General features: G+C 45.9%; 39 protein-coding genes and 4 pseudogenes. 24 read left to right on the top strand and 19 right to left on the bottom strand.

All coding sequences use genetic code 11. From position 1 onward, the window contains the following. Positions 1 to 540: 540 nt before the first annotated feature. On the bottom strand, positions 541 to 693 hold the full coding sequence (locus KT99_RS23590; RefSeq protein ID WP_420038550.1) for an Mpo1-like protein: 153 nt from the start codon (positions 691 to 693) through the stop codon (positions 541 to 543). Positions 694 to 744: 51 nt separating this feature from the next. Further along, positions 745 to 1,389: a GNAT family N-acetyltransferase gene (locus tag KT99_RS12160; protein ID WP_005500458.1), complete on the bottom strand. Its 645-nt coding sequence runs from the start codon at positions 1,387 to 1,389 to the stop codon at positions 745 to 747. A gap of 173 nt (positions 1,390 to 1,562) precedes the next feature. Here KT99_RS12160 and KT99_RS12155 point away from each other — a divergent pair, with 173 nt between their 5' ends. After that, positions 1,563 to 1,790 (top strand): DUF2789 domain-containing protein, encoded by a 228-nt coding sequence (locus KT99_RS12155; RefSeq protein ID WP_040571931.1) that lies wholly within the window; start codon positions 1,563 to 1,565, stop codon positions 1,788 to 1,790. A 13-nt stretch (positions 1,791 to 1,803) separates the two neighbouring features. Here the strand turns inward: KT99_RS12155 and KT99_RS12150 are convergent, their stop codons facing one another. Further along, positions 1,804 to 2,175 carry a DUF3192 domain-containing protein gene (locus tag KT99_RS12150; protein ID WP_005500454.1) on the bottom strand — a complete coding sequence of 124 codons (372 nt, stop codon included), beginning with the start codon at positions 2,173 to 2,175 and terminating at the stop codon, positions 1,804 to 1,806. Between the two features lie 148 nt (positions 2,176 to 2,323). Between KT99_RS12150 and KT99_RS12145 the strand changes: the two genes are divergently transcribed. Both KT99_RS12145 and KT99_RS12140 read left to right on the top strand, forming a co-directional pair. Beyond that, positions 2,324 to 2,653 carry a hypothetical protein gene (locus KT99_RS12145; RefSeq protein WP_005500453.1) on the top strand — a complete coding sequence of 110 codons (330 nt, stop codon included), beginning with the start codon at positions 2,324 to 2,326 and terminating at the stop codon, positions 2,651 to 2,653. Next, complete coding sequence (locus tag KT99_RS12140; RefSeq protein ID WP_005500451.1) at positions 2,653 to 3,426, top strand: Zn-ribbon-containing protein; 774 nt, start codon at positions 2,653 to 2,655, stop codon at positions 3,424 to 3,426. Before KT99_RS12145 ends, KT99_RS12140 begins: the two co-directional genes overlap by 1 nt. Positions 3,427 to 3,622: 196 nt before the next feature. Here KT99_RS12140 and syd read toward each other — a convergent pair whose 3' ends face one another. After that, on the bottom strand, positions 3,623 to 4,288 hold the full coding sequence (gene syd, locus KT99_RS12135) for a SecY-interacting protein (RefSeq protein ID WP_005500449.1): 666 nt from the start codon (positions 4,286 to 4,288) through the stop codon (positions 3,623 to 3,625). A 60-nt stretch (positions 4,289 to 4,348) separates the two neighbouring features. Between syd and queF the strand changes: the two genes are divergently transcribed. Then, complete coding sequence (gene queF / locus KT99_RS12130; RefSeq protein ID WP_040571930.1) at positions 4,349 to 5,206, top strand: NADPH-dependent 7-cyano-7-deazaguanine reductase QueF; 858 nt, start codon at positions 4,349 to 4,351, stop codon at positions 5,204 to 5,206. 435 nt (positions 5,207 to 5,641) lie between these two features. Here the strand turns inward: queF and KT99_RS20870 are convergent. Continuing rightward, positions 5,642 to 6,411 (bottom strand): annotated as a pseudogene (locus KT99_RS20870) (ISAs1 family transposase). A 378-nt stretch (positions 6,412 to 6,789) separates the two neighbouring features. Between KT99_RS20870 and KT99_RS12115 the strand changes: the two are divergent. Further along, positions 6,790 to 7,212 (top strand): hypothetical protein, encoded by a 423-nt coding sequence (locus tag KT99_RS12115; RefSeq protein WP_005500444.1) that lies wholly within the window; start codon positions 6,790 to 6,792, stop codon positions 7,210 to 7,212. On the opposite strand, the gene KT99_RS23295 is transcribed toward KT99_RS12115, so the two are convergent. Together KT99_RS23295 and KT99_RS12105 are read right to left on the bottom strand one after the other, a co-directional pair. Next, positions 7,209 to 8,087 (bottom strand): 4'-phosphopantetheinyl transferase family protein, encoded by an 879-nt coding sequence (locus tag KT99_RS23295; protein WP_005500442.1) that lies wholly within the window; start codon positions 8,085 to 8,087, stop codon positions 7,209 to 7,211. The genes KT99_RS12115 and KT99_RS23295 overlap by 4 nt on opposite strands. A 124-nt stretch (positions 8,088 to 8,211) precedes the next feature. Further along, positions 8,212 to 8,391, bottom strand: coding sequence for a CCGSCS motif protein (locus KT99_RS12105; protein WP_005500434.1), 180 nt, complete (start codon positions 8,389 to 8,391; stop codon positions 8,212 to 8,214). A gap of 390 nt (positions 8,392 to 8,781) precedes the next feature. On the opposite strand from KT99_RS12105, the gene KT99_RS12100 reads away from it, so the two are divergent. From KT99_RS12100 to pfaD, 9 genes and pseudogenes are all read left to right on the top strand, one after another. Next, positions 8,782 to 9,351: a sigma-70 family RNA polymerase sigma factor gene (locus KT99_RS12100; RefSeq protein ID WP_005500432.1), complete on the top strand. Its 570-nt coding sequence runs from the start codon at positions 8,782 to 8,784 to the stop codon at positions 9,349 to 9,351. A gap of 134 nt (positions 9,352 to 9,485) precedes the next feature. Beyond that, on the top strand, positions 9,486 to 10,493 hold the full coding sequence (locus KT99_RS12095) for a permease (protein WP_005500430.1): 1,008 nt from the start codon (positions 9,486 to 9,488) through the stop codon (positions 10,491 to 10,493). A 4-nt stretch (positions 10,494 to 10,497) separates the two neighbouring features. Then, a complete protein-coding gene (locus KT99_RS12090; protein WP_005500428.1) occupies positions 10,498 to 10,740 on the top strand; it encodes a thioredoxin family protein in 243 nt (80 codons plus the stop codon). Positions 10,741 to 10,873: 133 nt separating this feature from the next. Then, a pseudogene (locus KT99_RS12085) lies at positions 10,874 to 11,307 on the top strand (cupin domain-containing protein). Positions 11,308 to 11,800: 493 nt separating this feature from the next. Continuing rightward, positions 11,801 to 12,661, top strand: a complete 861-nt coding sequence (locus KT99_RS12080) for a transcriptional regulator (protein WP_040571929.1) — start codon at positions 11,801 to 11,803, stop codon at positions 12,659 to 12,661. Next, positions 12,661 to 20,454, top strand: coding sequence for a type I polyketide synthase (locus KT99_RS12075; RefSeq protein ID WP_005500422.1), 7,794 nt, complete (start codon positions 12,661 to 12,663; stop codon positions 20,452 to 20,454). Before KT99_RS12080 ends, KT99_RS12075 begins: the two co-directional genes overlap by 1 nt. Continuing rightward, complete coding sequence (locus KT99_RS12070; protein WP_005500420.1) at positions 20,454 to 22,709, top strand: PfaB family protein; 2,256 nt, start codon at positions 20,454 to 20,456, stop codon at positions 22,707 to 22,709. Before KT99_RS12075 ends, KT99_RS12070 begins: the two co-directional genes overlap by 1 nt. Further along, positions 22,709 to 28,576 (top strand): hotdog fold thioesterase, encoded by a 5,868-nt coding sequence (locus tag KT99_RS12065; protein ID WP_005500418.1) that lies wholly within the window; start codon positions 22,709 to 22,711, stop codon positions 28,574 to 28,576. The genes KT99_RS12070 and KT99_RS12065 overlap by 1 nt, the downstream gene beginning before the upstream one ends. A gap of 153 nt (positions 28,577 to 28,729) precedes the next feature. Further along, positions 28,730 to 30,370 carry an eicosapentaenoate synthase subunit PfaD gene (gene pfaD / locus KT99_RS12060; protein ID WP_005500416.1) on the top strand — a complete coding sequence of 547 codons (1,641 nt, stop codon included), beginning with the start codon at positions 28,730 to 28,732 and terminating at the stop codon, positions 30,368 to 30,370. 662 nt (positions 30,371 to 31,032) lie between these two features. Here the strand turns inward: pfaD and KT99_RS12055 are convergent. Then, positions 31,033 to 31,353, bottom strand: coding sequence for a hypothetical protein (locus KT99_RS12055; protein ID WP_005500413.1), 321 nt, complete (start codon positions 31,351 to 31,353; stop codon positions 31,033 to 31,035). Between the two features lie 534 nt (positions 31,354 to 31,887). Here KT99_RS12055 and KT99_RS12045 point away from each other — a divergent pair. Continuing rightward, positions 31,888 to 32,646, top strand: a complete 759-nt coding sequence (locus KT99_RS12045; protein WP_005500409.1) for a hypothetical protein — start codon at positions 31,888 to 31,890, stop codon at positions 32,644 to 32,646. A gap of 963 nt (positions 32,647 to 33,609) precedes the next feature. After that, positions 33,610 to 34,962 carry an 8-oxoguanine deaminase gene (locus KT99_RS12040; protein ID WP_005500407.1) on the top strand — a complete coding sequence of 451 codons (1,353 nt, stop codon included), beginning with the start codon at positions 33,610 to 33,612 and terminating at the stop codon, positions 34,960 to 34,962. A 370-nt stretch (positions 34,963 to 35,332) separates the two neighbouring features. On the opposite strand, the pseudogene KT99_RS23585 reads toward KT99_RS12040, so the two are convergent. Beyond that, positions 35,333 to 37,637, bottom strand: a pseudogene (locus KT99_RS23585) (penicillin acylase family protein). A 207-nt stretch (positions 37,638 to 37,844) separates the two neighbouring features. Between KT99_RS23585 and KT99_RS12025 the strand changes: the two are divergent. Beyond that, positions 37,845 to 38,096 carry a hypothetical protein gene (locus KT99_RS12025; RefSeq protein WP_005500399.1) on the top strand — a complete coding sequence of 84 codons (252 nt, stop codon included), beginning with the start codon at positions 37,845 to 37,847 and terminating at the stop codon, positions 38,094 to 38,096. A gap of 49 nt (positions 38,097 to 38,145) precedes the next feature. Here KT99_RS12025 and KT99_RS23410 read toward each other — a convergent pair whose 3' ends face one another. Then, positions 38,146 to 38,559: a LysR substrate-binding domain-containing protein gene (locus tag KT99_RS23410; protein ID WP_005500397.1), complete on the bottom strand. Its 414-nt coding sequence runs from the start codon at positions 38,557 to 38,559 to the stop codon at positions 38,146 to 38,148. After that, positions 38,522 to 39,043: a LysR family transcriptional regulator gene (locus KT99_RS23405; RefSeq protein WP_005500395.1), complete on the bottom strand. Its 522-nt coding sequence runs from the start codon at positions 39,041 to 39,043 to the stop codon at positions 38,522 to 38,524. The genes KT99_RS23410 and KT99_RS23405 overlap by 38 nt, the downstream gene beginning before the upstream one ends. A 146-nt stretch (positions 39,044 to 39,189) precedes the next feature. Here KT99_RS23405 and KT99_RS12015 point away from each other — a divergent pair, with 146 nt between their 5' ends. Further along, positions 39,190 to 39,636, top strand: a complete 447-nt coding sequence (locus KT99_RS12015; protein ID WP_005500394.1) for a carboxymuconolactone decarboxylase family protein — start codon at positions 39,190 to 39,192, stop codon at positions 39,634 to 39,636. A 90-nt stretch (positions 39,637 to 39,726) separates the two neighbouring features. On the opposite strand, the pseudogene KT99_RS12010 reads toward KT99_RS12015, so the two are convergent. The 3 genes and pseudogenes from KT99_RS12010 to KT99_RS12000 form a co-directional block, all read right to left on the bottom strand. After that, positions 39,727 to 40,401: pseudogene (locus KT99_RS12010) on the bottom strand (M20 metallopeptidase family protein); the annotation flags it as partial. 256 nt (positions 40,402 to 40,657) lie between these two features. Further along, complete coding sequence (locus tag KT99_RS12005; RefSeq protein WP_005500388.1) at positions 40,658 to 43,120, bottom strand: TonB-dependent receptor; 2,463 nt, start codon at positions 43,118 to 43,120, stop codon at positions 40,658 to 40,660. Between the two features lie 200 nt (positions 43,121 to 43,320). Next, positions 43,321 to 44,280, bottom strand: a complete 960-nt coding sequence (locus tag KT99_RS12000; RefSeq protein ID WP_005500386.1) for a choice-of-anchor H family protein — start codon at positions 44,278 to 44,280, stop codon at positions 43,321 to 43,323. Positions 44,281 to 44,584: 304 nt separating this feature from the next. Here KT99_RS12000 and KT99_RS21675 point away from each other — a divergent pair, with 304 nt between their 5' ends. The 5 genes from KT99_RS21675 to KT99_RS11975 all read left to right on the top strand — a co-directional run bounded on the left by KT99_RS21675 (position 44,585) and on the right by KT99_RS11975 (position 48,951). Then, positions 44,585 to 44,950 (top strand): PepSY domain-containing protein, encoded by a 366-nt coding sequence (locus tag KT99_RS21675; protein ID WP_050774357.1) that lies wholly within the window; start codon positions 44,585 to 44,587, stop codon positions 44,948 to 44,950. 46 nt (positions 44,951 to 44,996) lie between these two features. After that, a complete protein-coding gene (locus KT99_RS11990) occupies positions 44,997 to 45,710 on the top strand; it encodes a response regulator transcription factor (protein ID WP_005500380.1) in 714 nt (237 codons plus the stop codon). Next, entirely contained in the window at positions 45,700 to 47,082 is a 1,383-nt protein-coding gene (locus KT99_RS11985) for an ATP-binding protein (protein ID WP_005500378.1), read from the top strand. Before KT99_RS11990 ends, KT99_RS11985 begins: the two co-directional genes overlap by 11 nt. Positions 47,083 to 47,474: 392 nt before the next feature. Next, the gene (locus tag KT99_RS11980) at positions 47,475 to 48,008 is read left to right on the top strand and encodes a GNAT family N-acetyltransferase (RefSeq protein WP_005500376.1); all 534 of its coding nucleotides are present in this window, start codon (positions 47,475 to 47,477) and stop codon (positions 48,006 to 48,008) included. 463 nt (positions 48,009 to 48,471) lie between these two features. Beyond that, the gene (locus tag KT99_RS11975) at positions 48,472 to 48,951 is read left to right on the top strand and encodes a LabA-like NYN domain-containing protein (RefSeq protein WP_005500373.1); all 480 of its coding nucleotides are present in this window, start codon (positions 48,472 to 48,474) and stop codon (positions 48,949 to 48,951) included. Between the two features lie 367 nt (positions 48,952 to 49,318). Here the strand turns inward: KT99_RS11975 and KT99_RS11970 are convergent, their stop codons facing one another. Continuing rightward, positions 49,319 to 51,109, bottom strand: coding sequence for a M1 family metallopeptidase (locus tag KT99_RS11970; protein ID WP_005500371.1), 1,791 nt, complete (start codon positions 51,107 to 51,109; stop codon positions 49,319 to 49,321). A 219-nt stretch (positions 51,110 to 51,328) separates the two neighbouring features. On the opposite strand from KT99_RS11970, the gene KT99_RS11965 reads away from it, so the two are divergent. Further along, positions 51,329 to 52,219 (top strand): collagenase, encoded by an 891-nt coding sequence (locus tag KT99_RS11965; protein WP_005500369.1) that lies wholly within the window; start codon positions 51,329 to 51,331, stop codon positions 52,217 to 52,219. Between the two features lie 390 nt (positions 52,220 to 52,609). On the opposite strand, the gene KT99_RS11960 is transcribed toward KT99_RS11965, so the two are convergent. The 4 genes from KT99_RS11960 to KT99_RS11945 form a co-directional block, all read right to left on the bottom strand. Then, positions 52,610 to 53,581, bottom strand: a complete 972-nt coding sequence (locus tag KT99_RS11960) for a PstS family phosphate ABC transporter substrate-binding protein (protein ID WP_040571928.1) — start codon at positions 53,579 to 53,581, stop codon at positions 52,610 to 52,612. Between the two features lie 549 nt (positions 53,582 to 54,130). Next, the gene (gene phoR, locus KT99_RS11955) at positions 54,131 to 55,438 is read right to left on the bottom strand and encodes a phosphate regulon sensor histidine kinase PhoR (RefSeq protein ID WP_005500366.1); all 1,308 of its coding nucleotides are present in this window, start codon (positions 55,436 to 55,438) and stop codon (positions 54,131 to 54,133) included. An 82-nt stretch (positions 55,439 to 55,520) separates the two neighbouring features. Further along, positions 55,521 to 56,210, bottom strand: a complete 690-nt coding sequence (phoB, locus tag KT99_RS11950) for a phosphate regulon transcriptional regulator PhoB (protein ID WP_005500365.1) — start codon at positions 56,208 to 56,210, stop codon at positions 55,521 to 55,523. Positions 56,211 to 56,403: 193 nt separating this feature from the next. Then, positions 56,404 to 57,360, bottom strand: coding sequence for a porin (locus KT99_RS11945; RefSeq protein WP_040571927.1), 957 nt, complete (start codon positions 57,358 to 57,360; stop codon positions 56,404 to 56,406). Between the last annotated feature and the right edge of the window lie 311 nt (positions 57,361 to 57,671).

Genomic DNA, 57,671 nt, shown 5'->3' with positions numbered 1-57,671 from the left:
GTATATCCGTACTTATATCCGTATACTGCTCCATTTACTCGATAATCCATTAACCGAGCTGACTCAATCCTTGAGCGTGTCCCTAAAGCCTTCCCTGTCGACTCCTTTCAATACATTCCGTGTATACAATCTTCCAGATTGCAAACTTTCCATCCTGGATAATCTGGCTTCCTTGCTAGCGAGTGCCGCTCAATCCTAGAGCGACTCATCCATGATTGAATCCTTTCAGTGACGTTCCCTTTGCCACTGCTGATCACTGTATCCATTCACTTCATACATTTCCTTGTACGAGTTAAATTCTAGATGATCTGGATAAGAATAATGTTCAAATACCAAACACCATGATTAGCGCCAACTAGAAAACACAACCAAAATAACACCAAGGCGTTGTTTTACAACATAATAAATCAACTCGTGTAGCATGATGATGATAAAAAAAACCCTCTTGTCTTACATTCATGTGAGAGATATCTCACAGAGACTCAGGACGAAGTTTACTTCACATATTTCGAATATTCGTGAATAGAACCCCAAAATTGGCTAATGGATAGGATAACTTATCTCTGTGATGGTGGCATTTACCGAGCTATTCTGGCTTGCTGCTAGTTTATCTTTTAAATAATTTCGACAGACTGGATCTTTATGCTGCGCAAGATAGAAAGGATAAAATTCTTTAAACGATTGATATCGTATAGTCTCCCCCCCTATTCATAATTTCCCCACAAACATTTTTCAATATTAGAATTACTCATTATCTTGTCCTCGATAAAACAATAACTCACCCTCAACTTTACCGATAAAGAGAGTCTCTATGGCGGTAAAACCATGTTGGCTGAATAACTGAGCATGTTGATGTTCACTGGCAAAAACACCAACACCATCCATTTCAGGTTGTTCATCACACCAGCTCAAAACGGCTTGCACCAACTTGCTACCTAAGCCTTTTTTCTGTTCAATAGGCGACACGGCAATAAATTGTAAAATGCCACAATTCGAACTAGGCAGGTGCTCTAACAAGCAGGATTCTTTCTTGATCAAGGCTTGTGTCGATTGCCAACCGGTACTGATAAGCATCTTTAACCGCCAATGCCAATATCGAGACTCCCCCAGAGGCAGTTGCTGAGACACAATACATGCAACCCCAAGCATTCGCTCTCCCTCAAATAAGCCAATTAACGTCTGTTCTTGTTGCCATAATTCATTTAACTCCTCCCTGATCGCTCCTCTGAGCTTTTGCTCATACATGGAAAGATCACCTGAGTGAAATGATTCAATAAAAAAAGGGTCATCGTGGTAGGCGTTATAAAGTATCGAAGCTGCCACGCGAAGATCTTCAGCCGTCAGGTATACCGCTCGATAGGTTTCTAATGTTTGATTATCTGTTGCCATCGGTTTAAGTTATCCCTTGATCTAAATCAATTAACAACCAATGTAGCAAGCAAGTTAAAGCGTGTAAATATTAATCATAAAACGCTATTTATCAGTCAATTTAATGAAGTTTGATCCATACTAATATTTAAGCCACCAGTGTTATGTTAGATAAGCAAAAGGAAACCAATAATATGGACACCACACCTCAAGATCTTAGTCATCTTTTTGATCAATTAGGATTAGATAATAGCGAACAGAGTATTGACAAATTTATCGCAAACCATACGATACCCGCGAACGTGCTGCTCTGTCAGGCTGATTTTTGGAATGATTCTCAGAAGAGCTTTTTAAAGGAAGCAATTGAAGAAGACGCCCAATGGTCTGAGTTAATCGATCATTTAGACGCCCAACTTAGGTAATTTAGTTTGCTAACTAGATATTTTTGTAAGCCATATTTCCCCAGCCTACTAGGGAATTATTGCTGATAACCACAGGAGTACATTCATCTTTTGTGGTTTTACCATCGCCCCTGGTATGTTGCGTGCGATAAAAAAGCACATGAACCTCTTTGTCTTTCTCAATATAGGCTTCATTAAAATCTGCTGTTCCCATCAAGACGCTAACTTGATCTCGAGTCATACCCAGACTCAATCTAGCCAGATTTCCGCGATTGATATCTTGAGTCTCTTCCCAGCCCTCTTGGCCATTCCATCCCAATTCCCCATCACCAATATTGAGTACGCAGCCAGATAAGCTTAAACTTGTAATACCAATTAATGCCAAACCAATTAAATTTGTTTTCACTATGACTTCCTGTTTCTTTATTATAGATAACTTCAGATAAGGCAAAAAACAAGCCAATATCACATCTGGTTGTTTAATAAGAATTTAATACGGAAAACTCAGATAACATTGGTCACATTTACTAAACAAGTGGGAAAGATAACCAACTATGAGCCCAATAGAACAGATATTGGCAGCGGCTAAATCGCTATCGATTGCAGGAAAAAAACCTAGCCTTGCACTGATCAAAACAAAAATTGGCAACAGTATTCCTATGCCCATACTGATCCAGGGCCTGCAGCAATTTAGGGCGATGGATACTAGCTCAGTAGAGAAGATCCCCAGTCTGGACAAATTGCCCCCAGCGACCGTCCCTGATGAAGCTGAGTCCGAAATTGATCAGCTAAAAGCGGAGCTGACTCAATTAAAGCTAGCTTACCAAAAGCTTAATTCTCGATTAGAACGGCTCGAAAAGCATGAAATAAAGGCAAAAAAATAATGCATGTTGTTGAATTAAGATTTGAATGTTATGACAACACTACCATAACAGCAGCCGAAAAATCGATTAATGGTTTACTCGAAGCCTATAGAGCCAATGGGCAAATTTTAGGCCGTGAATTCGCCGTGGCATTCAATGATGGGGAGTTTAGAGTCAGGCTAGTAATGCCAGAAAAAAGTAGTTTAGCGAAACGTTTTAACAGCCCATGGGTTGAGAAAGCACTCGTCGAACTGACAGAGTCAAAAATACTCGCTCCGAGAGAAAAATACCTAGGTCAAGACATCAATTCAGAAGTCAGCAGCTCTGAAACACCAAGTTGGCAGCTGGTTTATACCAGTTATGTGCACATGTGCTCACCGGTACGAAACGGTGATACCTTGCAGCCCATCCCACTCTATCAACTGCCGGCAACATTCAATGGCGATCATAAACGCATCATTCGCTGGCAAACTGAGTGGCAAGCCTGTGACGAACTGCAGATGGCTGCAGCAACAAAAGCTGAGTTTGCAGCATTAGAGGAATTAACGTCTACGTCGAGTGATCTATTTCGCCGAGGCTGGGATCTGAGAGGTCGCATCGAATACTTAACCAAAATCCCAACCTATTATTACCTCTATCGTGTCGGCGGAGATAATCTAGCAAGCGAGAAAGTTCGCCCCTGCCCCCGTTGCGGCAATAAACATTGGCGACTCGATGAACCTTTATTAGACATGTTCCACTTTCGTTGTGACAGCTGCCGAATCGTGTCAAACATCTCTTGGGATCACCTTTAGCTATACCAATTCCATTAAATTTATGATCAATTCAGAGCTCTCTCAGGGCTGTTAACTCAAGGCGCATTGTTGAAAAAATAGTTATTCCCTTTTAAGACAGGTAGAAGTCCTGAGAGGCTCACGTAGTGGGCAGATCTTTAAGGAAAAAGGAAAAACACTTTATGCTGCGCAAGTGGCTTTCGTACATAATCGCTTGTTACTTGCCGCGCAAGTTGCGCCACATTAACTTAAATCGATTCCATATTCCTGGGTGATCCAACTCAGGCATAGACTCCTCGATATGAAGCTCTGGAGGCGCGACCCTTGGGGTTAGCAGGGCAATAAACTCATTTAGGCTGTTAGTTAATTTTTCAGATGGCGCTTCTCCAGGGATCTCGACCCAGACGCTGCCATCGCTGTTATCGACAGTTAGCATCTTGTCTCCATCACCTAGCACACCGATAAACCAGGTAGGCGCTTGTTTTAATTTTTTCTTCATCATCAAATGACCAATCATATTTTGCTGTAGATATTCAAAGTCTGTCTGATTCCATACCTGTAGCAGCTCCCCTTGTCCCCACTCACAGTTAAACAGCAGAGGGGCTGAGAAATATTCGCCAAAAAATGCATCTATGTCGGAGCCTAACTCTATGCCTAACGCAGTCTCGACATTAGCAAAAGATCCTGGCTCTTCTCTTTTTACCGGCTTCCAACATACGCTGACCTCTTCATTCGACTCATGGTAATTACTGGCATCAAACTCCCCTTCAATACAGAGAGAGCCTTCACCTCTAGGGTAGTAACGTGGAGATTCACCTAGCTTTTCGAGATAGGTCAGTTGATATAATTTCAAGAAATCATCTAAAGCAGGTAAAGAAGACACTTAGCAGAAGTCCAAATTTTGAGTATAATATGCGCCTATTTTGACATGGAATATCTATTGATGACACAAGTTCATGATCCCTATACGGATGCCGAGGCACTCAGTGGCTTAACTCTTGGTAAAGCAACGGGCTATCAGGCCGAGTATGACGCATCTTTGCTGCAAGGGGTTCCACGTAAACTTAATCGTGATGCAATCGAGCTCAATGAAAGTTTGCCTTTTCATGGCACTGATATCTGGACCGGTTATGAACTATCCTGGCTCAATGCTAAGGGTAAGCCAGTCGTTGCCATAGCCGAGTTTCAACTCAGCTTCGATAGCGATAACTTGATCGAATCTAAGTCATTCAAGCTCTATCTCAATAGTTTCAATCAAACCAAATTCGACGATATAGAACAAGTACAGGCCACCTTAACCCAAGACTTGTCAAAATGTGCCGTAGGCGATGTCAGCGTTAAGGTATTTGAACCTAAACAGTTCGCTAGCCAACGCATCGTTGAACTTCCAGGCACCTGTATCGACGATCTTGATATAGAAGTTGATGACTACAATTTTAACCCTCAATACCTTGAGAACAGTACCGATGAGAAAGCGGTCGTTGCCGAAACGCTTAACTCTAACCTGCTTAAATCTAACTGCTTGATCACCTCTCAGCCCGATTGGGGCAGCGTGATGATCCGTTATCAGGGGCCAAAAATCGATAGAGAAAAACTACTCAGGTATATCATCTCATTCCGCCAACATAATGAGTTTCATGAGCAGTGTATCGAACGTATCTTTGTCGACCTAAAACGCTTCTGTCATTGTGCCAAACTCACGGTATATGCCCGCTACACACGACGTGGAGGCTTAGATATTAACCCTTACCGAAGTGATTTTGAGACGCCACCAGAAAATCATCGTTTAGCCAGACAATAAGGTAAGAGTGTTAAGATTCTAAAAATAGGTATAGGTAAAATAGGGAGAGAATGTCCAAATCTGACTTTGAAATTGTGCCTTTAAAGCCAGCGAATGGAACACATTAATACTCAAGTGAGTAAAGCTGTTTTCAATACTCGCAGCTAGATTAAAATAGACTAAAACAGGTCTCTACAACATCCAAGTTTCTCAACTTGGGTGTTTTTTAGTTACTGGCATTACAACTTTACATAAGCATACGCTCAACCATTGAACCTATGCCTTTCCTCATTGATACCAGCTTCATTAAACCGCTACAAACCATTAAAAATTCTCATTTTAGACTAACATCATCAACAAAGATTAAATTAGCAAAGGCTAAAAATACTACTTTATAGGTAATGACAATCTGGATAAGTCAACGATCTTCGTCACATTTATTGTCAGCATACACGGCTAGCGCATTTTAATCCCTGACTCTAACAGGGTTGAGCGATACTCGTCGTCCAACCCTGCCATCTTCTTTTTAGCCACTATACTCGCGCGTTTTGTCTGCTCTTGCTTGAACAAGGTCATTGCTATTTTTCTCATCACATTAAAAGCAAGCGGACCTCGGCCTTTACGGATCCGTGATTCATCTTCTCTGAATGTCATCTCTAACACCCAATGCATACTTTCTACTTGCCAGTGATTTCGCACAGAAGATAACGCCTGCTCTGCATTTAAATCTAATGAGCTAATGTACCAACGTGTTTCAGTGGTCTCTTTACCTGTCGTTTTTTCATGTACGTCTGATGTTACTTTGATAATGCTTTTTAAGCCAACCCACTGATATTTATTATTTAACCAACTTTTATTAACCAGCACTTGCTGACAACGTCTTGTTTCAATTCACCCTGTAGACCAGAATGATGACCTTTAAGCGCTAGAATATAGTCAGCCTTTTGCTTAACGATTAGCTTTGCTATCTCTATTTCATCCGCTTTTAATCGGCAGATAACACGGGCAATAGTGTCATGCCGAGGAATACCTGCTTTAAAAGGACGATACTGACGAAGCCAATCAAGCTTTAGATGTCCAAAGTTTTCAATGTCTTCCCATCCTTCAGAGCCTGACATAACCGTACTTATAGCGAGTAAAATAATCTCTAATAAGTTATGTTTTTTACAACGCTCAATACGGGGATCCGCAATCGAATCAAAATGTTTTAAAAAAGTAGCAGTCATTAACATCACCAAAAAAGAGTATTTGGTGATCTGATCGCTACTTGAGCATAAAGTTCAATTTATAATGATCTTGCCGTGGAGATTTAGCCCATTCTTCTGCATTGAAAATTGACATTGTTAAAGACTTTAAGTTATTGAACTTTATGATCAGATCCTGGTGATTCAATAAAGTTCAATTTTCTCAATGTTTGTGTAGAAGAGTCAGATGCATACCTGATTGACAACATAGACGTTGCCGCCTTCTCAAGTGACACTTACGGTATTCGTGCAACAGGAAAGCTCAAACTAGATGCCATCAAACTCAGCTATGAAGCGGAATATGCTCAGCAGTCAGAGGGCGGGGACAACCCGACAAGTTACACCGCTAATTATTATAAATTGGGTGCAGGTGTAGGTGTAGGTTTCGCAGGCTTAGGTGCCAAAATAGGTTACGAAGTCTTAGGCTCAGATGACGGCCAGGCTGGTTTTATCACGCCACTGGCTACACTGCACGCCTTCAACGGCTGGACAGATAAATTTCTCTTTGGCGGCATGGGAAACTGGGAGAACGGTCTCGTAGATGCCCATGTGGTACTAACAGCAAAAGTTGCAGGGCTTAAACTACTCGCCAAATATCATAAGTTTGATTCTGATTACGGTGATATCGATATGGGTAAGGAATGGGGCATAGCGGCAACCTACCCATTTGCGAAGCACTATGATATCGGCGTGAAATACGCAAGTTTCAGTGGCGCCGATGCGGGTTACGGCTTCTCGAATGATACCGACAAGCTATGGTTAACATTGCAGGCTAAATACTAATTAGATTCAAATTCATTTAATAGATCCTTGATATCCATTTTATGAGCATGGATATCAAGTTTTGAATCGAGATCTAGACTCACAGCAAATCGATACTCCTCATTTAGCTTACCGAATAACACCGACCAAGTATCAGCCAATTTTACCGACTCTCCCCGATGAAGATTTAACTGAATGCCTGCAAAGAGAGGTAACACTTCAATACAGACACCTTTGGCGAATAAATCTAACTTTGCCTTTTTAACACCAGAGAAATCGAAACTGAATGACTTAAGAGATAAAGCCAGGCCAAGGCCTTTAGCCTTGATATAGGACTCCTTCAGCGCCCATAAATCGAAGAAGCGTTCTCTTTGCTTATCATTGGGCAGCGCAAGCAAGGCCTTAGACTCTTCATGAGTAAAATAATGATTCAAGATAGGATATATATTCGTCGTTTGCCTAGATCGCTCTATATCGACCCCTAGTTCATTAATATTGTGATGTGCAGTTTTTCCCATCACAGCGACCACCAGCCAGTTACCACTGTGACTAATATTAAACAGCAGTCCACTTTGCGCTTGTTGCCCACTGACCAGTTTAGGTTTCCCTTGCTTGCCATATTCGAAACGCCAATCCGCCGGTGAAACCGATTCTCCATTTGCACCAGTTTCCTTAGCAACCAAGGATAAGATCCCTCTGAGGAACCCTCTAACCATCAAACCTTTATCTCTGGCCGAAAGCTGAATATAACGCGACACCTTAGTCAGTTCATCTTCGGGTAGCCAACGCCTAATCGAGTCAGCCTGTGCAGATGTTAAAAGTTCATCTTCGAGTGGACAGAAAAAAAGACTAAGTTTCCCTAGGCTTAACGCCTTGGGTGAAATGACTGGGCTCAAACTAGCTCCGAAACAGAGGGATAAACTGCAGCAATATTATCAAAGGGTAAGCGGTAGAGATACTAAAAAGCCTCGAGAAATCGAGGCTTTTTATGTTAATTTTAATCTCTTATACCAATCGGTATTATGAACATGAACCACAGCACACACCGGGTTCACCGTGTTTAGGCTTCTTGTCCGCCTCAATATCTGGATTCGCTTGCTCTGAGTCTTGCTGCAAACTTTGAATAGACTCAAGCTCCGTTTGGGTACTTTTTCCTGCCACATTTTTCTTTTTGAAAAAACTAACGCCTGCTATAGCCATGGTGATCCCCTTTAAACAACACTTAAACATTCATATTTTATGCATGTTTTTAACTTCGACTATTGTAATCAAATATATAGTGCTGTTTGTGAGCAAGATCTCAAATAAGGAATCACATTAGGAACACGCTAATCAAATCTGTTCCCTTCAGGCTAGTGGCGACAGATGCCTGCGACTATATCGATATAGAAACGGTGTTTGCTCTCTGATCCCTTGCATTTAACACAAATTTAAATATCCATTCTCCTTCTCACTTTCTACTGACAAGTTTTGCTCCTAACGACAAATATGTTATTTTTTTATCGATAAAGTGAGTGAAACCTGTGCTTGTTTTTAAATAAATACGCGCTAAAAATTAATTCTTCTGCGGTAAGAGTGTAAAGATTAAAAATGCGTGAAAACAACACCATGCCCTGCTTGATGGAGGCTTGGCTTCAACACCAAAGCCCCTTGTCACTCTGGTTAAAAAGCCAAACCCGTGACGACTCATTGGCCCAAGACATATTACATGATGTCTTTATTCGTGCTATGGATCAAAAACAAGCCTTCTGCGACATTCGAAATACCAAGGCATGGTTGTTCAGAGTCGCTAGAAATTTGGTGATTGATCACGCCAGAAAACAGCAAGCTCCGCCTATGATTAATGAACTGGGACTAAAAGAGCCTGAGTACTATCTCATCGATAAGAATGTCTTGGATAAAGATGTCATCGACAAATTAGCCCAGTGTTTACCTCGAGTATTAAATGAACTCGCTCCCCAAGACAGTAAATTGCTCAAAGACTGTGATATTAATGGTATGAGCCAACAGGAATTCGCCACTCGCCACGGACTGACTCTGTCTGCAACAAAATCACGTCTGCTTCGAGCCCGTTTAAAACTGAAACAGCAACTGAGTAACTCCTGCCAGGTCAAACTGGATGAAAATCGACACGTTTGTTGCTACACACCACGAAAATAAAATTATTTTATTTTTTTATGCATCCTTTGCTACTTAGTTTCGTCTTATAGATAAATCAGATTCCGGCTATTTGAATTTCAATCACAACATTAGCCTGAACATAAATGTGACTCAAAGATGTAATGGGGTAACCGATGTTCCAAATTTTTACTGAATTTTCCGACTATCTGGTATTCAACCTGCTCGGCTTACAGCCCGAGACGAAGCTAGGCGATGCGGCACATTTCTTTGTAGAAGATACCAGTAAGATATTTATGCTATTGATAGCGATGATCTATGTCATTGGGATCATTAGGGCCTCGTTAGATGTCGAGCGGGTTCGCAATTATCTGGCGGGTAAAAATCGCTTTGTCGGCTATCTGCTTGGCTCGACGTTTGGCTCGATCACCCCCTTCTGCTCCTGTTCGAGTATTCCTGTATTTTTAGGCTTCACCTCTGCGGGGATCCCGCTTGGGATCACTATGGCCTTTCTTATCACTTCTCCCTTAATCAATGAAGTCGCGGTATTACTGTTAATGAGCCTGCTTGGGTGGAAATTCACCTTGCTTTACATTGTTGTAGGCATGTCTGTCGGCATGTTAGGTGGACTGTTTCTCGATGCGATAAAAGCAGAGCGCTGGTTACAGTCTTTTGCCGCCGAGGCGCTGAAGCGTGGTCAGAATCAACAAGCTAAAGGTATTGAGGCTCATCAGACCCCGACTCAAAAACTGACGATGAAACAGCGACATGAGTTTGCGAAACAAGAAACGATTCAAATTTTCAGGCGGGTGTGGAAGTGGGTCTTTATCGGCGTGGGACTGGGCGCAGCACTTCATGGCTTTGTTCCCGCTGGCTGGATAGAGTCTCATTTAGGTCAAGGACAATGGTGGTCAGTTCCGGCAGCCGTACTGATCGGGATCCCGTTATACTCTAACGCCACAGGTGTTATTCCGATAATGGAAAGCCTTATCATCAATGGTTTACCCATTGGTACCACGCTGGCATTTTGTATGAGCACTGTAGCCGCTAGCTTGCCCGAATTCATCTTACTAAAACAGGTCATGCAATGGCGTCTGTTAGCCGCTCTATTTGTTATTTTATTGACTGCCTTCACCCTTGTTGGTTGGGTATTCAATGCTTTCTCTCCATACTTATTAGGATAATATTTTGAAAAATATAAAAGTTTTAGGATCAGGTTGTACCAACTGTAAAACTACCGCCCAGTTAATTAAAGACATAGCCGAGGCAAACGGCGTAGAAATAAATCTTGAAAAAGTCGAGGACCTATCACAAATAATGGCATATGGGGTAATGTCGACACCGGCGGTGATCATAGATGAGGACTTGATACACAAGGGCAGTGTACCGACCCGTGAACTCGTCGAGTCCTGGTTACTCGCACCTAATTAGACCTACATGAAGTTATTATGCTCAAATCGAATACGTCTTACAGATCTCACTTTTCGCTGCCGATGCAGAGTCTGATAGAGCACTGGCATACACTCAGTAAAATCATTTATATTGAGAGCCACCAGGTGAGTTCATCCGGACCTTAGCATTAGAGTAACATGTCGAAGGGGGTTACTATCACTCCTCCTTCACCTCCCAAAGCCACTTCGACGAAAAAAGAGCATTATGGAGCAGCATCTACTTTCTGCTTCGAACCGGAGAAGTTTCACACTTTCATCGCCTAACTGCTGACGAAATGTGGTACTTCCATGCCGGGGAATCATTAACTATCTATATGCTCTCTGAAGAAGGAAAGCTAACGACGACCCAGCTGGGGCTAAATCTTGCTGCTGGTGAACAACCACAATTTTTGGTTCTGCAATGAATCAATCCGGCTTCTCTCTGGTAGGTTGCATGGTCTCTCCCGGATTCACCTTCGATGACTTTGAGCTCTTTAGCCAAGAAAGTTTATTGGCCGAATATCCACAACATGAAGAGGTTATTCGTCGCTTAAGCCGTGTTGAGTAATCATCGACTGAGGCAAGGTGCGCCTCGACGCACACCTCAACAAGAGTCGATTTTCCTGCCCCTGTGTGTCCAAGCACCGCAAGATTGCGGATCTGCTCGGTGATAAACTCAGCCATAACACCCCCTCCAGAGTTTCTTTCAAGAAAAGGTTAACCCAAAGTGAAATACATAAATGCTAAAAGGCAATAGTGCTTAACTGTTAATTGTCAGTATAGACCGTTAATACTGGTTATTTGACCTAAGTCACGTTTTGCTTTTTGCCACAGAATTTATAAGGAAATACGAACAAAGGGTACACGTGCACGCTGAAACTCGTCTAAAGAGGCATTATTAAGTCCCAGGTGATTGTATTGCTCACTAAGGTCATGTAATCTGCTGGCCATCAGCTATAAATTGCTTTAAAAAACGCGACAACTTGGGAACTCCTGCAGGTAACCTTAGTCATAAAGTCGCATTAGTCCCAATAGATTATTAACGGAAACCCGCTAATTTAATGGTAGAGCAAACCCAAAGAAATCTTCTTCAGGAAGAAAATAATCCGCATAGGCGTACGCGAAGTGCAACAGAAGCACGACACCGTAATGCCACAACGACGCCAGAGATGAGACGATTCATACAAGGATCTGACTTTTCTGTGACTCAACTTGCCAAAGTGCTGAACATCAGCGAAGCCACCGTACGTAAGTGGCGCAAGCGCGACTCTGTCGAAAACACCCCAAATACACCTCATCATCTCAACACCACACTCACTCCTTTGCAGGAATATGTCGTGGTCGGTCTCAGGTACCAGCTTAAGACACCTCTGGACAAGCTCCTGAAGATTACTCGGAAGTTTATCAATCCCAATGTGTCACGTTCTGGATTAGCCCGTTGCCTGAAACGATATGGAGTGTCAAAGGTAGGCAGTATCGAAAGCCCCTTGGTACCCGAGCGTTATTTCAATCAGCTACCTATCATTCAGGGAAGCAATATTGAAACCTACACCTTACATCCGGATACTTTGGCCAAGACCATAGCCGATGACGATCAAACCAGCGTGGTTCAAGTAGTATCACTGACCATACCGCCACAACTAACCAATGAGGAGCCCAGTTCGATACTGCTCGGCATAGACCCTAGCAGCGACTGGATGTACTTAGATATTTACCAAGATGGCAATACCCACGCCACCAACCGATACATAGCTTATGTGTTAAAGCATGGGCCGTTTCATCTGCGTAAGTTGCTCGTTCGCAACTACCACACCTTTTTACAGCGTTTTCCCGGTGCCAGACTCAGTCATGGGCCTGTCACACAAAACGTTGAAACTAACAACAAGACGCCTGAAAATCAGGCTCCCAGTGGAGACTCATAATGAGCCAGACCTCTAAATCTTCAAAGAAGCCTTTAGCGAATGATAAAAAATCAGCACCTGAGTCGGTACAAGACTCGAAAGCCGATAAGCGTCTAAACAAACGCCTTAAAGATATGCCCATCGCCATCGTCGGCATGGCCAGTATCTTTGCTAACTCTCGTTACCTGAATAAATTCTGGGACCTGATCAGTGAAAAAATTGATGCCATCACCGAATTGCCATCGACTCATTGGCAGGCAGAAGATTATTACGATACCAATAAGAGCACACCAGATAAGAGTTATTGTAAGCGTGGTGGCTTCCTGCCAGATGTCGACTTCAACCCAATGGAATTTGGCCTGCCGCCAAATATCCTCGAGTTAACCGATACATCACAGCTGCTCTCTTTGATCGTGGCTAAAGAAGTGTTAGCCGATGCCAATCTTGCTGAAGATTATGACAGAGATAAGATTGGTATCACACTGGGTGTCGGTGGCGGACAGAAGATCAGCCACAGCTTAACGGCCCGTCTTCAGTATCCTGTACTCAAGAAAGTATTCAAAAATAGTGGTATCAGCGACACAGATAGTGAGATGCTGATCAAGAAATTCCAAGACCAGTATATTCACTGGGAAGAGAACTCTTTCCCAGGCTCACTGGGTAACGTTATCTCCGGTCGTATCGCCAACCGTTTCGACTTAGGTGGCATGAACTGTGTGGTCGACGCCGCTTGTGCCGGCTCATTAGCCGCCATGCGTATGGCCATCAGTGAACTGATCGATGGTCGCTCAGACATGATGATCACAGGTGGTGTGTGTACCGATAACTCACCCTCTATGTACATGAGTTTCTCTAAGACACCGGCATTTACCACCAACGAAACCATTCAACCTTTCGATATCGACTCCAAAGGCATGATGATAGGTGAAGGCATCGGCATGATAGCGCTTAAGCGCCTCGAAGATGCCGAGCGTGACGGTGACCGAATCTACTCTGTGATTAAAGGTTTAGGCTCATCATCGGACGGTAAATTTAAGTCTATCTATGCACCTCGCCCAGAAGGTCAGGCAAAAGCCCTCCACCGCGCCTATGACGACGCAGGTTTTGCACCTCACACTCTAGGCCTTATCGAAGCTCATGGTACTGGCACTGCCGCCGGTGATGCCGCAGAGTTTTCCGCTCTTTGCTCGGTATTTAGCCAAGGTGACGACACTAAGCAACATATCGCCCTAGGCTCGGTGAAATCTCAAATAGGTCATACTAAGTCGACCGCAGGTACTGCCGGCCTAATCAAGGCTTCTCTTGCCCTTCATCATAAGGTACTGCCAGCCACAATCAACATCAGTGAGCCTAGTCCTAAGCTTGAAATTGAGAACTCACCATTTTATCTCAATACCGAGACTCGCCCTTGGCTTCCACGCGCCGATGGCACGCCGCGCCGCGCGGGTGTTAGCTCATTTGGCTTCGGTGGCACTAACTTCCACTTCGTATTGGAAGAGTACACTAAAGAGCACAGCCGAGATGACGGCGATAAAGCTAAATACCGTCAACGTCAGGTGGCTCAAAGCTTCCTTATTAGTGCAGCGACAAAAGATGCGCTCATTAGTGAGCTAAATAATTTGGCTGTGACGGCGGCAAGCGATGGCTTCATCCTAGCCACAGCAGCTGCGAACTATGCACTGCGTGAGCTTGATGCTAAAGCACCTCGTATTGGTTTAGTGGCTAACACCAGCGATGAACTGGCAACACAGATCAAGCAAGCTGTCGCTAAACTAACTGATAACACTAATGATAGCGCTTGGCAACTACCTGGTGGCACCAGCTACCGAGCATCGAGTGTTGAAGGTAAAGTCGCCGCGCTATTCGCCGGCCAAGGCTCACAATACCTCAATATGGGTCGCGACCTTGCCTGTTACTACCCAGAGATGCGTCAGCAATTTGTGACCGCCGATAAAGTTTTTGCCGCCAATGATAAGACCCCGCTTTCACAGACACTTTATCCAAGGCCTGTGTTTAATAAAGACGACCTGAAAGCCCAAGAAGCGATACTGACCAACACCGCCAATGCACAAAGTGCCATCGGTGCTATCTCTATGGGTCAGTATGAGCTGTTTACCGCCGCTGGATTCGATGCCGACATGGTAGCAGGACACAGCTTCGGTGAGCTAAGTGCCCTGTGTGCAGCCGGTGTTATTTCCAATGAAGATTACTACCAGCTCGCATTTGCCCGTGGTGATGCCATGGCAACTAAAGCCCCGGCCAAAGACGGCGTAGAAGCTGACACTGGTGCTATGTTCGCTATCATCACCAAGAGTGCAGCAGATCTTGAAGCCGTTGAAGCGACTATCGCTAAGTTCGATGGGGTTAAAGTGGCTAACTACAATGCACCGACTCAGTCAGTCATTGCAGGTCCCACTGTTTCTACCGGTGAAGCGGCCAAAGCACTTAGTGAGCTTGGATATAAGGCGATAAACCTGCCTGTATCTGGCGCATTCCACACTGAACTCGTTGGTCACGCTCAGGCACCATTTGCTAAAGCGATTGATGCTGCCAAGTTCAACAAGCCAAAGCGCGCGCTTTATTCAAACGCTACCGGTGAACTTTATGACAATACCGCCGCAAAAATTAAGGCCTCGTTTAAGAAGCATATGCTGCAATCGGTACGCTTTACTGCGGAACTTGAAGCCATGTATAACGCCGGCGCTCGAGTGTTTGTTGAGTTCGGTCCAAAGAACATTCTGCAGAAGCTGGTACTAGGTACCCTTGCCGATAAAGCTCTCGCGAATAAGAGTGAGCTTTGTACTATCTCTATCAACCCAAGCCCTAAGGGTGATAGCGATCTTCAGCTTAAGCAAGCCGCGGTGCAGATGGCCGTTGCAGGCATCAAGCTCGACAATATCGACCCATACCAGGCCGACATTGCTGCGCCTGCTAAAGCATCACCGATGAACATCACCTTAAATGCTGTCAACCATATCAGCAAGGCAACACGCGCCAAGATGGCTAAGTCCTTAGAGACCGGCACCATGACCAGCACGACGATCATCGAAGAAAAGATCGTCGAGAAAATTGTTGAAGTTGAAAAGATCGTTGAAGTTGAAAAAATTGTTGAAGTTGCATCTCTGCAGCCAAGCAACGCACAAGCAACTTATATCTCAGCCAATGCCGAACCAGTTCAAGAGAATCTAGTAGTGTCTAAAAATTCCAAGCCATCAGTAGTCGTTAATAGCGGCGATGCGTTAACTCACTTCTTTGCAGCGCAGCAGCAAGCTGCCGAGCTTCATCAACAATTTCTGCAGATCCCCCAGCAATACGGTGAGACCTTCACCACCTTGATGACAGAGCAGACTAAACTCGCTGGCGCAGGTATTGCGCTTCCAGAGAGCCTACAACGCTCTATGGAACAGTTCCACCAGCTTCAAGCGCAGACATTACTCAGCCACACGCAATTCCTTGAGATGCAAGCAGGTAGCAACACTGCGGTACTAAATATGCTTAATGGCACGCCAGCAACGCTCTCTACACAAGCAACAGCCCAACCAGTTAAAACTCTTGCTCCTGTTCAAGCTGTAATTACGCCTATAGTAGCGCCAGTTCAGGTTGCAGCACCCGTAGTAGCGCCTATTGCTAAAGCCGAAGTAAAACCTGCAGCAGTACAAGCACCTAAACCTGTACAGACTGTTAGCCATCAGGCTGCTCCAGTACAGTCAGTAATAACACCAGTGGTTCCGACTAATGCAGGCTCTAGCGCCGCGGCGGCTCTTGGAATTAGTGCTGCTAAGGTGCAAGCAACCATGCTTGAAGTGGTTGCCGACAAGACTGGCTACCCAACTGAGATGTTAGAGCTTGAGATGGATATGGAAGCCGATCTAGGTATCGACTCTATCAAGCGTGTCGAAATCTTGGGTACCGTTCAAGACGAGCTACCGGGTCTACCTGAGCTAAACCCTGAAGATCTAGCCGAGTGTCGTACATTGGGTGAAATCGTAGCCTACATGAACAGCAAGCTTCCAGCTGCAGGGACTAATACAAGTGCCGCCGTGGCGGCTGCTAATGTGAGTGCAGCTGCAGCCCTTTCACAAGCCGCTGAGGGCTCGCTCTCTGCTGAGACAGCCTTGAGCGCGCAAGAAGTTCAAGCCACTATGATGTCAGTGGTTGCCGACAAGACTGGCTACCCAACTGAGATGTTAGAGCTTGAGATGGATATGGAAGCCGATCTGGGTATCGACTCAATCAAGCGCGTCGAGATCTTAGGTACCGTTCAAGACGAGCTACCGGGTCTTCCTGAGCTAAATCCTGAAGACCTTGCCGAGTGTCGCACATTGGGCGAAATCGTAGCCTACATGAACTCTAAGTTGCCAGCTGCAGGGACTAATACAAGTGCCGCCGCTGCCGCTCCTAATGTGAGTGCCGCTGAGGGCTCGACTAATACAAGTGCAGCTGAGGGCTCGCTCTCTGCTGAGACAGCCTTGAGCGCGCAAGAAGTTCAAACCACTATGATGTCAGTAGTTGCCGACAAGACTGGCTACCCAACTGAGATGCTTGAACTGAGCATGGATATGGAAGCCGATCTGGGTATCGACTCAATCAAGCGCGTCGAGATCTTAGGTACAGTTCAAGACGAGCTACCGGGTCTTCCTGAGCTAAACCCTGAAGATCTAGCCGAGTGTCGCACATTGGGTGAAATCGTAGCCTACATGAACTCTAAGTTGCCAGCTGCAGGGACTAATACAAGTGCCGCCGCTGCCGCTCCTAATGTGAGTGCCGCTGAGGGCTCGACTAATACAAGTGCAGCTGCAGCTCTTTCACAAGACGCTGAGGGCTCACTCTCTGCTGAGACAGCCTTGAGCGCGCAAGAAGTTCAAGCCACTATGATGTCAGTGGTTGCTGACAAGACTGGCTACCCAACTGAGATGCTTGAATTGAGCATGGATATGGAAGCCGATCTGGGTATCGACTCAATCAAGCGCGTCGAGATTTTAGGTACCGTTCAAGACGAGCTGCCTGGCCTGCCTGAGCTAAATCCTGAAGATCTAGCCGAGTGTCGTACACTGGGCGAAATCGTAAGCTACATGAACTCTAAGCTAGCTAATACAAGTGCCGCCGCAGGCGCTGCTGTAACTTCAACGATTGCAGCTGCAACCGATGCGGTAAAATCAGCCGCGGATACAATCACATCGAGTATTGAGCTTCCACCTCACAGCGAGGTGACGCTAAAAAAGCTTAATGCGGCGGACACGATTAACAACTGTTTCGCCGCAGACGCAACTCTTGTGATCACCGATGATGGTCATAACGCCGGCGTGTTAGCAGAAAAACTGACAAAGCAAGGTCTTAAAGTAGCCGTTATACGTCTACCTGAGGGCAATGCTCAATCACCACTTAACAGCGATATCGCCAGCTTCCAGGCAAAGAGCACTGATGAAGCGGGTATTAGCGCCGTTATTGCTCAAATAGAGCAGCAACTAGGTCAAATTGCTGGTTTCATTCACCTGCAACCTGAAGCTGATTCAACTCTCTTGAACAAAGAGGCCAGTAGCGATGCAGTCAACCTAAGTGATAACAGCTTCACTCATGTTAGCCAAGCCTTCCTTTGGGCTAAGCTACTTCAGCCAAAGCTTACTGCATCAAGTGATAAGCGCCGCAGCTTTATCACCGTCAGCCGTATCGATGGTGGCTTCGGTTACTTAAACGCAGAAACTATGCAAGATGCCGAGTTAAACCAGGCGGCTCTGGCAGGTTTAACCAAGACACTCAGCCATGAATGGCCAACGGTCTTCTGTCGTGCACTTGATATCGCGGCAAACTTAGATGCACCCCATCTTGCAGATGCGATTACCAGCGAGCTATTCGACAGCATGACTCACTTGGCAGAAGTTGGCTTGTCCCTTGATAAAAAGGGCAATCTGGCTCGCGCTACCTTAGTTGCCGGTGAAGCATTCGATAAAACAGAAAAATGTGAACTAAACCATGCAGATACCATACTGGTGACTGGGGGAGCTAAAGGGGTGACCTTCGAATGCGCGTTGGCATTAGCCAAGCGTACAAAGTCGCACTTTATCCTAGCGGGACGTAGCGAGCTACTTGCTATCCCAACATGGGCTGAAAACAAGCAGATCAGCGAACTTAAACCTGCAGCCATTGCTCACATCATCTCTACGGGTAATAAGCCGACACCTAAACAGGTCGAATCCTTAGTGTGGACAGTTAAAAGCTCACTCGAGATAAACACAGCTCTTGAGGCTTTTGCCCAAGTAGGTGCAAGTGCCGAGTATGTCAGCATGGATGTCACAGATTCAACTGCTATCTCCAAGGCGCTAACGGGAAAAAGTAACGATATTACCGGTCTTATCCACGGTGCTGGTGTACTTGCCGACAAGCATATTCAAGACAAGACCATCGAAGAGCTAGGCCGTGTCTATGGCACTAAGGTTAATGGCCTCAAGGCTGTATTAGCGGTACTGGATTCGAGCAAGATAAAACTGCTGGCCATGTTCTCGTCTGCAGCAGGCTTCTACGGCAACACAGGTCAAAGTGACTACGCCATGTCTAACGATATCCTTAACAAGGCGGCGCTGCAGTTCTCTGCGCGCAACCCACAAGCTAAAGTGATGAGCTTTAACTGGGGTCCTTGGGATGGCGGCATGGTGAATCCGGCACTGAAGAAGATGTTTACCGACCGCGGTGTGTACGTTATCCCACTCAAGGCTGGCGCCGAGTTATTTGCCACCCAACTGTTGAGCAAAACGGGTGTGCAATTACTTGTTGGTACTTCGATGCAGGGCGGCGACGGCTCTCGATCAAAAAACGCTGATGGCTCTGATACAAAGGAAGCTGCTGTAAAAAAGCTTAATGCGGGGGAGGTGCAACTTGCACAGCATCCGCTAGCGCCTGTTGCTTTAACACCTGTCTCTTTAACAAGAGAACTAAACCCTAATGCTATGGTCTTTATTCAAGACCACCGCATTAGCGGTAATCCTGTGCTCCCCACTGTCTGTGCAATACAGTGGATGCGTGAAGCGGCAAGCGAGATGCTTGGAAGCCAAGTAAAAGTGCTCGACTATAAGCTGCTTAAAGGGATCATCTTCGAAAACGATGATGTTCAACAGATGACGCTTGAGCTGACTCCTATCGAAGCGCCTTCAGCCGCACTTGGAAACAGTGAGCCCTCAGCTGCACTCAACAAAGAGCCTTCAGCGGCTCGTAGCATGAGTGCGATGATCACCTGTCAGGGGCGTCCGCAATACAAGGCGACCTTAGTTTCATCTCAAGGTGAAAATCCAGCACCTAAGATGTTCGATTTAGGCTCTGATAAGCCAGTAACTACTGCGAGTGATCTTTATAGTAACGGTACTCTATTCCACGGACCCCGTTTACAGGGCATTGAAAAGATATTGCAGTTTAATGATTCGGGTCTGTTAGCCAGTTGCCGCTTGCCACACGTCAGTGATGAAGATTGCGGTCATTTTGTCGCCACGACTCACATTGGCGGCAGCCAACCCTTCGGTGAAGACTTGCTTCTACAAGCCATGCTGGTGTGGGCGAGACTCAAGTACGGTGCGGCCAGTCTGCCATCAGCTATCGGTGAGTTTATCTCCAACAAACCCATGGCCTTTGGTGAGTGCGGATTTATCGAGCTTGAAGTGGTTAAAACCAGTTCTCGTTCACTGCAGGCTAATGTCGCGCTTTACCATGAAAATGGCGAGCTCAGCGTTATGATAAAGGGAGCAAAAGTCACCGTCAGCAAGAGCCTGAATGATGCATTCTTGGCGAAGCCCTCAGCGGCTCTTGATAAAGCAAGTGAGGCTAAATAGTGAATCAGACGCTTAATGCTCAACAGCAGCAAGCGCCTCAAAAAGTAGCGATGCCACTGCGCATCGCGATTTTAGTGTTGCCGTCGACAAGACTATGTTGCGATATTCAGTCGGCTAATCCACTCGAGGTACTGCTGCCTGAGCTTTACCAATCAGGACTGCTCTCTTCTAAAGAGGGGGCTTCAGAGCAGATTGTTAACATTGAAGTCGATGACTTCGAGGCTAACCTCAAGGCGAGTATCCAAGCTATCGATGAGGGTAAACTGGTTCAATTGTCGACACCTAGCCAGTCCCTGTTGATGATGTCGGCGCTCAAAGCGGCGCAGCTTAGAATCCATCCTCATGCACAACTCGCGGCGATACAACAAGGTGATGCTGGTGTACAGCAGACCATGGCGCTCGCACTGGCTCAGGCTAAACGCGATATTGCCACCGTGAGTAAGGTAGAGAACCTGCATGATCTGGACAGCCAGCAGAAATTTGCCGCAGTTCACCAGTTGATCACCGAGCTTGCTTGTCGAACTAGATTTAGAGATGAAGTAAACCAGGGCGTCACTCTGGGTCCTAAACAGGCCAAGAGTCACTACTGGTTTACGCCAAATCATCAGGCAAGAGTGACAGCGGTCAACTTCTCTCATTCGGTTAACAATATTTCGGCAGGCAAACAGATTAATGCCAGCTTTATTATTACCCAAGGTACAGGTTTTATTGCGCCAAAATCGATTGTCGACAGTCAGCGCTTACAGTTTGTACTATCTGGTGATACTCAAACTGAGTTATTAACCGCACTGAGCAGCCTCAAGACAGAACTCCTGGCTGAGCCTAATTCAGATTCGGTGCTCACTGTGATGAGAGATAATCTTATCGCGTTCGAGCAGACCAACACCCGTTACGCCGTCACACTCCAAGCAAGCTCAGTTGACGCTATGCTGCTTGAGATCAGTGCCATGATTGAAGCATTGCCGGCGGTAATGGCTGAGGATGGCCAGCATAGCTACAAGACGCCGGCGGGCAGTTACTTCACCTCGGAGCCATTGGGCAATGTTACAACCGCGGGTCTTGCCTTCGTCTATCCAGGTGTTGGCACTGTTTATGCCGACATGTTTAGCGAGCTACACAGATACTTCCCATCACTCTACTCACGACTAGAGCGTGAGGGCGATCTGAAGTCTATGTTACAAGCCGATGCTATCTATCATTTAGATGCTAACGTTGCCCCAGCCATGCCTTTAGGCGCTCTGGCTATTGCCGGTGTTGGCAGCAGTTATCTGCTGACTCAACTCTTGATGCAAGAGTTCAACATCACGCCAAACTTTGCCTTAGGTTACTCCATGGGTGAAGCCTCTATGTGGGCCAGCCTTGGCGTATGGGAAAACCCCCATGATTTGATACGCAAGACCCAAACGGATCCCTTGTTTACCACCGCTATATCCGGACAGCTGAGTGCAGTGAGACAAGCATGGAAACTGGACCACACAGATAGCGAAATAGTCTGGAACAGCTTCGTAGTACGCAGCCCTAGCGAACCGATTAAAACCCTGCTGCCAGAATTCCCCCGTGCATACCTGGCCATCATTCAGGGTGATACCTGTGTGATCGCGGGCTGTGAAACTCAATGCCGTGCGCTACTGACCAAGCTGAAAAAACGTGGTATAGCCGCTAACCGAGTGACCGCAATGCACACCACTCCGGCGATGGAGGAGCACAGCAATGTCATTGAGTTTTATACTCAACCACTGCGTGACGAATATCCGCAAGATATCAAGTTTATCAGTGCTGCGAGCCTGTCTGGTGACAGGCGCGATAAGGCCGTCAACGAGGCGGGCGCTATTGATAGCACTATGATTGCCGAGTCTATCGCCGATACTTTTTGTCATACCTTGGACTTTACCTCGCTAATCCACAGCGCCCAACGACAAGGCGCTAAGCTATTTGTCGAACTCGGCGCCGACAGACAAAACAGCACCTTGATCGACAAGATTGCTAAACTCGACAGAAGCTGCGGGGCAGAAGCCAGCAGCTACCCCTGCTGTACTGTGCCGGTCAACGCCAAAGGCGGTGATGACATCACTAGCCTACTAAAGGCATTGGGACAACTTATCAGTCATAGAGTGCCGCTATCACTGCGACCTCTCATCGATGGACTCGACCGAGAGATTGCGCTACGAGAATTGAACTCAGCTGGTTTAACCCATCACAATGGCATCATCTCCGGTGAGCCTGATGCAAACAAATTACTCAAAGGGGAAGTCTAATGTCCTTCTCGAATAAGAATAGCGACAAGCCTTCAAGCAAACAGAGAAAAATCGCCATAGTGGGTCTAGCCGCCCTCTATCCAGATGCCAAAAGCCCACAGGAGTTTTGGCAGAATTTACTCGATAAGCGAGACTCTCGCAGTATCCTAACCAATGAGAAGCTAGGGGCTAAGACCCAAGATTATCAGGGTGTTCAGGGCCAATCAGACCGTTTTTATTGTAACCAGGGCGGCTATATTGACAACTTCAGCTTCGATGCCTCAGGTTATCAACTACCCAGTGAGAGCCTGTTGGGCCTGGATAACAGCTTCCTTTGGGCGCTGGACACCAGCCGTAAAGCACTCACTGATGCCGGGATCAGCTTAAACAGTCCCTCTTTAGCGCGCACGGGTATCATCATGGGCGCCTTGTCATTCCCGACAACCCGCTCAAATGATCTGTTTTTGCCTATCTATCACAGCGCCGTCGAGAAGGCGCTGCAAGATAAGCTAGACAACAAAGACTTTAAGCTCAACCCAACCAATGCTCATACACCAAGAGCCCGCAGCGAAACGGTTATCGATAATGCCAACGGTGCTATCGCTCACAACGCCTCAAAGGTCGTTGCCGATGCATTGGGCTTAGGCAGCGTACAACTCAGTCTCGATGCCGCCTGTGCTAGCTCAGTCTACTCGCTAAAACTCGCGTGTGATTATCTCACCGCGGGCAAAGCCGATGTGATGTTAGCCGGCGCCGTATCTGGCGCCGATCCTTTCTTCATCAACATGGGCTTCTCCATCTTCCATGCCTATCCGGATCATGGCTTCTCGGCACCGTTTGATGGTGACAGTAAAGGCTTGTTCGCCGGTGAAGGTGCCGGCGTCATGGTGCTGAAGCGATTAGATGATGCAGAGCGTGATGGTGATAAAATTTATGCCGTCGTCAGTGGCGTCGGCCTGTCCAACGACGGTAAAGGCCAGTTTGTACTGAGTCCTAACCCTAAGGGACAAGTTAAAGCCTTTGAGCGTGCCTATGCAGCCAGTGATATCGAACCTAAAGATATCGAAGTGATCGAGTGCCACGCCACAGGCACGCCACTGGGTGACAAGATTGAGCTCACGTCCATGGAGACCTTCTTTGAAGACAAGCTTGACGGCACCGATGCGCCGCTAATCGGCTCGGCTAAGTCTAACTTGTCCCACCTGCTCACAGCCGCTGGCATGCCAGGGATCATGAAGATGATCTTCGCCATGAAAGAAGGTGCATTGCCGCCGAGCATCAATATCAGCGATGCCATCGAATCACCTAAGGGTCTGTTTGGCGCAAACACGCTACCCAATCAGGTACAGCCTTGGCCGGTGAAACCAGGCAACAAGCTGCGCCACGCCGGCGTGTCGGTATTCGGTTTCGGTGGCTGTAATGCTCACCTGTTACTGGAATCCTATTCAGTTCAACACGCTGCAGGCACGACTCAACAAGCAAGCGCCGCGATACCCGCGCCAATTGCCGCCGAGCCTGAAGCGATGAAGATAGTCGGTCTGGCATCTCATTTCGGTCCACTCAATAGTATTAATAAGCTCAATGATGCCATTGCATCAGACACTGACGGCTTTATTTCGCTGCCGAAACAGCGCTGGAAAGGCTTAGAGAAACATCCTGAGTTGCTGGCAGAATTTGGTCTTAGTGCGGCACCTAAGGGAGCCTATATTGACAGCTTCGAGCTAGACTTCCTGCGTTTCAAGCTGCCACCCAATGAAGATGACCGCTTGATCTCACAACAGCTTATGCTGATGAAGGTCGCCGATGAAGCGATCCGTGATGCCAAGCTAAAGCCTGGGCAGAAAGTCGCCGTGTTAGTGGCCATGGAAACCGAGCTAGAACTGCACCAGTTCCGCGGCCGAGTTAACCTGCACACTCAACTGCGGGAGAGCCTCACAGCCATGGGCGTCACACTCAGTGATGATGAATACCTAGCCCTGGAAGCTATCACCATGGATAGTGTGCTCGATGCGGCTAAGCTCAATCAGTACACCAGTTTTATCGGCAACATCATGGCCTCGCGTATCGCCTCACTTTGGGACTTCGATGGCCCGGCATTTACCATCTCGGCCGCAGAGCAATCTGTCAGCCGCTGTATCGATGTCGCACAAAATATGATGGCCAGTGAAGCGCTCGATGCTGTCGTCATCGCCGCTGTGGATCTTTCCGGCAGTTTCGAACAGGTGATACTGAAAAACAGTGTTGCACCTGTTGCCTTCGATCCCGCGACGAACACAGGCTGGAATGTGGGTGAAGGTGCCGGTGCAATAGTACTTGTCCCAGATGCAACTAACGGCGATGGAAGCACTTCTTATGGCCAAATTAGTGCACTCGCCTTCGGCAGATCAAACGAGTCAAATCTTGTCACCGATAAGTTATTGACCCAAGCCGACGTTGACATCAGCACCATTAATCTGGTTGAAACCAATATCGCACCAGGAAGCTCATCTACAACCTCTGTCGCTTCGCTAAGTGCATTTCCTAATGCCATCAGCACCAGCGCAGATAGCCGCATCGGACACTGCTTCGCCGCAGCGGGAATGGCAGGCCTGCTTCATGGCCTACTAAGCCTGTCCAAACAAACTAATACTGGCAACGCGCTGGTGGTGAACATCAATAAAGATCAACAATCTCAATTGCTGCTAAGCCAAACGGCGCATGAAAATAGTGCGCTTAAATCACGCTTAAGCTGTGAGCTCAAGTCCGATGCCAAACACCAACTGCTCAAGCAAGTGACCTTAGGTGGCCGCGATATCTACCAACATATCGTCGATACACCACTGGCCAGTTTAGCCTCAATTAAAAATAAGCTTGCCCAAGGCAGCGCTTCATCTGTGGTTAAGCAGCACAAGCCTTTAGTCACGCGCCCCGCTCAAGCAAGCGTGCAAACAGCATCACAGTTAGAAGCAGCACCAGTGAGCCCTACTCCAGTATTAGGTACCCCAATGAAAACTAAAACGATTAAAACCACCTCAGTTAGCACTCAGGCACTCACAACGCCGAGAACAGCCATTGATGTGTCCGCTGACTTAGCTGCATTGCAACAGAACCAGCAGCTCACACAGCAAGCTCACCAGGCATTTTTAAACAGCCGCTCTGTTGGCATGAAAGTGGCCGACGTCCTGCTGAAACAGCAGCTAAGCCAAGAGATAGCCCAGGCAACTGGCCAAACTGTGTCTCTACAGTCTCAAGCTGCTTCTGCACCACAAGTCGCAGCAAGGCTTAATCCAGTATTAGTGCAGGAGCCTTCAGCGGCCCTTAATGTAATAAGCGAAGAGCTAAAGCCTGATCACGCTAATGTAGCACCCTATATCGCGCCGACGCCTGAACTTAAGCCATGTATCTGGAACTATGCCGACTTGGTTGAATACGCCGAGGGTGATATTGCTAAGGTGTTTGGCTCAGATTACGCCATCATAGACGGCTTTTCCCGTCGCGTACGTCTGCCAACCACAGATTACCTGCTGGTATCTAGAGTGACTAAACTCGATGCCACCATGAATCAATATAAGCCTTCCTCCATGACCACTGAGTATGACATCCCGCTTGATGCCCCTTACTTAGTCGATGGACAGATCCCCTGGGCCATAGCGGTAGAATCTGGTCAGTGTGACTTGATGCTCATTAGCTATCTGGGTATCGATTTTGAGAACAAGGGCGAGCGTGTCTATCGTCTGCTAGATTGTACCCTCACCTTCCTGGGCGACTTGCCTCGTGGCGGCGACACCCTAAGATATGACATTAAGATCAACAACTATGCCCGTAACGGCGATACCCTGTTGTTCTTCTTCTCTTACGAGTGTTTCGTTGGCGATACCATGGTCCTCAAGATGGATGGTGGTTGTGCAGGCTTCTTCACCGATGAAGAACTGGCCGATGGTAAGGGCGTTATTCACAGCGAAGATGAGATAAAGGCGCGTGCTTTAGTCGTCAAGCAGACCTTCAATCCTCTGCTGGATTGCCCTAAAACCAGCTTCAGCTATGGCGATATTCACAAGTTACTCGATGCCGATATTGCCGCTTGTTTCGGTCCAAGCCATTCGGGTACGTCTCAGCCATCGCTTTGCTTCGCATCAGAGAAATTCCTGATGATCGAACAGATCAGCAAGATCGATCGCACCGGGGGCGCCTGGGGCCTAGGCCTTATCGAAGGCCATAAGCAACTAGAGCCGGATCATTGGTACTTCCCGTGTCACTTCCAGGGTGATGAGGTGATGGCAGGTTCTCTAATGGCCGAAGGTTGTGGCCAATTATTACAGTTCTACATGCTGCATCTTGGTATGCACACTCAAGTCAGCAATGGCCGTTTCCAGCCACTGGCCGATGCCTCACAGCAGGTACGTTGTCGCGGTCAGGTATTGCCACAATCTGGTGTGCTCACCTATCGCATGGAAATAACCGAAATCGGTTTCAGCCCACGCCCTTACGCTAAAGCCAATATCGATATCATCCTCGATGGTAAGACTGTGGTGGACTTCAAGAACCTGGGTGTGATGATCAAGGAAGATGATGAGTGTGTTCGTTACTCTGATCTGACCACGAAAATGACCATAAATACCACACAGGCCTCAGACAAGGCAGCAAAGATAGTTCGTCCAAACGCCCCCTTGATGGCGCAAATCCCGGATCTGACTAAGGCTCCCAACAAGGGCGTTATCCCTATTCAGCACGTCGAGGCACCTGTCACTGTAGATTATCCAAACCGGGTGCCTGATACCGTGCCGTTTACCCCTTATCACATGTTTGAGTTTGCTACCGGTAATATAGAAAACTGTTTCGGCCCCGAGTTCTCCATCTATCGCGGCATGATCCCACCACGCACGCCTTGCGGCGATCTGCAGGTGACGACTCGCGTGATAGAAGTTAATGGTAAGCGCGGCGATTTTAAGCAGCCTTCATCTTGTATCGCCGAATATGAAGTGCCAATTGATGCCTGGTATTTTGATAAAAACAGCCATGAAGCCAGCATGCCCTACTCGATATTGATGGAGATATCCTTACAGCCAAATGGCTTTATCTCAGGCTACATGGGCACCACCCTTGGCTTCCCTGGGCTTGAGCTTTTCTTCCGTAACTTAGACGGTAACGGCAAGATGCTAAGACATGTCGACCTACGTGGTAAGACGATTCGTAATGACTCCCGTCTGCTGTCTACCGTTATGGCCGGCACTAACATCATCCAGAGCTTCAGTTTCGAACTGAGCACAGATGGCGTACCTTTCTACGAAGGTAAGGCAGTATTTGGTTACTTCAAGGGCGATGCCCTCAAAGACCAGCTTGGACTGGATAAAGGTAAGGTCACTCAGCCCTGGCATGTGGCTCAAGGCATAGCCGCCGATTATACCGTGGACTTACTCGATAAGAGCTGCCGTCACTTTAACGCCCCTGAAGGTCAGCCACACTACCGCTTAGCCGGTGGGCAGCTGAACTTTATCGACAAGGTTGAGATTGTCGATAATGGCGGCAGCCAAGGTCTTGGTTATCTTTACGCCGAACGTACCATAGATCCGAGTGACTGGTTCTTCCAGTTCCACTTCCATCAGGATCCGGTTATGCCAGGTTCTCTTGGTGTTGAAGCCATCATAGAAACCATGCAGACTTACGCCATCACTAAAGATTTGGGCACTGGCTTTAAAAACCCTAAGTTTGGTCAGATCTTATCAGACATCAAATGGAAGTATCGTGGACAGATCAACCCACTGAACAAGCAGATGTCTATGGATATCAGCATCACCTCAATTAAAGATGTCGATGGTAAGAAGATCATCACAGGTGACGCCAGCCTGAGTAAAGATGGTCTGCGTATTTACCAAGTGTTTGATATTGCTATCTGTATCGAAGAGGCTTAAACACACAGTTTTTAAGCCTAGGTTAATGGCTAAAGGAGAGCGCTTTAGTCATTAACGGCCTAACAGCACAAGAATTAAAGATTAATGAATGTGAAAGAGACAGAACTAAACTGCTCCACATTTAACTAAAAGAATTATTTTAAGGGTCAAATAATGAATCCTATTACAACCAATGAAAAACTGTCTCCCTGGCCTTGGTCGGTTACCGATGCCAGCATCAGTTTCGACGTCAAGACCATGGAGCAACAACTGAAAGATTTCAGCCGGGGTTGCTATGTCGTTAATCACAGCGAAAAAGGTGTCGGCATCGCCCAAGAAGCCCAAGTCGTTACAGAGAGTGCTTTAACTCGAGGCGTAAACGGCAATTCACACCCTGTCAGTGCCTTTGCACCGGCGCTAGGCACAGAAAGCCTGGGCGACAGTAACTTCCGCCGCGTACACGGGGTAAAATACGCCTACTATGCCGGCGCAATGGCCAACGGTATCTCATCCGAAGAGCTGGTTATCGCCTTGGGTAAAGCTGGCATCTTATGTTCATTCGGTGCAGCCGGCCTTATTCCAAGCCGCGTAGAAACCGCAATAAAACGTATCCAAGCCGCCTTACCTAACGGCCCTTACATGTTTAACCTTATCCATAGCCCAAGCGAGCCAGCACTTGAACGTGGCAGTGTCGAGCTATTTATCAAGCATAAGGTTCGCACCGTAGAAGCCTCAGCATTCTTGGGACTCACAGCTCAAATCGTCTACTACCGCGCAGCTGGGCTTAGCCGTGATAACCATGGCAATATTGTTATCGCCAATAAAGTTATCGCTAAAATCAGCCGCACCGAAGTGGCTGAGAAGTTCATGATGCCAGCCCCGGTCAAGATGCTACAAAAATTGGTCGATGACGGCTCTATTACACCCGAGCAGATGGAGCTTGCCCAACTTGTTCCTATGAGCGATGACATCACCGCCGAAGCAGACTCCGGCGGACACACAGATAACCGGCCATTAGTAACACTGCTGCCGACAATTTTGGCATTGAAAGAAGAAATTCAAGCCAAATATCAATACGACACGCCGATTCGCGTCGGTTGTGGCGGCGGTGTGGGAACTCCTGACGCGGCTTTAGCAACCTTCAACATGGGCGCCGCCTATATTGTCACAGGCTCGGTAAACCAGGCTTGTGTCGAAGCTGGAGCCAGCGAGCACACTCGCAAGCTGCTGGCGAACACTGAGATGGCCGACGTGACCATGGCACCCGCTGCCGATATGTTCGAGATGGGCGTCAAGCTGCAGGTAGTTAAGCGTGGTACGCTTTTCCCTATGCGAGCCAACAAGCTCTACGAACTCTACACCCGTTACGACTCTATCGAGGCGATTCCAAAAGATGAGCGAGAGAAGTTAGAGAAGCAGGTGTTCCGTTCCTCTCTCGATGAGATCTGGGCCGGCACAGTGGCGCACTTTAATGAACGTGACCCTAAGCAGATCGAACGCGCCGAGGGCAACCCTAAGCGTAAGATGGCACTCATCTTCCGCTGGTACCTGGGGCTTTCCAGCCGCTGGTCAAACTCAGGCGAAGTGGGCCGTGAGATGGATTATCAAATCTGGGCAGGTCCGGCACTGGGTGCATTCAACCAGTGGGCTAAAGGCAGTTATTTAGATAACTACCAGGAGCGTAATGCCGTCGATGTGGCCAAGCATCTGATGTATGGCGCGGCTTACCTTAACCGAGTAAACAACCTGACTTCACAAGGGGTTAAGTTACCGACTCAGTTACTACGCTGGAAGCCGACTCAGAGAATGGCTTAAAAGCAGCGACGAGTTACGGCGAGTTGCGAGGAAAGCAATCAAAAGCGTCAGCCCTGAGCGGCTTTTAAAATGAGCATTTTTAAGTTTTAAGTAAAAGCTAAGAGAAAGCCACCGAACACTGCTTATTTAACTAAGTGGTTCTGGTGGCTTTTTTGTGAAAGTTTGTATGAACTCGCCCTAATGTTATGCCGCTTATCTGCCAGTGCCTTTGCAAGCCGCCGTAAATATATCCCTATAGGCTCTGCTAAATCATCCCTGATTTAGAAGCTTGCACATCACCATGCAGATAAACTGCTGATAAGTTCACTCGATGACTCCGAAAGCCACAATGTTTTCCAAAGGGAAAAGTTAGTAGTTACTTTTTGTTTTTATTTCTTTGAGTACGTATTTTTGGTATGACTCAATAGCTTGAATATAATCGCTAATCTCATCTATTAACGTATTAGGGGCTGGGCTTTTTATAGCTGCAACTAACCGCATACCTCTGTCAGCTATTGTCTGTCTACTTTCATTGTACCTACTGGCCCTATTATTACAGACTCTACTTTATACATTGAGGAGGGCTTGGGAACTTCAGGCTTGAATTCTAACAAGTCTCTCTTCATCTGAGAGCACAAGGCAAACAGCTCCTCTAATCGCTTTATATCTGTTTCACTCTGCTTTCATTGCTTGTCATGAGACAAGCTAGTTTTTTGGGCTTCTTTAACGTGCTTTAGATTGTCGTTGAAGAGGTTAGTCTGCATTTCATGGTCTTTTACCTGCCTGTTGTTAAAGCCACGCTGAGTATAAACAACAGCTATAACAGCTAAAGCACCTGTAAGGATGGTAGCAATAGGTTGGAATAGGTCTTTCTCCACAATGTAGGCATATACGCTGCTTAAGAAGCCACAATACCATTCAAAGAAATAGATGATTGATAGGAATAAGAGAGCTTGTGCAATTGTCCACTTTATTGCGTTCTCTTTGTATGCAAGCACGATCATCTAATACTCCCTAATAAAATCATGAACATAATACTCATATATAAAGCTTTGATAGACCCAAAAATACAGGACTGCCATATCTTTTGCAGGAAGCCAAGCTAGAGAATGGCAAAAAAGCGGTTACGAGTGACGAGATAACAGCAGTTATGGTTTATTTGACAAAGCTGAATATTTCGTTGGAATCGGTTTGGTAGCTGCCCAGCAGCACCTCGCGGAGGTGACCACATTTATAGGCATAGATAAACACAAATCTTATAAGCTAGGTCAGCGACATGTGTCAGGTATTAGTTTAGTCGTACCCTTTATTAAGCAAATAGCTGAGCGAGGGTTCATTATGCTTGAGGCCATAACAGGACGCATATTTTGTTTGAGTCAGCACGCTGCCTTGATCTAATGACCAATCATTTAACTCCTTTAATATCAGCCTGCTGTGTAAATCCTTCCTCTTTAGTTAATACATTATCCTTATACTTCCAACTTAAACATATACGTTAGGCTGTGATCGTTAAGCTACCACTCTATGAATATGAACACATGGAAGAGTGGGCAGAGGTTAAGCGTCATGTTGCTGACGAGATAACGTTGTTATGTGACCAACATCATAGGGAAAAGACTGGCGGATTACTCCCAAAAGAGAAGGTAAGCGAGGCAAACTCAAATCCATTTAATCTTCGTGAAGGTGTATCTAAACCGTACAACTTGCATTTTGCTGGAAAAACTGCCGAAGTCGAGATTGGTGGAAATAGCTTCACATGTGAAGACCAAGGGTATGGAACCGTAATGGTGCCCTTAAGTGTAGATGGCACACCATTGATTGCCTTAATCTTGGCTGATGGGCATTTTCTTCTAAATCTTGTTATTTTTGATGAATGTAATACACCAGTTCTTCATATTAAAAACAATCAACTTTATTACTCGACTGAACCATGGGATGTTCAGCTAGTTGGAACAAAACTAACTGTCCGAGAAGCACATCGAAAGATTCTCATAAAAATTGATTTTCAGCCACCGAATAGAGTTGTTATCAATCGTGGACGTTTTTTGAGAAACGGTGTCGAGGTTTTAGTTAGACCGAGCAATGTTCTAGTTACAAATAATTCTTCACTAATTAGCGGCTGTCATGCTCATAATTGTTATGGCGGTCTTATTATAGGTCATCATGAACAGCCTATTGGGGGATTTATGGCATTAGGAGGGGTTCCTCGCTATTTCGGCAACCGCACTGAGGCGCTTAAGTTTGAACGTGAATCCATGGCTGAAATCGAAGCTAATCGGGTAGCCGGAGGTATCTAGCCTCCAGCCCCCACACCACCCTGCATGCGGCTCCACACACGACTAAATGGATTTAGGAGGTAGGGCGAAGCAGGATGCCAGAGCCGAGGGCGGTTCATTTACTCTCAACAATAAAATGTCCTAACCTAAACTTTCTGGTTAGCTTCTTTGTTTCGAGACATTACTCAGTGCTTGCAGTATCCCTGGTCAAACATTTTAACCAGAGTCGAGCTTCGCCATGGGCCTTTACTTGTGCTCCCAAAGTCACATACGTACTCGACGACGGATCCAATGGTCACTCTTGCTAAACCGGTGTTTTTCAAGATAGTCGACACATCCTTGGTAAGCGATGGCGATGCAAAAGTAGTTGATCCAAACCCCAAATAACAAAAAGCCGCCCTAAATAAATAGCGGCGGCATCAGTGTTCATGTGGCCGAAGGCCATTCTGTAAGCGCAGCGTTCTGTATTTGCTTGCGATATCCGCCACACCTTGTAGGAGCGGCTTTAGCCGCGAAAGAACACATGATCAAAACCTCGGGCCTAAAGACCCTCCTACATCAAAGACCCTCCTACACCACCAGAGCTCCGTATCCGTCCAATAACGTGGTCAGAGCCTGACACCTTTAGCCATGTTAATGAGCTTGATTATTCCGCAAGAACGGAGTAAACAAGAGGAAGAAGAGACAGCGCCACTCGCTGTAGATGATAAGCAAGTGACATCATAAGCAACGGTTATCGATAAGTTGGCCAGTACCAAGCTGTTTTAACCTCTAAGTTATTTTCGGAGGCAAGCTGACTTGCCGTGATAGCTATTTCCATTGGCATGATAGCCAAACCACTTCAAAATGCAGAACTCATCAGCACCCGAAGTGACGGTGATATATATGTTATCAACTAATAACGCACCTTTCCGGTTTGTGCATTATTGGCTCCTACATCCGGGTTTAGTCGTATTTTTATAAACCTGTAAACGAGGAGTACCTATGCAAAACAAATCTATCCGTACTTGGATAAAAAACCCGCTCGACGGTTTAGATACAAGCTATGCTGGAGGGATTGTTATTCAAGACGATATTATCATCGAGTTGATTACTGCAGGTGGTGAGCCCAGCAAAGTGGTTGATGAGGTCATTGATGCATCGGAGCATGTATTGATCCCGGGGTTAATTAATAGTCACCATCACTTTTATCAAACCTTAACCCGTGCCTTTCCCGCTGCACTCAACAAAGAGTTATTCCCTTGGCTGCAAAGCCTCTACCCTGTTTGGGCTAAACTCACACCACAAATGATTGCAACCTCAACACAAATTGCCTTGAGTGAACTGCTGCTGTCTGGATGTACCACCGCCAGTGATCACCACTACCTTTTCCCGAATGGGTTAGAAAATGCCATCGACATTCAGATAGAACAAGCGCGTAAACTTGGCATACGAGTTCATTTAACGCGCGGCTCTATGAGCCTAGGCGAAGACCAAGGTGGACTGCCGCCAAGAACCACGATTCAAACCGAGCAACAGATCTTAGATGACAGCCAAAGACTGATTAAAAGTTATCATCAATATGAAGATGGCGCTATGACCAGAATAGCTTTGGCCCCCTGCTCACCTTTCTCTGTTAGCGAAGAGCTTATGCGAGCCACAGGAGAGCTAGCTCAAGGACTCGATGTTAGGCTGCACACCCACCTTGCTGAAACACACGATGAAACTGAGTTCTGTATTAAAATGTTTGGCGTACGCCCGGTTGATTACCTTGAGCGGGTGGGTTGGCTTAACAACCGCACTTGGCTTGCCCATGGTATCCACTTTAATGAACAAGAAATTGACCGTTTAGGCGCCGCGGGCGTGGGTATTTGTCACTGCCCGTCATCTAATATGCTGCTGGGTTCTGGTCAGTGCCCAACATTAGACCTACAAGCTGCAGGCAGCCCAGTGGGTCTAGGAGTTGATGGCTCAGCGTCCAATGACGGTTCAAATATGATTGGTGAAGTTCGCCAAGCCTTGTTGCTGCAACGCTTACGTTATGGCGCCAGCAAGATCACTCATAAAAAAGCCTTTGACTGGGCCACTAAAGGCTCTGCGGCCTGTTTAGGCCGTGATGATATTGGTGGGATTGCGGTCGGTAAGCAAGCCGATGTTGCACTATTTAAGCTTGATGAAATTCGTTTTGCCGGCTCAGGTACGCCAGTTGCTGCGCTGCTGCTTTGTGGGGCAACTAAAGCGGATAAAGTGATGGTTGCAGGTCGCTGGCGCGTACTGGATGGCCAAGTCGTAGGATTAGACTTAAACCAACTAATGGCGCAGCAAATTAAGTTAGCGGCGCAGCTTGCACACACCTAACTAGCCCTTAGCGAATAAGTGTTATGGCATTAATCAATAGCACTTATTTAGTTAAAATCGAAGCACGCATATCCATCGATAAAAAATAAGCAAAAGACGGGACATATCTTTTGTGCTTCAGAACATCCTCTACTCCCTTGAAAGGGTTCAATCGGCTAATCGAGTACTATGCGCCTCATCGGCTGCAATGGTTCTAAAGTTGACTCCCCCTCTCCAGCCACCTCTTTATAAGTAGTTCCCGACTTAGCTTTTACTTCTGTGACAGTATCCAATTGAAATATTACGTCTTTCTGGCATCCACTCAAGAACGCAGCGGTTAACACTAGCGCAACAAGCCTGGGCAATGTCATGGGATATGACCCTATTGTAATTATTTAATCGCTTGAATCGTTATCTTATGCAAGATTTCACTCGGCAGCAGAGGGGTTGACTGATGATTTGCATATTCATCGAAACCGGCACGGTAATAATCAGATAAGGGATGACCTGACTGCCCCCCAGGAATTACCATGATGGCCTGTGACTCTAGCCCAGGTTGCACGATGAAGCGTTGAGAAGCACCAAAAGAACTTCTCTGCACCGCAGGCATAAAGCTATCACCAAAACCTGTCACGGTTGGCATGTCCAACAAGGAACTTAGCAGCGGCATCTGTTTACTGAAGGGGTGTTGTATCTTAAGGGCATTGACCTTGCCCCAGTTAAGATCGGCTAGTACTCCATTATCACTGTGTTTACTTAATAATTCCTCAGTCGAGTCGACGTAAGCCTGAATGGCAAACTTATCCCAACTTGAATACTGCTCGGGAAGCCAAGAGTCAGGCTCATCTTCCAGCAGCTGCCACATGGCAGGTTCCAGATAACGCTTAACCGGAGATAAAGACACATTTATCTGTTGCAAACCTGTCTCTATCGGGGCGAAGCTGGCATCGATTAACTTAGCCCTGAAACTACGAACTAAGGTGTATCCGACCGAGTCTGCACAGGCACAAGCCTGCCAATCCCTGATAAATTGAATATCTTTGGCAAATCTAACCGGCTCATCTGAGAGCAGGTTAATCAGATAATCATGCCAAGGCGTTAAAAACTTAGCCTTGTTGTCTAACTGTAATCGATAAAAGTCCTGCTCGCTAAACTGCTCCGACTCGAATAGACGGTCACGGATCTGCTGGCTCCTGGCACCTAGCGCATAACCTCCATCACCGAAGCGACTAAATTGTTCTGCCGACATCACACGAGCGTTGGCTGACCACAGTCGTCCATGCTGAGGATTCACTACTTGTGGTAACTCTGTCTCGTCTATCCCCCACAAGTCTCCCTGGAAGGTTTTTGGTAATTGCGCCACATTAGCAGGATTAGTCCTCGATGGCACAGCTCCGGCAGGTTTCCAGCCGGCATTGCCTTCACTGTCGACTAACATCAAGTTTTGTACCGGGATCCCAAATGTTGTCGCCAGTGCCAGTCCCTCTTGCACGCTCGATATTGTCTCTAATCCCATCAGTTCCATATCGACGGCATAATCTTGGTGTGCCACCCAAGCAAGCGCATAGTCTTGTCCATTAACACGCTTAACCGGGCCAAATTGAGATAATAGCAGCGGATATTTGATACTCGATAAAGAACCCGGGAGTTTGATTACTTCTATCTCTGTGGTTAACGGCTCCTTGTCATCGATTGCTATCCAGGGCGGTATCGATATAGGCATTGGTAAATCCCCAGGCGACCCTGTTATTTGTGCCCACAACAATGGCCGGAGCGCCAGGTAAGGAGACGCCTGTCACTTGTATAGTCTCACCTGTAGCTGATGGGTAATTCAATTGAGCGCGGTACCAGATGATAGGTACCCCAAACGACAGATGCATATCATCGGACAGCATGGCTCGACCACTCATCGTTAAATCGCCGGTTACCGCCCAATTATTGCTGCCGATATCTAAGGGTTCTTCAATCGTGCTCATCAGGGCCGTCGCCAGCAATTGAGGTTCAAGCTCTGGAGTTAATACCTCTTCGGTCGGGAGAAGACTAGAGTCGAGCGCCGCCTGATAGGGGCTATTTTGCATCACGAATGCCAACATCTGCTCGCCATATAAACGCTGGATCTGAGTCAGAGCCATGTCTCGCTTTGGGGTATTGCCTTGCAGATCCAGATACATGCTATAGATAACCAGTAAACTATCTGCCGGTTGCCACGTTTGTGGGCTTGTCCCGGTGAGCAGGTATTCGAAAGAACTCAGGCTTTGCTCTGCTACTGCGGCGTTGACGCCATTGGCATAGGCCAGTAGTAGCAATTTTTGCTTTGGTTCCATCTTAGCGACCGTATTCTCGGCTCGCTTCCTCAGTTGATGAAAACGGCGAGACTTATCCAGATTTAACGCCTTTTCACCGAAGATTTCTGCGAGTTCACCAGCCGAGTTACGCCTAAGCAGATCCATCTGAAAGAATCTATCTTGTCCATGTGCAAAACCCAGAGCATAAGCCACATCTCGACGGTTTTGACCATGTATGACCGCAGTACCCAATCTGTCTCGCTCTATGGTAACAGATTCAAATAAATGGCCGCTGCGAAACTCCCCTGATAGCTTAGGCAGACTCAGATGTAGCCCAAAATAAGCTGTCGAAAGCAGAATAAAAATCAGCGAGAGGATCGGGATCAGGAGTGTTTTTATTATTTTAGTCATCAAGTTTCGTCATAATATTCATTATCATGACGATGACTATAACCTAAGTTACACTGATGTTAACTAAAACAATCTAGCATTATAATATTAAAAAGGCACTTAGAAATAGTAGCAGTGAAACCTGGATTTTGCATATTTGGTATTAACGCTTTACTCGATTAGAATAGCCACTTATAACAATGACATTATCAATAGTAAGTCAAAAACATGGCAAAACCCAATAAGAAAGGCCCCACACGCACTGTCGATATCTTCTGCGCTAAGTGCAAAACCCAGTTGTTTAAGTATCGCAAGGGTGGCAAAGGCGCTTTGGTGAAGTGCTTCAAGGAACGAATCGTCGCAGACTTCACTCACACGCCCTGCATCTGCCCCAATTGTGGGCAGGAGTTCGCCAGAGATACCTTAGTTCGAGGCACGCCGGCATTTAAGATGATAGGTGGTAAGGTGACATTTAAATAACCTTGCGTTCCCCTATAATATTTTGCTGATTACTGGTTAATTCTCGACACTATATTTGCCCTAATTTTTTCACCATAAAATCTAAAAATGCTCTGGTATTAAGCTTAGGATATTGAGCATCTTTGTAAATAGCATAAATCTCACCGCTGCCATTCTCCCTATGATTTACCGTCCAATCAGGCAAAATTGCCACTAGCTCTTTACTCTCAAGGTAAGGTTTGACCATCCACTCAGATAACAGGAGTACACCGCAACCTTTGAGTGCCGCGATTAACAAGGGCGAGCCTCCTTTAGATATCAAATTGCCCGTAACTGAGACCTTTCGCTTGCTTTTCCCCTTGTTGAAATACCAATGATGCCTCTGCCTCTCTTGGCTGATGAGTAAGCAGTTATGCTCAGCTAGATCACTGGGCTGTGTGATCGTTTTATGCTGCTCTACATAGACAGGTGATGCCGTTAACAACGGTACGATTTTCCAGTAATTTCCTAGCTTTTAAACCACTATCTTGGGGAACACCGATACGAATGGCGAGATCCACATTATCGCTATGAAGATCCACTAGCTTATTGTCTAGGTCTAAATCAATTTGCACATCCGGGTACATCTGCAAAAACTCAGGAATTATCGGCGCCAGACATAGGTTGCCAAAACTTTCGAACACAGAGATCCTTAACAAGCCTTGGGGAGTATCTTGGGTCCCTCGCATCTCAGCCAGCAAGATATCGGCATTTTCAACTAACTTGCCCGACTGTTGGTAAAAATAACGCCCCTCTTCGGTTAAAATTAGCTGACGAGTACTGCGCTTAAATAGTGTTGTTTTAAGCTGAGCCTCTAAATTATCGATATTGCGCGCGATAGAAGACGGCGCCATATGCAGAACCTGAGCAGCCTGAGAAAAGCTTCCAGAATCCACAACCTGATGAAACACCTTAATCTGTTCTAACATTTCCCATGCCTCAGTATCTCCAACATCATCTTTGCGATTTACGCAAAGCTGTTTCAGTTTATACGTGTATTCAGTTAATAGTTAGAATTATGCACAATTATGTCATCCCAATAAAGCCGATTTAAACCTCAATAAAGGACCAAAAGATGACAAAACGTATCGATATCGCCCAAACACAGCCAGCCGCATTAACTGCCATGATGTCAGTCGAGAATTATCTGGCAGAAACTAAACTATCGTCAGCACTAAAAGAGCTAATCAAGATCCGCGCATCCATGATTAATCAGTGCGCTTATTGTATTCAAATGCATACACAAGAGGCTTTGAAAGCAGGCATACCACCACAGAAGTTATTTGCAGTATCGGCCTGGAAAGAATCTCCCCTATTTGATGCTGCTGAGCGGGCGGTACTCGCCCTCACCGATGAGCTCACGCACGTTTCACAAGCGGGTCTAACCGACAGCACTTATCAAGCCTGTCTCGAGTTATTAGGTGAAGATCAGATAGCTCAAGTGATAATGCAGGTCATCATGATCAATGCCTGGAACCGTTTTTCAATAGCGACCAAGATGACTCATCAGCGAGCAGGTTAAAAATAGGAAGGTGATGTAACGGCTTAATAAAAATGACTCAGCTTGCTTTCAGTTAAGCTGATTCTTATGAATTTGGTGCTTATTTAATGCTTATACCCCGTTAAACAGATCCATGGCACTTCGGCTCATGGCTCTTACGCCTGTGCTAATAGTCAAAGGGTAGTCGGGGGCAAATTGACTCGAGTGAAGTGATGGTAAACTTTCCCCAGAAGCCTTACTGGCTTGATACAATTTAGGCTCTACGGCGCCAAGCCAGAATATGGTGATGGGACGCTTCTGGGATGTGAGACCATAGAGGCCAAAATCTTCACCGGCCATAACAGGCTCAGATTTAACCACATTAGTCTTACCTATCTCGCGCTCGATACTGGCTTGAACTGAGCTGGCTAACTCAGGGGCATTATAGGTAGAAGGTATGGTCTCATCTTCATGAACATAGACCACAGGCATTAAACTATCAGGCAGGCCTGCACTCATGGCTATGCCCTTTGTCATGCGCTTTATTGCGGCAATCTGTTGCTGACGAACTTGTGGATTATAAGATCTCAGGGTGAGCTGAAGTTTCACTTCATTGGAGATGATGTTGTGCTTAGCGCCCCCATGAATAGAACCAACGGTGATCACATTCGGCTCAAGTGGTGAGATCTCTCGACTCGATATGGTCTGCAGCGCCATCACAGTCCGTGCGGCTAACACCACAGGGTCGATAGTCATGTGGGGATAGGCGCCATGGCCTCCCTTGCCTTTAATGGTGATATCCACCGACCTCTTCCGCGGGTTGTGCCACCATCATCAGGGTGCCCTGCCAACCGATTGATTATCTGCATCAGTTGTGGTCACAACTGATGCAGATGCAAATATAGCTTTTCAAGTCCAGGTATGGCTTTACTGACAGATAGTGCTAATGATGAGTCAAGGCTGCACTTTCAAAAACACGCTACAAACTCGTAGCTCGTAGCAAGTAGCTAAGTAGCTAAGTAGCTAAGTAGCTAAGTAGCTAAGAAGCTAAGAAGCCTAAAGCTTACAACTGATAATTAAAGGTCAGCTTGGCATTACGCTCTTCACCTGGCATGCCACCGAGGAACATGGCCTTGTTGTAGTAAGTCTCATTGAACAAGTTGTTGACGTTCAACTGTAGCTTCCAGTTATCGGCCTGATAGCTGATGGCCGAATCAAATACCGTATAACTTGGCACATGACCATTGAGAATACCAAATGAGCTTGAGTTCGTGCTGCGATCGTCGACGTATTTTGCACCTAAGCTGATATCGACTGGGCTAGAGAGTGAGAACCACTCGGCGCCATAGGTGACCCAAGCACTGGCTGTCACATAAGGCACGCCCTTTTGACGAGTATCATAGCTGCTGCGATTGGGATCTTTCTTATCACGCGCATCTTGGTAAACACCGTTAACGTTGATCATCCACTGCTCATTCAAATGAGCGTTCATGTCTAACTCGACACCTGTGGTCACTTCCTTGCCGTCATAGAAGTTTTTCGGCACGTTTGGCCCTGAAACATCTTCTTCATAAGCTGGATTTGAGTATTGCAGATTAGTGCGTGAGCTCTTGAAGAACACCAAGGAGGTCAGCATCTGATCATCAAATGCCTTGAAGCGCATGCCTAGGTCGTCACTCTCCGACTCTGAATCCAGTCTGTCTGAACCATCACCTTTTACACCACCTAGCATGCTGTAAGCCGTGCGGCCTTTAGAGTGATTGACGAAAAATGACAGGTCATCGGTCGGCATATAGGTCACGCCTAAGTTATAGGTGATACCATTATCTGAACTATCCGCCCTTGGGGTGGGGTCGGCGGCACTGGCGCGATAACGCGCATCGACACCGAAGTGCTCATAGCTTTGCTTTATCTCGTTAAACGCCACGCCTACACGTGTAGTAAAGCCATAACCAAAGTAACCGACATGCTGCAGGCCAACGCCCCAGGCACTCACCTTCTTGTTGTAGTTGCTGGTCAGCAGAGGATCGTAATCCTCGAAGGAGCCTTCGCCCCAGTTAGGATCTCGAATATCATAGATATAAGGATGTTGCCCCTGATAGATGACATCACCCGCCTTGTTCTTTATGACCTTATCGGCATCATAAATCGAATACTGCTTGGAGCGTATATCACGGTCTTCAAAATTGGCATTAACTAACAGTTCATTATCTATACCGGCAAGTTCGAAATCGTATCTCAAGTCGGCGAAATACTGCCATGAGGTCTCATCGGCCGAGGCTTTACGATACTCCTGACGGCGAGCCGCAAACGGGTAAAGTACACCGTCTTCAAGCAGTGGCGCACGAGGGTCAGCATTGATGGTGCCCCGGCGATCCCAATATACATAGTTGTAGGCGCCAGTTTGGCGGGTGAAACCTGAGCTGTAATCACGATATTGCAGCTGCTGATTCAAAAATAGATTTTCGTTGAAGAAGATATTGTGGGTCAGCTTAAATCTCAGCTCTTCGCCTGCGTTGTCTTTCGCTATCGGTGAAATAATACCAGCATGGCCGAAAGCATAAGGGGTTAAACCATCACTGGCAGATAATGAATCGGCTAGTTGCTGACGTTGCTCATCGGTCAGTTGAATGCCTTTGCCTTCTGGGTCGTTGATTAGATCTTGCCAACTGGCTTCTCCGGCAGTTTTCCCGCCGACAGATTCAGCATTATAGATGCGAATGGGATGACCGATAGAATCGACTGCGATGGCATCCTTGATATATGCAGCCGACAGCATTAAGTCCTGGCTGTCGTCGAACACATATTTGATTGAGGTATAGACTTCATCGCGATCGGTACCTATATCACGATAGCCGTCACTGCGAGCCGTTTTAGCAACGACGCGGTAGGCCAGCTTGTCAGTCAATCCCCCCGTGCTATCGATACTCAGCGCATAGGAATCCCATTGACCCAGCTCGACACCAATATCGTGGCGACTGTCAAATTCAGGCTTCTTCTCGATAAGGTTAATCACGCCGCCGGCGCTGCCCATACCATACAAACCTGTCGCCGGGCCTTTGAGCACTTCTACCGACTCAACATTAGTCAGAGAGCGTGTTGGATTAAAGGTGTTGCCAAGTCCTGCGCCGCCATACATGCCGTCATAGGTATAGTTAGCACCGAGTCCGCGGATCACTAAGTTATCACCAATACCATAGTTATTACCCGCCTGCGTCACACCACTGATATTACGCACCAGATCTTGCAGATTATTCACGCCTTGGGCATTGATTAGCTCTTCATCGACGATGACGACGGCCGCAGGTGTTTCCATTAATGACATATTTGACTTTGTCGCTAGACCCGAATTCATGACCACTTGGTTTTGTCTTCCATAGACAGTGATACGCTCTATATCCTTGTTTTTCAGCTCTGCCGCTTGCACTTTCTCTGGCGCTTGAGCCTGCTCATTAGCTGACAGAAGCCCAGGTAAAAAAGCTGATGCGCACGCGACAGCAAGTAGTGAAAAACGAAATTGTTGCATCGATATTATCCCCCATTAGTATTATGGGCGGAATGATAATGATTATTGATAGCATTACAACAGGCATTTCACATGCCAATACAAAAATGTGACCTTGGTATCCATTTGAGCGAGTTTTTCGATGTTTTTTACAAAGTAAATGCCAAGAAAAAACCTTTATTTTACTCTTGAATATTATTCACTAATGAACCAAACAAGAATCAAGACTGATAGTTACGCCTTCTCAGACCCGCAAACAGACCTAGGCCCAAAAGAGAAATTAATGAAAATGCCCCGCCGCCATGACCTTTACTACTAGAATCTCCTCCTGTATATACTGTGTCTCTATCGCTACTCTCCAGCGGCAAGGCATATAAATTATCTGTATCAGCAGAACTTATGCTGGCGACAATATCGTCGAAGCCCACTTCGTATAGATCCACCAACACGTCATAATAGTCGGTATAATAGCCATTATGCAGCGTGGTCAAGACTTCAAAATCATCATCACTCGAGTCACCCAGTATGGTAAAAATATCTGTGCTGTAATAATGCACCCAAGGACCACCGTCTCGGCTCAAGTAGAGCTCTGCGTAGACATCGGCGACCTCGACCGCATCGGGCCCATAGACATCGGCATCGAAGGTCACACTAAAGGTTTGAAAAAAACCGTCAGCATCATCATCGACGAACAGGCGACTGCTGGCTTCATAGATTGAAAACTCATGATAGATGGGGTTAGAAAAGGCCTTGGGTATAGTCGACTGAACATAGTCACTGACTGTTTTTAACCCGCTTTTCTGCAGAGAGTACTGAAGCGAAATATTGCCATTTTTATGGTCGGCAATGACCTCTTCTCGAGATTTAGCTTTTATACTGGGTAGGATAAGTTGCACATGTTGCTGCAACTGGCTTAATCGCGTATTCAGCTCATCTTGTTGCACGGATTGGACTTGATTTCCAACTGAAAACGCCTGTAAGTTTACCCTCTCTATCTGGCTGGCACCCTGTTCGTCACTCGCATAAGCACTTGGAATAAACGATATTAAGGCCCCTGCAATCAAACTTAATGCAGATATTCGCTTGCCCACCCAAGATTGAGTACCTGAGCTAACTCTGGTTTCTGTATCTATTTTTACGCAATTACACTCTCTGGCTTGATTCTTTATGTTCACATTCATCATATAAACCTCAATATTCTGTCGTTGAGACCATTAAAGACGATTTAAGGTGAACATAAGCTGAACGCTAAAAATGCTATGGAGTAAAATTCGAAGGCAAGTTCCCCTGCGGCTCTAATGCATTAAGCATTGTCATCTTGGGTTCATCTTAGCTGAGGTATAACTATAAGAGCACCACTGGCGCCCATTGAACTGACTCGTTCATGGCTTTGATTTCTTAGACAAGCGCTTTAAAACTTGTGTCTTAAGAATGGGATATTTACACTGATAACAAATAAAGGCATTTAAACATCGGACATACTCAATGAAATTGGCTTCGAGCTTCATATTAGCTTTACTCACATCGGCTTGTTTACTGTTTCCGCTACAGGGAGTGGCCTCGAGTGTGACTAAGCTATCACTGGTTTCAGCTATAATATCAGTCAATGCCGTTAGCTTAAGTTCGATGAGCATCGCCGCTCAGTCTAAAAAGCCTCCGTATAAGTTAAGAGTCACCAGTTCTCAACAGGCTATTCAGTTAGTCAAGCGTCAATATCCGGGCAAGGTACTCAAGGTGCAATCGAGCCGAGTCAAGGGCAATCCTGGTTACCGAGTCAAGTTATTATCCAGTTCCGGTGCCGTATTTTATGTGTCTGTCGATGCCAAAACCGGCAGTGTGCGTAGAAACTAATTTGCAACTTAAAGACTTAACATGATGAATTTACACAGGTGATCCAATGCGAATACTGTTAGTTGAAGATGATATCGAACTACAAAACAATCTTAAACAGCACCTGCTCGATGCCAATTTCACCTTGGATGTGGCCAGTGACGGAGAAGATGGTTTGTTTCAGGGAAGTGAGTATATCTATGATGCCGCGATCATAGATATCGGATTACCTAAGCTGAACGGCATCGAACTGATCACTAAACTCAGAGAGCAAGAGATAGACTTTCCCATCTTGATCTTAACCGCCCGTGATAGCTGGCAAGATAAGGTAGAGGGCTTAGATGCCGGCGCCGATGATTACCTGACGAAACCTTTCCATCCTGAAGAGCTGATCGCCCGGCTCAATGCCTTGATCCGTCGCTCGGCAGGCAAGGCCAGTCCACTGGTCTACAATGGACCTTTCAGCATCAATACCAGTACGCTAGAGGTTAAGAAGTCCGGTCAGCTAATGAATTTAAGCAGCTCTGAATACAAGCTATTCGAGTTTTTTATGCTGCACCCAGGAGAGGTTAAATCTAAGACTGTGCTGATTGAGCATATCTACGATCAAGACTTCGACTTAGACTCTAACGTGATCGAGGTCTTTATTCGCAGGTTGCGCAAGAAGTTAGATCCAGACAATCAGCTCGGACTGATAGAAACATTGAGGGGACAAGGTTATCGTTTGAAGCCACTGGCTCGCGGTGAACAGCACACTGAAGATGGACCGGATGCTAAATAAACTATCAAACCTGATGAATTCACTCAAGGCACGCCTGATTATCAGCGCGCTCTTGCTGATCCTAATCTTACTGCCCTTGATTGGTTTTACCCTGAACGATGCATTCAAACAACAAGTCTCGGCATCGGCCAAAAATGAATTAAAAGCCTATCTCTACTCAATTTTAGCCGTGACCGAGGTGGATAACGGCCAACTTATGATGCCCGAAGCCTTAGCAGAGAATCAATTTAATGTGATTCAATCTGGCTTATTTGCACTCATTTCAACGCCAAATCCCGATAGCAAAAAAAACAGTGTCAGTTGGCAATCCAACTCACTTCTAGGGCTGGACTTGCCCGAGAACTTGCCCCAGCCAGAGATAGGTCAAAGTGAGTTTAAGGAGATAGAGATTGATGGCAAGCCCCATATTATCTACAGCTACAGCGCTAGTTTCGAACGTAAAGTCTTATCCAATGATGGATTGAATGTTGACTATGTCGCCTTCCCAATCACGGTGCACATCATTAAAGATCAACTCGACTACCAGGACCAAATAGATTTATTCAGTCAACATCTTTGGAGCTGGTTACTGATCTTGATGGTTTTCCTGGTATTAGTTCAGCTGGCTTGGCTGCTTTGGACTCTCAAGCCCTTGGCTCAGTTTACGCGAGAACTTAACGAGATAGAGCAAGGCAAGGCCATGCAGCTTCAGGCAAAGTATCCCAATGAACTGCAAGCTGTAGCGAGACAACTCAACACCCTGCTCAACACCGAGCAGCGCCAGCGAAAACGTTACCGCAATGCCCTAGCGGATCTGGCCCATAGCCTAAAAACGCCACTGGCAGTGATTCAAAGTCAGAAAGGTTTGAGCAAGAGTTCATTCGAGCAAACCAATATCATTAGCCGCATCATAAGTCATCAACTCAAACGAGCACAAACGGCAGCCGGGTCATCCTGGCACTTAGGCGTTAATGTCATGTCGGTGTCAGATAAGCTAGTGAGGACCTTGCCAAAAATATACCGTGAACCTCAGATAGAGATAAACTCTAGTGTCGACAAACTGTGTATTTTCAAGGGTGACGAAGCCGATTTAATCGAAATATTAGGTAACTTGCTCGACAATGCCTGTAAGGCTGCCAAGGCTCGAGTGCACCTGACCGTCAGCATGAAAGACACCAGACTCAACATAGATATAGAGGATGATGGCCCGGGAGTATCACCCGAACTTGAGAGTGAAATCTTCGAACGCGGCATACGCGCCGACTCCTACCAACAGGGAAACGGCATAGGACTGGCCATAGTTCGTGATTTGGTTGACAGTTATCAGGGCCAACTTTCAGTGTCTCGCTCAGATACGCTGGGCGGCGCCAAATTTAGCCTGAGCTTTAGCTAATCCGAGCAGATATTACCAGAAGAAAATAGCATCACTTAACGATAAGCAGAGATCAACTCATCTCAAAACCAGTGACACTATTGCTAATTACTTAGCCCTGATTTGTCATCAGATAGATATTGGTTGATGGGGGATTCCCGTCAACATCTGCATCCCTAGGAGGAATTATAATTTGAGGGGCTATCTGGATTACTGATATCGATGGCGTAATAACGAGTTAGCTAACGAGTCTGTATTTCCTGCTAACTTAGCAACTTCACTCTTATTTAACCTTGTCATCCCCGAAGAAGACCCCTGAAGCCTAGCTGAAACCTATTTTCCTATTGAGTGTTCAATAAACTTCTTCGATAATCCACACAGCCAAAATTCTTGGCGCTTATGAGACATTCACATTGCAGTTAATTTGGCTAGATAATCTACACCGCAGAGGCGTCTACGGCTTTTACCGCAGTTACATGCCCTATACCCGCATCAGTCGAAAAGAGCAGATAGCCTTATTGATAAATGATAATGAACACACTTACCCCGCTGACTCTGACATCAAAGCTGAGAAGATAAGTTTATTGATAAATGATGATGAACACACTTGCCCCCCTGGCTCATACATTAAAGCAGAGCAGATTCTTGCAAGTCTCAGGCTTAGGCCTATTGGAGAATTTAACTTACTGAACGGTATGCTGGTTCACCCAGACCATAGAGGAAAAGGTATAGGCCACCAGCTAATGCAGCGAGTAGCAGATAAACTGACAGCAAAAGAAACCTATCTGTTTTCTCTACCACACCTGGTGGGATTTTACCGAAAGCATGGATTTAGCCAAGATGTCCAAGCCCCGAATGATATCCAACAGCTTTTTGATAAATATACCAACCAAGGTAAAGACCTTGTCATGATGGGCTATACCAAAGTAAACAATCAGAATTTGTGATTTAACCTTTCTCTTGCCGTTGCGCTTGCCTTGGTAAGCTAAATAAGGCATCGACTTGAGCAACTTATAGCCCAGCCAGATCATCAGAGTGGCAAAACAGATCCTTAACGGCTTCATCTGACCTCCGCGAAGGACTCTCTAAAACAGAAAACAAACCATGGTGAGAGCCCGAATAAACAGGGCTTCAACCGGTTCAAAAATAGCGGCAAGCACAAGAGTAGAGCTGACAACCAGAATCACTCTGGTCGTGGTTTCTCTTTTAACTGGCTGACTCTTTGATGGTGACATCCTGGTTACCTTTTACGCGTTTTAATCTAAGTTCAATAGGTGATTAGTACACATAATGGAATAGACTCACCATGCGTATTAATCGCTCACCAAAAAAATTAAACACTAAATTATCAGTTTAATAGATAATAACAGTTGCACGAGAACCAACAAATAGATTATCAGGAAGTTTAGCATGACAAATAAGAAAATAGCCATCTTCGTCGATGTACAGAATATCTACTACACCTGTCGTCAGGCCTATGGCCGCCAGTTTAACTACCGTAAACTATGGCAACACATTGGCCATAAAGGAGACATTGTCTCAGCCACGGCCTACGCTATTCATAAAGGCGACGAAGGTCAGCTTAAATTTCAGGATGCACTCAAACACATAGGCTTCGATATTAAGCTAAAACCATTTATTCAGCGCAGTGATGGCTCGGCAAAAGGCGATTGGGACGTGGGGATAGCCATCGATGTGATGGAGGCGGCTGCGGAAGTGGATACTATCATCCTGCTCTCCGGCGATGGTGATTTCGACTTACTCATGCTCAAGATTTATCAAAAGTATGGCGTCGATACTCAGGTCTATGGAGTCCCGGCCTTAACCGCCAAGTCTCTTATCGATGCCAGTTGCAAATTTATTGAAATCGATGAGGCTTTACTGCTTTAACGCAGAAGAAAAAACGATTAAAAAATGAAGTCGTAATTCACAATGCAAAACAATGAGTTAACCAGATAAGATCACTTTAATTCATCATAAAAAAATTGAAAGTTAGATTTATTTATCATCTGTAGTGAACTTTGTTCGAGATAGTGACTCTGACTATATGAAGCAAGTTGAGTGTAACTTGTTTCATGTTTTCATCATGGTTCATCACCTCCCTGTTAGAGGGCTCAATGAGCTCTCAACTGAAAGGTAAGTTAAGTTAATTTGCTAGCGCTTAGTGCTTACCAGTTCAGAACTTATTCTATTAAGAATGTTTGGCACCTCATTGAGGTGCCATTTTTTTTGCTTATTTAAATAATTGTTAAAATAACTAGCTTTTAAAATTTAAACTTTTATCTAACTGAACCACGATCGATGGATGATAGCCCACTCTCGCCTGGCTATAGATCTGCTTAATTTCGGTCTCATAGCCGGCTATTAGCAACTCAGAGTAGAGTGGTCTGACAAACTTACCTCGACCAATACGAATAAGATAATCACTCAATGCAGGTAATACAGGATCGTAGTGATTACGGATAGCCACCCTAAACCAATCACAGGCAATTTCTGCGTTAGTCGATTGAGTCAGGTTAAAGCATTCATCTAACTCCATCAGCTGCTCTTGACTCAGTGCCTCAGGCAGTGAATTTAAGAAGTACTGCCAATGATGAACCCGCCAGCTATCAGTCTCTAACGAGCTTGCTGGTGTACCTTGTAGCCAAGACTCTATGCCTGCTTCGACTTTATCTAAACTGTTTGATACCGGCGCAGTAAACCAGTCTGGCATGCCACAACCATAGACCCATTCCAGCAACTCAGCCTCGCTGAGCTTATCACCATGTTCAACGAGTAGCGTCTGCTTGGCATATTCGATAAATGTTTCTGTGGTTATCGCCTCGAATGCAAAGTGCTGCACATAGGTATAAAGAAACTTATCGAATGCCTCACGACCCAAGCGGCGCTCCAGATCATGGACAAACATGGACGCCTTATCATAAGTGAAACGATTGAAGGCCTCATTGGGATCTTGTGTCTGCACATTGGCTGGCAAGTTCTGTTCGGCGAGTTCAGTGGCTGCCAGCTCCTCCTTCAAGCGACCATATTCCAATACCAATTCCAACTCGGCTTGCTCTTTACCAAACACAGCCTCGACGATACGATTAGTAAAATAGGTGGTAAAGCCCTCATTGAGCCAAAGATCTCGCCAGGTGGCATTACTGACAAGGTTTCCAGTCCAGGAGTGGGCCAACTCATGAGCCACGGTAGACACCAGACTCTTGTCTCCTGCGATCAGGGTCGGCGTAATAAATGCCAAGCGAGGGTTTTCCATGCCACCAAAGGGGAAACTAGGTGGCAAGACTATCATGTCATAACGCCCCCAGGGATAAGGCCCCAGCAGAGACTCGGCGATTTCTACCATCAGCTCGGTATCTTCAAACTCTTTGACCGCTGCATCTAACACTTCGGGCTCAGCATAGACCCCGGTACGATCGCCTATTTTACCGAAGGCGAGATCTCCCACCGCTATGGCCAAGAGATGAGTCGGCATGGATTTCTCCATAAAGAAAGAGAACTCCCCATCCAGACTCGCCGTCGCATCGTTCATGGCACTCATCACAGCCCGCATGCCAACAGGCACCTTAACAATTGCCTCGAACGTGATGCGGGCCTTAGGGCTATCTTGCAAGGGGATCCAACTTCTGGCATTAACGGGCTGAGATTGGCTGAATAGAAATGGCAAAGACTTACCACTGGTTTGCTCTGGAGTTAACCATTGCAGACCTTGGGCATTGGGTGAGGTCTGATAATACAGCTTCACACTTGCAGTCTGGCTCAGCAGAGAAATATTAAGTCTCTCGCCTAATATGAGGTCGTGTTTATCAATACTAAATGTTAAGGCATCATCCTTATCATCCCGTACCTCCAGTATGGTGAGATCGCGAAGATCTAACCATAAATGACGACAACTGGTATCGATATAATCCAGCGTTAACTCGGCAACACCTGTTAACTGTTTAGCAGCAAAATCGACTTCGAGATCTAATGCTAAATGCTTGACTCTAATTTCATCGACATTAGCAAATGAATGATAGTCACGATTATTATCCCATTGATTTGACAATATAATTTCCTTTTAGTCATTACGAATTAACTTGAGGCATCAAATATAAATAGCCTGACACATGTATATAAAGTTTAATATCATCGATAACACATACCACCAATATTAATGATTATCTTAAACACTGCCGGTGAACGTGTCATTGCAATTGACTTCATTTAACTTAGATGAAACACTTGAGGATATTGTATACAAAAACACATTTCGAGGGAACACGCCGTGCAAACGTTTAAACTTTTATCATTAACGGGTCTGCTTAGCCTAAGTGCCTGCCATTCATCGATTGAAGAAGATCCAACCAGTTTAGCCGCGGTTTTATCTCAAAATCATGCCTGTAGTGACACCATAGTCATACGTTCACAAGCCCTAACAACAGAGCAGATAGCCGAGGCTTGTACGCTAATGGGCAAACAAGAAGCTAAATTTCATCAGCTATTTGGTACCCAAGGTAAGCCTGTCGCCAACGACAACAACATGAGTATGCGAGCCAACGTCTATCATTCTCGCGAAGATTACACTCAGTATGTAACCACTCACTTCGATGTACCCAGCGACAATGGCGGTATGTTCCTCGAAGGCTTACCGGGCCAAGCAGACAATCAGGCAGAATTTGTCGCCTATGAAAAGAAGGGACAGATTTGGAACTTAGCCCATGAATATGTGCATTATCTGGATGGCCACTTTAACTTATATGGTGATTTTTGTGCCTCTCTGCACGACTCCCACAGTGCACCAGAATACTGCCCGAAGCCTGCACCACTCTTGCCCTATTTGATCTGGTGGAGTGAAGGATTAGGTGAATATGTCTCCCGAGGAGATGATAATCAAGCCGCTATCGACTTGGCTAAAAAATCCCTACTGGGCAATACTGAGTACGCACTGAGTGAGCTATTTAATACTGGCTACGAGATAAATGGCGGCACCGACAGAGTCTATCGTTGGGGATATTTATCGGTTCGCTTTATGATGGAAAACCACAAAGATAAAATCGACAATATGCTCACCTTCACCCGTAAGGGAGACTACCCAAGGTACCAGGCATTAGTTAAGCAATGGGGCACGAGTATGGATGATGAATTTAAGACCTGGTTGGTTGAACTCACCAGCTAATCTTATTCATTTTAGACGTTGGAGAAAGTGGGCTGGAAAATATTTTATCTTTTTTCCAATAAAAGATGAACTATCCGCATAAATGGCACTCTGACACTATGACCCGAATTATCGGCTTGTGTTTAACGTTAAATTGAAGTCGTTTCATTGTTCATCATCACTCCCTTTTAGATAGTTTCTAGCGCAACTGTCACCCTATTCCAAATTTGGAACATGTAGCGACCCGATTAGGTCGCTTTTTTTTGTTTGAATTTTGCATGAAACGGTAAAGAGCTGAGAAGCTAATCCTAGAACCTAGAAGCTAGGAACTGCAGTAAGAAACAGGATCAAAAAAGGCCTCAGATGAGGCCTTTTTAACATTATCAGTCTAGCAATATGCAGCTTGTAGACTTAAAGGCGAATGCCCACTTTGGCTAAATCTTTAGCTGTCACACTACGTGGTAATGGCACATAACCATCTTTCTCTACGATTTGCTGACCTTGCTTGGACAATGCAAACTTCAAGAATTCACGGTCCATTGGTGATAGTTCTTTGTTCGGATGCTTGTTCACATAAATATAAAGATAACGAGATAATGGGTAAACACCACTTGCCGCATTGGCCGCATTTGCTTCGATATACTTAGTCCCCTTCTTCGCAATGGCCACCGCCCTCACACCAGCAGTCTTGTAGCCGATACCCGAGTAACCTATGGCATTGAGTGACTGAGACACAGATTGAACCACAGATGCAGAACCTGGTTGCTCATTCACATTCGCCTTGAAATCACCTTTACACAATGCTTTCTTCTTGAAGTAACCATAAGTACCCGATACTGAATTACGACCATAAAGCTGTACATCACGAGCAAACCAACTACCTTCCAGACCCAAGTCGCCCCAACGTTTAACTTCGCTGCCACCACATTTATGCGTCGCCGAGAAGATGTTGTCAATCTGTTCGATGCTCAGGCCTTTAATTGGGTTATCTTTATGAACAAATACCGCTAAGGCATCGATAGCGACACGAATCACCGTAGGCTGGTAGCCATAATGCTTCTCGAACGCTTCAACTTCATTAGGCTTCATCTTGCGGCTCATAGGACCGAATTGAGACGTCCCTTCCGTGAGCGCTGGAGGCGCAGTAGAAGAGCCAGCCGCTTGAATTTGGATGTTCACGTTAGGATACATCTCTTTAAACTCTTCGGCCCAAAGTGTCATCATGTTAGCCAGAGTATCTGAGCCTACAGAAGATAGGGTACCCGATACGCCGCTTGTTTTTTCATAAACAGGTAGTGACGGATCGATTGCAGCGATTGATGCTGCAGAGAATAAACTAGCGGCTGTTAAACTAACCGCGCCGACAAGCTGTTTCAGTTTCATTCTTTGCTCCAGTGTTAAGCGTACTTGCTCATTAATTGAATTAACATTTAAGTTGCAGCCAGTATCTGTTTCTATGATGACAAGTCTATTACTCTGGTGTGACACTTAGATGACAATGTGCGTTTTAAGTGAATTTTTAATGTCTAATACCATTCCGAGTAAGTATCTGATAATTCAGCGGGAGTTCAAAGCTCTGTAGGCAAGGTCTCTATATTGCTCCTGCAATATAGAGATTCACCACATCCATGTGGCTTGCGGATGCTTGAAGCTAATAGTTATTCTATATCAAAAGTATCTAATGCAGCATAAAGGGCTTTGAAACCCGCACTGTGTGAGGCTCTCAGTGTTTCCACTTCGGTGTTGCATTGACTTAAAAGGGAATACCATTTCCTCATCAATGCGCCTTGAATTGAAAAAACCGAGAGCCTCTGAACTGACCAGATACTTATATGGGATGGTATAAGCTAGTTATTATTTATGTGCATGATAAAAGCAAAAAAGCAGACTCAAGGTCTGCTTTTTTATGAACTCACGAGCCCAATCACTTATTTAATTTTTGTGGTGAGTCCCTTCGATGAGATTAGTCGGGATAACGAAGCTAAATGTACTGCCCTTACCAAGTTCACTGTCAATCATTAACTCACTCTGATGATTACTCAGGGCATGTTTAGTGATGGCCAAGCCTAATCCCGTACCGCCTCTTTGACGGGTTCTGGCACTGTCCACTCGATAAAAACGTTCGGTTAACCTGCCAATATGCTGGGGCGCAATACCGTCACCACTGTCAGTGACACTAAATAAGCCACCTGTCGCGACTCGTTGCCAACATACCCTTATCTGCCCACCTGGCTCTGTATATCGAATCGCATTAGAGATAAGGTTAGAGCAAGCACTCCTGAGCTCAATTTCATTACCATAGAGATGATAGTCAGGCTCACAAGCAAAACTTAGATGGTATTCCCCCTGAGACAGCGCGTTAGCTTCCTCTTTTAACACCTCGAACATATGGTCCATATTGATGATATTGCTTAAATTCAATTCAACTGAATCTTCTATCCTAGACAGGACTAAGAGTTGTTCGACCATAGAGCGCATGCGATTGGTTTGTTGCTGCATCTGCTCAATCGCCTTAACATTTGGCGAGCCTGGCTCTGCCATGGACTGCATCATTTCCAGATAACCTTGCAGCACTGTGAGTGGGGTTTTCAATTCGTGAGACACGTTAGCGACAAAATCTTTACGCATCCCCTCGAGTTGCCTCACCCGGGTAATATCTCTGGCGATAAGCAGAAACTGCCCCGAGCCATAGCCCATGATACGGATCTCCAAGATGCGTCCCTCACAGAGTGGCGATGCCAACTCGAATGGCTCTTGATAGGCGGCTTTCTGCAAATAATTAGAAAAATCAGGATGACGAATTAAGTTATCGATTCTCTGGCCGCTATCCAGTGGCCAGACAAAACCCAATAACAGCTGGGCAAGCTTGTTACACCAGATGATGTTGTGCTCAGAATCTAACACCACAGCAGCATCGGGAAGTGCCTCTGCACCTTGCCTGAAGCGGCCAAGCAGAAACGCTAATTGGGAAACACGTTTACGGTTTTTCCCCTGCAGGCGATAAATACCATTGAAGACACCTTCCCAACTACCGCGACCATTGGGCGGGGTTAGCCTTCTGTCACGCCATAACCAGAAGTTGAGTTTGGAGAGCTGGCGATAATGCCAGAACAGCAATGCCAGAGACCCTAGCAGGAGAACCCAGACAACCTCGCCCAGGAGCAGACCAAGAATAAAGCATAACACCAGATAAGTGACTAACCGAGATAGCAGCCGATAACCCGAATATGAATCAAACATAAAAATCGCATCGAAACCATAGGTAAGAGACGGGCACAAGATAACCTAAATTAGATCTCGTGCCTAACGCTTTCAAGCTCAGTTACAGTCTCGTTGAGAATCGGTAACCCGCACCGCGAACCGTTTGAATCAAATGATCGTGTTCAGATGGCTCAATCGCCTTACGCAGACGCCTGATATGCACATCGACCGTTCTGTCTTCTACATAGACATTGGTGCCCCAAACATTATCGAGTAACTGCTCACGACTGTAGACTCGCTCAGGATGAGTCATAAAAAAATGCAGTAACCTGAATTCTGTCGGCCCCATTTCCAATACCTGATCCCCTACGGTCACTCTGTGACTGACAGGGTCTAACATAAGCCCCTGAACATCTATAGGTTCTTCTGAGCTGGTAGGAGAGCTGCGGCGTAGCACAGCCTTGATTCTAGCCACTAACTCTTTCGGAGAGAAAGGCTTAGTGATGTAGTCGTCGGCGCCCACTTCCAGGCCACGCACCTTATCTTCCTCTTCACCACGCGCCGTGAGCATGATGATAGGGATCCGACGAGTAAACTCATCCTGACGCAGACGCTTTGCCAGTTGGATTCCGCTGCCGCCAGGAAACATCCAATCTAATAAAATAAGATCGGGATACGGCTCCGATATCATGTTTAGTGCGGAATCGAAATCTTCAGCCGATGTAGTGGTAAAACCATGTTGCTCTAGAACAAATTTCAGCATCTCTCGGATAGCTAACTCATCTTCAACAATTAATATCTTAGCAGTCATATGCAATCTTCTGTCAGTGAATGTTCGCGCATCTATTATTGCGTCAGTTTTATTACAAAATTATGATCGGCTGGCTTATATTGTCATAAAGTGCAGATTATTGTTATAAAACTTGTATAAACGGGTAAAAATTCAGCATAAAAAAAGGAGGCCTAAGCCTCCTTGTTCTCGCGTTGTTCTTTAATCAGCACAATTAGAACTTATGTTCGATGCCAAGACCGAGGAATTTGTCATCGTTTTCAATATTTTCATATGAACGATTAGTGTAGAAAGCAATAAGCTTAGTCGGCTTACCGAGTTTGTAATCGGCGCCCACAGACCATGAATCACCCTTGTTTTCCATGTCCTGATACTGAGTTTTAAGCACGATGGCATCGATAGTGTAAGACGCGCTTAGCAGGTAACCTGTGTAGCTGTCACCATCGAAAGGATTAACCACATTATTGTCGTATGCATAAACCTTCTCTTCCTGTTGGTACATGGCGCCAAGTTTAAATCCGGCAATCTTGCCCTGAACAGTTGCACGAGCGACTTGGTAGCCTTTGACGTCTGAGTCATAGGCGATAGAGGCATAGATAGGTGACTTCTTAAGGCCCTTGTCACCATACATGGCCGCCAAACTGTAACCATCTTGCTCTAACTGAGCACTGTCAGCACTTGCCACATAAGTCACACCAAACTTAACACCACTGAAAGAAGGCGTGACATACGTGGCGGTCTGGGCCAGGCGATTTTCGCCCTTAAATAGCTTCTTGATATCGCCAGACATATCGTTAAACAGGTCAATTTTACCTTGGGACTGTTTAAGCATAGTATCGTTACGACCCACAGCAATTGAACCGAAACCGCCTCGTAGACCCACAAATTGGTTACGTGCCTTGAAATTCTCTTTGTCGTCATCACCGGTATCAACTTCATACTCGATAGTATAAAACACCTCTAACGAGCTGCTAAGCTCGAACGCTCCCTTCACACCAAAACGTGACGCGTTACTTTGAATCCTAGTCTCTGAATCACCGTTAACATCATTAGACTGAGCCGTGATGTTCAACTTACCGTAGACAGTGAGAGGATCTGCCGCATGTGCAGAAGCTAGAGTAGCAGTAGCAAGCGCAGAAGCGAGTAAAGTTTTACAAAAAACGTTCATCATTTAATCCTTTCGACGTATCTGTTCGTCTGGGTTATTGGTTTGGACGGGCGGAAGTTTGCAATGTTTCTGTTGCAGTTTTATTTCAATCTAGAACAATTTTCATAAAAACCAGAAACTAAGAGGAAAAATAAAAATAAACCCCATATACATCAAGGTCTACAGAGCAACACATTTTTAATGTGACAGTTTTATGAATTATCCTGAACCCTGCCATATTCATAAGTATTTTCAGGTTTACCAGAGAGTGACAATGTCTTACACTGCGGCTTCATTTTTTGATTGAGCGCTTATTATGTGGTTAAAAACCTGAC

Source organism: Shewanella benthica KT99, from assembly GCF_000172075.1.
Lineage (GTDB): Bacteria > Pseudomonadota > Gammaproteobacteria > Enterobacterales > Shewanellaceae > Shewanella > Shewanella benthica_A.
The sequence above is the reverse complement of the archived record's forward strand: the minus strand, read 5'-3'. Positions and strand labels throughout refer to the sequence as shown.

What these genes read in the sequence shown, in the direction of transcription:
- KT99_RS12160 (WP_005500458.1), bottom strand. Translation starts at nt 1,389, where the DNA reads ATGGCAACAGATAATCAAACATTAGAAACCTATCGAGCGGTATACCTG.
- KT99_RS12155 (WP_040571931.1), top strand. Translation starts at nt 1,563, where the DNA reads ATGGACACCACACCTCAAGATCTTAGTCATCTTTTTGATCAATTAGGA.
- KT99_RS12145 (WP_005500453.1), top strand. Translation starts at nt 2,324, where the DNA reads ATGAGCCCAATAGAACAGATATTGGCAGCGGCTAAATCGCTATCGATT.
- KT99_RS12140 (WP_005500451.1), top strand. Translation starts at nt 2,653, where the DNA reads ATGCATGTTGTTGAATTAAGATTTGAATGTTATGACAACACTACCATA.
- queF (WP_040571930.1), top strand. Translation starts at nt 4,349, where the DNA reads ATGACACAAGTTCATGATCCCTATACGGATGCCGAGGCACTCAGTGGC.
- KT99_RS12105 (WP_005500434.1), bottom strand. Translation starts at nt 8,391, where the DNA reads ATGGCTATAGCAGGCGTTAGTTTTTTCAAAAAGAAAAATGTGGCAGGA.
- KT99_RS12100 (WP_005500432.1), top strand. Translation starts at nt 8,782, where the DNA reads ATGCGTGAAAACAACACCATGCCCTGCTTGATGGAGGCTTGGCTTCAA.
- KT99_RS12095 (WP_005500430.1), top strand. Translation starts at nt 9,486, where the DNA reads ATGTTCCAAATTTTTACTGAATTTTCCGACTATCTGGTATTCAACCTG.
- KT99_RS12080 (WP_040571929.1), top strand. Translation starts at nt 11,801, where the DNA reads ATGGTAGAGCAAACCCAAAGAAATCTTCTTCAGGAAGAAAATAATCCG.
- KT99_RS12075 (WP_005500422.1), top strand. Translation starts at nt 12,661, where the DNA reads ATGAGCCAGACCTCTAAATCTTCAAAGAAGCCTTTAGCGAATGATAAA.
- KT99_RS12065 (WP_005500418.1), top strand. Translation starts at nt 22,709, where the DNA reads ATGTCCTTCTCGAATAAGAATAGCGACAAGCCTTCAAGCAAACAGAGA.
- pfaD (WP_005500416.1), top strand. Translation starts at nt 28,730, where the DNA reads ATGAATCCTATTACAACCAATGAAAAACTGTCTCCCTGGCCTTGGTCG.
- KT99_RS12055 (WP_005500413.1), bottom strand. Translation starts at nt 31,353, where the DNA reads ATGATCGTGCTTGCATACAAAGAGAACGCAATAAAGTGGACAATTGCA.
- KT99_RS12045 (WP_005500409.1), top strand. Translation starts at nt 31,888, where the DNA reads ATGGAAGAGTGGGCAGAGGTTAAGCGTCATGTTGCTGACGAGATAACG.
- KT99_RS12040 (WP_005500407.1), top strand. Translation starts at nt 33,610, where the DNA reads ATGCAAAACAAATCTATCCGTACTTGGATAAAAAACCCGCTCGACGGT.
- KT99_RS12025 (WP_005500399.1), top strand. Translation starts at nt 37,845, where the DNA reads ATGGCAAAACCCAATAAGAAAGGCCCCACACGCACTGTCGATATCTTC.
- KT99_RS23405 (WP_005500395.1), bottom strand. Translation starts at nt 39,043, where the DNA reads ATGTTAGAACAGATTAAGGTGTTTCATCAGGTTGTGGATTCTGGAAGC.
- KT99_RS12015 (WP_005500394.1), top strand. Translation starts at nt 39,190, where the DNA reads ATGACAAAACGTATCGATATCGCCCAAACACAGCCAGCCGCATTAACT.
- KT99_RS12005 (WP_005500388.1), bottom strand. Translation starts at nt 43,120, where the DNA reads ATGCAACAATTTCGTTTTTCACTACTTGCTGTCGCGTGCGCATCAGCT.
- KT99_RS12000 (WP_005500386.1), bottom strand. Translation starts at nt 44,280, where the DNA reads ATGAATGTGAACATAAAGAATCAAGCCAGAGAGTGTAATTGCGTAAAA.
- KT99_RS21675 (WP_050774357.1), top strand. Translation starts at nt 44,585, where the DNA reads ATGAAATTGGCTTCGAGCTTCATATTAGCTTTACTCACATCGGCTTGT.
- KT99_RS11990 (WP_005500380.1), top strand. Translation starts at nt 44,997, where the DNA reads ATGCGAATACTGTTAGTTGAAGATGATATCGAACTACAAAACAATCTT.
- KT99_RS11985 (WP_005500378.1), top strand. Translation starts at nt 45,700, where the DNA reads ATGCTAAATAAACTATCAAACCTGATGAATTCACTCAAGGCACGCCTG.
- KT99_RS11975 (WP_005500373.1), top strand. Translation starts at nt 48,472, where the DNA reads ATGACAAATAAGAAAATAGCCATCTTCGTCGATGTACAGAATATCTAC.
- KT99_RS11960 (WP_040571928.1), bottom strand. Translation starts at nt 53,581, where the DNA reads ATGAAACTGAAACAGCTTGTCGGCGCGGTTAGTTTAACAGCCGCTAGT.
- phoR (WP_005500366.1), bottom strand. Translation starts at nt 55,438, where the DNA reads ATGTTTGATTCATATTCGGGTTATCGGCTGCTATCTCGGTTAGTCACT.
- phoB (WP_005500365.1), bottom strand. Translation starts at nt 56,210, where the DNA reads ATGACTGCTAAGATATTAATTGTTGAAGATGAGTTAGCTATCCGAGAG.
- KT99_RS11945 (WP_040571927.1), bottom strand. Translation starts at nt 57,360, where the DNA reads ATGATGAACGTTTTTTGTAAAACTTTACTCGCTTCTGCGCTTGCTACT.